Consider the following 55346-nt stretch of genomic DNA (forward strand, 5'->3'; position numbering starts at 1 on the left):
GGACGGCGGCGGACAGCGCGCCGGGCACTCCGGCGAGCCGCTCGCCGACGATGATCAGGGAGTGCTCGGCGCGGAGCGCCTCGGCGGCGGCCGCCCCTTCCGCCTCCAGGCCGACGCCGCCCGCGAGCGCGTCCAGCCACTCGGTCTCGGTGCCGGGGGCGGCGGGCAGCAGGGTGCCGCCCGCCTTCACCAGGCCCCGGGTGGCGTGCGAGGCGAGCGCGAAGGTCCGCTGGCCGCTCTTGCGGTGGGCCTTGCGCAGCCGCAGGAAGACGCCGGGCGCCTCCTCCTCGGACTCGAACCCGACGAGCAGGACCGCGGGGGCCTTCTCCAGCGCGGTGTACGTGACCCCCTCGCCGTCCAGGTCCCGGCCGCGTCCGGCGACCCGGGCGGCCAGGAAGTCGGCCTCCTCGGCGCTGTGGACCCGGGAGCGGAAGTCGATGTCGTTGGTGTCGAGGGCGACCCGGGCGAACTTGCTGTACGCGTAGGCGTCCTCGACGGTCAGCCGGCCGCCGGTCAGGACACCGGTACGGCCGCGGGCTGCGAGGAGACCGGCCGCCGCGGCCGCCAGTGCCTCGGGCCAGCTCGCCGGTTCCAGGACGCCTTCGGCGTTGCGGACCAGCGGGGTGGTGAGCCGGTCGCGCTGCTGGGCGTAACGGAAGCCGAACCGCCCCTTGTCGCAGAGCCACTCCTCGTTGACCTCGGGCTCGTTGGCCGCGAGGCGTCGCATGACCTTGCCGCGCCGGTGGTCGGTCCGGGTCGAGCAGCCGCCCGCGCACTGCTCGCACACCGAGGGGGTGGAGACCAGGTCGAAGGGGCGGGAGCGGAACCGGTACGCCGCCGAGGTCAGCGCGCCGACCGGGCAGATCTGGATGGTGTTGCCGGAGAAGTACGACTCGAAGGGGTCGCCCTCGCCGGTGCCGACCTGCTGGAGCGCGCCGCGCTCGATCAGCTCGATCATCGGGTCGCCCGCCACCTGGTTGGAGAACCGGGTGCAGCGCGCGCAGAGCACGCACCGCTCGCGGTCCAGCAGCACCTGGGTGGAGATCGGGACGGGCTTCTCGAAGGTCCGCTTCTTGCCGTCGAAGCGGGAGTCGGCGCCGCCGTGCGACATCGCCTGGTTCTGGAGGGGGCATTCGCCGCCCTTGTCGCAGACGGGGCAGTCCAGCGGATGGTTGATCAGCAGCAGCTCCATCACTCCCTTCTGCGCCTTCTCGGCGACAGGGGAGGTGATCTGCGACTTGACGACCATGCCGTCGGTGCAGGTGATGGTGCAGGAGGCCATCGGCTTGCGCTGGCCCTCGACCTCGACGATGCACTGGCGGCAGGCGCCCGCGGGGTCGAGGAGCGGGTGGTCGCAGAAGCGCGGGATCTCGATGCCGAGGAGTTCGGCGGCGCGGATGACCAGAGTCCCCTTCGGGACGCTGATCTCGATGCCGTCGATGGTCAGCGTGACCAGGTCCTCGGGCGGGATCGCCGCCTCGCCGCCCCCGGAGGGCGCACTCGTGGTGACTGTCATGCGTTCACCCCCCGGTGAGCGTTCTTGCCGTCGGTGTTCTTGTCGTCGGCCCAGGCCGTGGACCGGGCGGGATCGAAGGGGCAGCCCTTGCCCGTGATGTGTTGCTCGTACTCCTCGCGGAAGTACTTGAGCGAGGAGAAGATCGGCGAGGCGGCGCCGTCGCCGAGCGCGCAGAACGACTTGCCGTTGATGTTGTCGGCGATGTCGTTGAGCTTGTCGAGGTCGGCCATCTCGCCGTTGCCGGCCTCGATGTCACGGAGCAACTGGACCAGCCAGTACGTGCCTTCGCGGCAGGGTGTGCACTTGCCGCAGGACTCGTGGGCGTAGAACTCGGTCCAGCGGGTGACGGCCCGCACGACGCAGGTCGTCTCGTCGAAGCACTGGAGCGCCTTGGTGCCGAGCATGGACCCGGCGGCGCCGACGCCCTCGTAGTCGAGGGGGACGTCGAGGTGCTCCTCGGTGAACATCGGGGTGGAGGAGCCGCCCGGCGTCCAGAACTTCAGGCGGTGTCCGGCCCGGATGCCGCCGCTCATGTCGAGGAGCTGGCGCAGGGTGATGCCGAGCGGGGCCTCGTACTGGCCGGGGCTGGTGACATGGCCGCTGAGCGAGTAGAGCGTGAAGCCCGGGGACTTCTCGCTGCCCATCGACTTGAACCAGTCCTTGCCCCTGTTCAGGATCGCGGGAACCGAGGCGATGGACTCGACGTTGTTCACCACAGTGGGGCAGGCGTACAGACCGGCGACCGCGGGGAAGGGGGGGCGCAGCCGGGGCTGGCCACGCCGTCCTTCGAGAGAGTCGAGCAGCGCGGTTTCCTCACCACAGATGTACGCACCGGCGCCCGCGTGCACCGTGAGTTCCAGATCGAGTCCTGAACCCAGGATGTTCGTCCCCAGATAGCCCGCCTCGTACGCCTCTCGTACGGCCTCGTGCAGTCGTCGCAGCACGGGGACGACCTCACCGCGCAGATAGATGAACGCGTGCGACGAACGGATCGCGTAACAGGCGATCACGATGCCCTCGATGAGGCTGTGCGGGTTCGCGAACAGGAGCGGGATGTCCTTGCAGGTCCCCGGCTCCGACTCGTCGGCGTTGACCACCAGATAGTGCGGTTTGCCATCGCCCTGCGGGATGAACTGCCACTTCATCCCGGTGGGGAAGCCGGCGCCGCCGCGTCCGCGCAGACCGGAGTCCTTGACGTACGCGATGAGGTCGTCGGGGTCCATGGCGAGTGCCTTGCGCAGCCCCTCGTAGCCCTCGTGGCGGCGGTAGGTGTCCAGGGTCCAGGATTCGGGCTGGTCCCAGAAGGCGGAGAGGACGGGTGCGAGCAGCTTCTCGGGGCTCGTCCCGTTGTGGTCGATCTCGGCGGCCAAGGTCATCACTCCCCCTCCTCGGCTGTGGGCCCGGCCGGGTGCTCCGGGTCGGAGGCCGAGGTCTTCTGTGGTGCGTCGTGCGAGCTGAGGTGTTCGGACGGCGAAGGGTCGTGCGGCTGCGTGTCCTGGGGCTGACCGGCGCGCGGGGAGACCACGCGCGCCTTCGGGAGCGCCTCGCCCTTGGCGAGCTTCAGCCCGACGAGGGAGGCGGCGCCCGCGCCGCCGGTCGCCTCGACGGCGCCGGGACGCTCGTCGGGGAAGCCGGCCAGGATCCGGGCGGTGTCCTTGTACGAGCAGATCGGCGCGCCCCGGGTCGGCTCGACGGTGCGGCCGGCGATCAGGTCGTCGACGAGCCGCGTGGCGCTCTGGGGCGTCTGGTTGTCGAAGAACTCCCAGTTGACCATCACGACGGGCGCGAAGTCGCAGGCGGCGTTGCACTCGATGTGTTCGAGGGTGACCTTGCCGTCGTCGGTGGTCTCGTTGTTGCCGACGCCGAGGTGTTCCTTGAGCGTGTCGAAGATGGCGTCGCCGCCCATGACCGCGCACAGGGTGTTGGTGCAGACGCCGACCTGGTAGTCGCCGCCGGCCCTGCGCCGGTACATGGAGTAGAAGGTCGCGACGGCGGTGACCTCGGCGGTGGTGAGGTCGAGCGTCTCGGCGCAGAAGGCCATGCCCGTACGGGAGACGTATCCCTCCTCGGACTGCACGAGGTGCAGCAGCGGCAGGAGGGCGGAGCGGCTGCCGGGGTAGCGGGCGAGCACCTCCTTCGCGTCCGCGTCGAGCCGGGCGCGCACCTCGGCCGGGTAGGGGGTGGCGGGGAGCTGCGGCATCCCCAGACTGACGTCTTGGCGTGATGTGGTCACCGGTCGACGCCTCCCATCACGGGGTCGATGGACGCGACGGCGACGATGACGTCGGCGACCTGGCCGCCTTCGCACATCGCCGCCATGGCCTGCAGGTTGGTGAAGGACGGGTCGCGGAAGTGGACCCGGTAGGGGCGGGTGCCGCCGTCGGAGACGACGTGCACGCCGAGTTCGCCCTTGGGGGACTCGACGGCGGTGTACGTCTGTCCGGCGGGGACCCGGAAGCCCTCGGTCACCAGCTTGAAGTGGTGGATCAGGGCTTCCATGGAGGTGCCCATGATGTTCCTGATGTGGTCGAGGGAGTTGCCGAGTCCGTCGGGGCCCAGGGCGAGCTGGGCGGGCCAGGCGATCTTCTTGTCGGCGACCATGACCGGCCCCGGCTCCAGGCGGTCGATGCACTGCTCGATGATGCGCAGGGACTGGCGCATCTCCTCCAGGCGGATGAGGAAGCGTCCGTAGGAGTCGCAGGTGTCGGTGGTCGGGACGTCGAAGTCGTAGGTCTCGTAGCCGCAGTACGGGTCGCTCTTGCGGAGGTCGTGCGGGAGTCCGGCGGAGCGCAGCACCGGGCCGGTGGCGCCGAGCGCCATGCAGCCGGTGAGGTCGAGGTAGCCGACGTCCTTCATGCGGGCCTTGAAGATGGGGTTGCCGGTGGCGAGCTTGTCGTACTCCGGCAGGTTCTTCTTCATGGTCTTGATGAACTCGCGCAGCTGGTCGACCGCGCCCGGGGGCAGGTCCTGGGCGAGGCCGCCGGGGCGGACGAACGCGTGGTTCATCCGGAGTCCGGTGAAGAGCTCGAAGAGGTCGAGAACCAGTTCACGATCGCGGAAGCCGTAGATCATGATCGTGGTCGCGCCGAGCTCCATGCCGCCGGTGGCGATGCACACCAGGTGCGAGGCGAGCCGGTTGAGCTCCATCAGCAGCACGCGCAGGACGGTGGCCCGGTCGGGGATCTGGTCCTCGATGCCGAGAAGCTTCTCGACGCCCAGGCAGTACGCCGTCTCGTTGAAGAACGGTGTCAGGTAGTCCATCCGCGTGACGAAGGTGGTGCCCTGCGTCCAGTTGCGGAATTCGAGGTTCTTCTCGATGCCGGTGTGGAGGTAGCCGATGCCGCAGCGGGCCTCGGTGACGGTCTCGCCGTCGATCTCCAGGATGAGGCGCAGCACGCCGTGCGTGGACGGGTGCTGGGGGCCCATGTTGACGATGATGCGCTCGTCGTCGGACTTCACCGCGGATTCGACGACCTCGTCCCAGTCGCCGCCGGTGACTGTATATACCGTCCCCTCGGTCGTGGCACGGGGATCCGCAAGGGGTGTCCCGGAGGGACTCGATGAGGGGCGGTGGCCGGGCGACGGGTGGGAGTGGGGAGTGGTCATCAGGAGTACGACCTCCGCTGGTCAGGAGCCGGGATCTGGGCGCCCTTGTACTCGACGGCGATGCCGCCGAGCGGGTAGTCCTTGCGCTGCGGGAAGCCCTGCCAGTCGTCCGGCATCATGATCCGGGTCAGGGCCGGGTGCCCGTCGAAGACGATCCCGAAGAAGTCGTACGCCTCGCGCTCGTGCCAGTCGTTGGTCGGGTAGAGCTCGACGAGCGACGGGATGTGCGGGTCGCTGTCCGGTGCGGACACCTCCAGCCGGATCAGCCGGCCGTGGGTGAGGGAGCGCAGGTGGTAGACGGCGTGCAGCTCGCGGCCCTTGTCGCCCAGGAAGTGGACGCCGCTCACGCCCGTACAGAGCTCGAAGCGCAGGGCGGGGTCGTCGCGCAGGGTGCGGGCGACCTGGACCAGGTGCTCGCGGGCGATGTGGAAGGTCAGCTCGTCGCGGTCGACGACCGTCTTCTCGATGGCGTTCCCGGGAAGCAGGTCCTGTTCCTCCAGGGCCCCTTCGAGCTCGTCGGCCACCTCGTCGAACCAGCCGCCGTACGGCCGGGAGGCGGCTCCCGGCAGGGTGACGGTGCGGACGAGACCGCCGTAGCCGGAGGTGTCGCCGCCGTTGTTCGCGCCGAACATGCCCTTGCGGACGCGGATGACCTCGCCGCCGGTGTCGCGCGGGGCGGGTACGGCTTTGCCGTTGTGCTCGTCGCCGTTCGCGCCGGTGTTCTCGGTCACCGCAGCAGCCCCTTCATCTCGATCAGGGGCAGTGCCTTGAGGGCCGCTTCCTCCGCCTCTCGGGCGGCCTCCTCCGCGTTGACCCCGAGTTTGCCGTCCTGGATCTTCTGGTGGAGCTTGAGGATGGCGTCCAGCAACATCTCGGGGCGGGGCGGACAACCCGGCAAATAGATATCGACCGGGACAATATGATCAACACCCTGCACAATGGCGTAATTATTGAACATTCCGCCTGATGACGCGCAAACCCCCATGGAAATGACCCACTTGGGATTCGGCATCTGGTCGTAGACCTGCCGCAGGACGGGCGCCATCTTCTGGCTCACCCGCCCCGCGACGATCATCAGGTCCGCCTGGCGCGGCGATCCGCGGAAGACCTCCATCCCGAACCGGGCCAGGTCGTAGCGGCCCGCGCCGGTCGTCATCATCTCGATGGCGCAGCAGGCCAGTCCGAACGTGGCCGGGAAGACGGAGGACTTCCGCACCCAGCCCGCGGCCTGCTCGACCGTGGTCAGAACGAAGCCGCTCGGCAGTTTTTCTTCGAGTCCCATGGTGTGCCCCTCAGCCCCTCAGTCCCATTCCAGGCCGCCGCGACGCCACACATACGCGTAGGCGACGAAGACGGTGAGCACGAAGAGCAGCATCTCCACGAGCCCGAAGATCCCCAGGGCGTCGAAGGAGACCGCCCAGGGATAGAGGAAGACGATCTCGATGTCGAAGACGATGAAAAGCATCGCCGTCAGGTAGTACTTGATGGGAAAGCGGCCGCCTCCGACCGGAGTCGGGGTGGGTTCGATACCGCACTCGTACGCTTCGAGCTTTGCCCGGTTGTAGCGCTTGGGGCCGATAAGCGTGGCCATGACCACGGAGAAGATCGCAAACCCTGCCCCGAGGGCGCCGAGCACGAGGATGGGCGCGTAGGCATTCACGCTCCTCGCTCCTTCCAGTCGTCCTTGACCTTTGGACCGCATCGGGCGACCGGCTCGCCACCTCACCAAGATCGTGCACATGTGAGGCAGTTCACAAGCCCGACTGCCCCGCATCCTATGCCCGGTCCCCTGTGATCTGCGACACGGGGTACGACAACGGCTTTGTGATCTCCACCACCTGACGAAGGATCATGAAGTCGTATGAGCGGTGACCTTCACACGCGAAGCGGCCGAGTGATCACGAGACGTGACATTCGACGGTGTTACCGCTGGTCAAAGACGTGCGGCGCTATCAATCGACGGCCTGTACAAGCAAATTGGCGATGGACCGCACGAGCGTGATAAAGGCTCCGGTCGACCTCGACGCTCACCCGGACGAGGGGCGGCGGGGGGCGATGGGGACGTGTGCACGCATTCACGAACTTCCGGATCGAGCACCCGGAGACTCCCCGGACTCCGGCCCGAGCCGCACCCTCCGCCGCACCGGAGGCAACCCGCCCGCGCGACTCGGCGCGCGAGCGGAGTCGAGCGGACGGGATACCTCCGGCGACGGGGCGACCGCGGTTGACCGCGGTTGACCGCGGTTGACCGCGGGCGCCCACGCGGATCGCGGCCGCGAGGGTTGCCCGTCCCAGCGGACTCACACTGTGACCTGCGCCACTCCGCTCCACACCCCGGAAAGCCGGGCTTGGCCATCAGTGTGAACGGATGGTAAGTGACGGGCAATTCGGGCGTATTACCGAAAGGCAGTGATCACGGGCCTGATGGCGGTCGCCCGATTTGCCCGTTACGGCGTCAATAAAGGCGCCCAGAAAGCGGATTCACAGATTCCGAACGTAACTGTGTCGCAACACACGTTTCTTGATGGGACCCCTACCGCCCTGATAGCGCTAGTACCCATGTCCCACACCGCTCACATACCCAGCCACCGGAAGCCCCGCCAGAGCGCCTCGAAGTCGGCACTGCGAGCCGGAGTTGCCGGTGGCGTCCTCAGCACCATCGCGGTCGCGGGTGCCGCCGGTCCGGCCCAGGCCGAGCCGGTGACCCAGACGATCGAGATGCCCACGATCACGTCCGGCTTCTCCACCGCTGTGGCCGCCTCCGCTCAGGCCACCCAGCAGGTCGCCCTCGACCTGGAGACGCAGGCCGCGGAGGACGCCGCGGCCGAGAAGGCCGCGAAGACGGCCAAGAAGGCCCACGCCGAGGCCGTCCGCAAGGCCGAGGCCAAGAAGAAGGCCGAGGCCGCCGCGAAGGCCAAGGCGGAGGCCGAGGCCAAGGCCCAGGCGGAGGAGCGCGCCGAGCGCGCCTCCCGGACCACCGAGCGCACGACGCTCAGCGCCTCCTCCAACTCCTCGGGCAGCTCCGCCTCCGCCCCCTCTTCCTCCTCCTCGAACGTGAGCGGTTCCGCCGCCTCCATCGTGGCGTTCGCCAAGGCCCAGGTCGGCGACGCGTACGTCTCCGGCGGCACCGGCCCCAACGCGTGGGACTGCTCCGGCCTGGTCCAGGCCGCGTACCGCACGGCAGGCATCGACCTGCCGCGCGTCTCGCAGTCCCAGTCGACCGCCGGCACCCAGGTCTCCCTCAACAACCTCCAGCCCGGCGACATCCTCTACTGGGGTAACGCGGGCAGCGCCTACCACGTCGCGATCTACGTCGGCGGCGGCCAGTTCGTCGGTGCGCAGAACTCCAGCACCGGCACGGTGCAGCGCTCCATGGACTACGACCGGCCGACCGGCGCGGTCCGCGTTCTCTGATTCACAAGCGCCCGCGGGCGCTCCGGTGCACGGCTGAGGGCCGCCGCTCCCCCGCTCGGGGGCGGCGGCCCTTCGCCGTCGTCGCGGCGACCAGCGACGCCAGGATCATCAGCAGGGCGCTCACCCAGACCGGCGCCCGGTAGCCGAGCCCACCGTCCAACGCCAGGCCGCCCGCCCACGGGCCCACCGCCGCCCCCAGGTTGAACGCGGTCGTCGAGAAGGCTCCGGCCAGCGTCGGGGCCCCGGGGGCGAGGCCCAGGACCCGGGTGATCAGGGCGGTGCCCGTACCGAAGGCGAGCATGCCGAGGAGCGGGATCAGGGCCAGGGCGAGCACCGGGCTCCCCGCCGTCAGGGCGAGCGCGGCCCAGCCGAGGGCGAGAGCCGTCATGCCCGTGGCGACGAGGGCGGCCGGGCGGGCGTCGGCGAACCGGCCCGCCACCGTGACCCCGGCGAACGAGCCCGCCCCGAAGAGCGCCAGGGACACCGGCACCCACCCCGCGCCCAGGCCCGTCTCCCGGGTGAGGAGCGGCTCCAGGTAGGAGAACGTGCAGAAGGTCGCCCCCTGCACCAGAGCCATCGTGAGCAGGGTCGGCCGCAGCCGGGGGCCGGTCAGCGCCCGCAGTTCGTCCCGTACGGGTACGGGAGCGGTGCCCACGTCCGTGCCCCGGCCGCCCGGAATGGAGCGCAGGACGGCGAGGACGGCGGGCAGCGAGACGATCGCGACCGCCCAGAAGGCCGACCGCCACCCCCAGCGCTCCCCCAGCACCGCGCCGGCCGGCACGCCCACCACACAGGCGATCGTCACTCCGCCGACCACCACGGCGGTGGCCCGGCCCTTCAGCCGGTCGGGGACCATCGCGACGGCCGTCGTCAGAGCCACCGCCCAGAAGCCCGCGTTGGCGAGGGCTCCGACGAAACGGGTCGCGAGGAGCACGCCGTAGCTCGGAGTGAGAGCGCCGACGACGTGGACGGCGACGAACACGGCGAGGAAGAGGAGCAGGGCACGGCGGCGGGGCCAGGTGCGGCTGGAGAGCGCCATGAGGGGTGCGCCGACGACCATCCCGACGGCGAAGGCGGAGGTGAGGAGACCGGCGGCGGAGAGGGAGACGTCGAGGTCGGCGGCGATGCCCGAGAGAAGCCCGGACAGCATGAACTCGGAGGTGCCCTGGGCGAAGACCGCGAGTCCGAGGACGTGGACGGCGAGTGGCATGGGTGAGTAGCCCCTTGGACGGAACCGTCGGATGGACAGACAGGCCGGAATGCGGGGATACGGGCCGCGTGGACGCCCGCCGGAGGTCCGGCGGGGCGGCGCGAAGAAGTGCCCGGCGGTGATCTGCCGGTGGCACGAACCCCGCGTACGGCGGTGCTTCAGCGCGTACGCGAGGGGGAAACGGCCCGTGCCCGCGGTGATCCGGCGGGCGTGGAACCGTACGGGAGGTGGCCGGTGACCCGAGGGGTCAGTCGACGACGCTCAGCACGAACACGGCCACCGGCGCACCGGTGGCCGGAGTCTGTCGGACTCGGGGCAGGCCATGGGAAGGGAGCCTACCGGCCGGGCGGCGGAGCCTCCAGGGGTTTTCCCGGCGGGAGGGCTGGAGGAACCGGTGAGCCGGAGGGCCGTCGTCCGGATCAGCGGCGACGGGGGCGGCGGTTCGTCCGCTCCGGCTCCTTGGCCGAGCTGGTGGGCGCGGGCGGCGCGTCGTACGGGGCGTCGAAGTCCTCGTCGTCGTCCGTCGCGGTCGGGTCCACGGCGAAGCGGGGCTCCAGGAAGAGGCCGTGGTGCTGGGGCAGGGAGGCGGTGGTCATGGCTGTCTGTCCTTGGGGTCGAGCAGCGCTGTATCGGCTTGGTCCGTACCCCGCTGGCCTGCGTGCGATGTGAGCGTGCGTCAAGAAAGTGGTGCGCACCGCGTGCCGCCGCTAGGGGCGGGGCGGGCACCGGCCGGTCCGGACTGCCGACGACCGGGGGGCGCGCAAATCATCGCACACGATCACCCGCGGGGCTGAGGATTAGGGGGTGCCCGGCGGATCGGGGGGCGCCAGGGGACGACGCGGATGTACGTGGTCGGCCGCCGGTCCTCGCCCAGGACGTGGAACGCCGGGCCCGGCGGGCGGCCCCGGTCCGTCGGCCGGCCCCGGTCCGTCGGGCGGCCCCGGTCCGTCGGGCGGGGCTGGGCCCGCCCCGGCAGGAGTGGTGCGAGCCCTCCTGCGGCAACCGGGCCCCGGCGGCCCGCCGCTACGAGCGCACGCGCGGGGCGGGAACGGGCGGGGAGACCGGCGCCGTCTGTCGGCGGGCGGAGGCCAGGCGCCGCCATTGGCCCAGACACACAGCCCTCAAGTGGCCTACAGCCAGGGCCAATCACCCGCCTAGATTCGGAACCGGCGCAGGTGGCTGCCCATGTCACGCGTCCGGGACGGAATGGTCATGCCCGCACGATGGATTCCCGCCGCCGGTCCGGCACGCGGTCTGGCCCTGGCCCAGTTGGTCAACTCGCTCGGCGACGGGGCCTACTACGTCTGTTCCGCGCTGTACTTCTCGCAGGTGGTCGGCCTCTCGGCGGCCGAGATCGGGCTCGGGCTGACGGTCGCGTGGGGCGTGGGAGCGGTCGCGGGGGTGCCGCTCGGGCACCTCGCCGACCGTCACGGACCGCGGCGGACCGCCATTGGGCTGGCCCTCGCCACGGCGGTCTCCGTGACCGCCTTCCTCGCGGTGCGGTCCTTTCTCCCGTTCGTCCTGGCGGCCTGCGCCTACGCGACCGCGCAGTGCGGGCTCGCCGCCGCCCGGCAGTCGCTGCTGGCCGGGCTCGTGGACCGGGACGGGCGGACCGGCGTCCTGGCCCATCTCCAGTCGGCCCTCAACGCGGGCCTGGCGCTGGGGGCGGCCCTCGGCGGAGTGGCCCTGCACATCGGTACGGCCGGCGCCTATCTCGCCGCCCTGGCCCTGGACGCCGTCGCGTTCGTGGGGTGCGCGCTGCTGTTCGCACGCCTTCCGGAGCCGGCCCGCGCCGACAGGAGCGCACCGGAGCGCGGCACCGATCCGACCGTCCTGCGGGACCGGCCGTACGCTCTCGTCGCCCTGCTCAACATGATCATGCTGCTCCGGATGCCGCTGATCAGCCTGGTCATCCCGCTCTGGATCGCCGGACGCACCGCCGCCCCCGGCTGGACCGTTTCGGCGCTCCTGGTGCTCAACACCGGTGCCGTGATGCTCTTCCAGGTCCGCACGGCGTCCGTCGTACGTGATCTGCCGAGCGCCGTACGCACCGTGCGAAGCGGCGGGGCCTTGATGCTGGCCTCCTGCGCGGCCTTCGCGTGCACCGCGCTCGACGCGCCGCTGTGGGTGCTGTTCGCGGTCCTGCTGCTCGCCGCCGGGCTCCAGGTGTGGGGCGAGATGCGGCAGTCGGCGGGAGCCTGGCAGATCAGCTTCGAGCTGGCCCCGGCGGGACGGCAGGGGCAGTACCAGGGCCTCTTCGGGGCGGGGGTTCCCGTGGCCAGGATGCTCGGGCCCCTGGTGCTGACCGCGCTGATCCTCTCCTGGGGAGTCCCCGGCTGGCTGCTGCTCGGAGTGCTGTTCCTCGCGGCGGGCCTGGGCATGGGCCCGGCGGTGCGGTGGGCGGAGCGGAGCCGCCCGACCTCACCGGGGCCCGTCCCGGCCGGCCTCAGGCCTTCGGGGCCACCTTCGACAGGCCGTTGATGATGCGGTCCATCGCGTCGCCGCCCTGCGGGTCGGTCAGGTTGGCCAGCATCTTCAGGGTGAACTTCATCAGCAGCGGGTGGGTCAGGCCGCGCTGGGTGGCGACCTTCATGACCTTCGGGTTGCCGATCAGCTTCACGAAGGCGCGGCCCATGGTGTAGTAGCCGCCGTAGGTCTCCTTGAGCACCTTCGGGTAGTTGTTCAGGGCCAGTTCGCGCTGGGCGGGGGTGGCGCGGGCGTGGGCCTGGACGATCACGTCGGCCGCGATCTGGCCCGACTCCATGGCGTACGCGATGCCTTCGCCGTTGAACGGGTTGACCATGCCGCCCGCGTCACCGACGAGCAGGAGGCCCTTGGTGTAGTGCGGCTGGCGGTTGAAGGCCATCGGGAGGGCCGCGCCCCGGATCGGCGTCGTCATGTTCTCCGGGGTGTAGCCCCAGTCCTCCGGCATCGAGGCGCACCAGGCCTTGAGGACCTCGCGCCAGTCCAGCTCCTTGAAGGCGGAGGAGGAGTTGAGGATGCCGAGGCCCACGTTGGAGGTGCCGTCGCCCATGCCGAAGATCCAGCCGTAGCCGGGCAGCAGCCGGTCCTCGGCGCCGCGCTTGTCCCACAGTTCCAGCCAGGACTCCAGGTAGTCGTCGTCGTGGCGGGGCGAGGTGAAGTAGGTCCGCACGGCGACGCCCATGGGGCGGTCCTCGCGGCGGTGCAGGCCCATCGCCAGGGAGAGCCGGGTGGAATTGCCGTCGGCGGCGACGACGAGCGGGGCATGGAAGGTGACCGGGGTCTTCTCCTCGCCGATCTTCGCCTCGACGCCGGTGATACGGCCGGTGCGCTCGTCCTTGATGGGGGCGCCCACGTTGCAGCGCTCGTACAGCCGGGCGCCGGCCTTCTGCGCCTGCCGGGCCAGCTGCTCGTCGAAGTCGTCGCGCTTGCGGACCAGACCGTAGTCCGGGTAGGAGGCGAGGTCCGGCCAGTCCAGCTGGAGCCGCACGCCGCCGCCGATGATCCGCAGGCCCTTGTTGCGCAGCCAGCCCGCCTCCTCGGAGATGTCGATCCCCATGGAGACGAGCTGTTTCGTGGCGCGGGGCGTAAGTCCGTCGCCGCAGACCTTCTCCCGGGGGAAGGCGGTCTTCTCCAGGAGCAGGACGTCGAGTCCGGCCTTGGCGAGGTAGTACGCGGTCGTGGAGCCGGCTGGGCCCGCCCCGACGACGATCACGTCCGCGCTGTGCTCGGAGAGGGGCTCGGTCACGGTCGGATCTCCCGAAGACTCGAATTCGCGTGCCGCGCGGCACATGTCCCGTGCAGTCTATGGGGGCCTGCGAACCAACCCTCCGAAGGGCTCCCTCATGTCGACAGCACCCGTCACACCCCCTGCTTCGGCCCCCGCCGTCCACCTCCGTGTACCGACCGACGAGGACGCCCTGACCTGGCACCGGCTCTTCGACGACCCGCAGGTGATGGAGTTCTTCGGCGGGCGCAGCGCGGAGCTCTCCGCGTACGAGGAGCTCACCGCGCGCCAGCGGCGGCACGACGCGGAGCTGGGCTACTGCCTGTGGACCGTCACGGACGAGGAGCACGCCGTCCTCGGCTTCACCGGGGCGCAGCCGTGGCCGCACACCCATTACGGGCCGGTCGGCGCGACCGAGATCGGCTGGCGGCTGGGGCGGGAGGCGTGGGGACGCGGGTACGCGACCGCCGCCGCCCGCACCACGCTGGAGCGGCTGCGGGCGGCGGGGGCGGGCGAGGTGGTCGCGATGGTCCACTCACGCAACACTCGGTCGGCGGCGGTCGCGGAACGGCTCGGGATGCGGCGGGCCGAGTCGTACGCCACTCCGCGCGGCCAGGAGGCCGTCTGCTTCCGGCTGGAGCTGTGACCCCGGGGCGGTAGTCCGGGGCCCTTTACCCGGACGTCGGGCTTACCCGGACGTCGGGCTTACCCGGACGTCAGGCTTACCCGGACGTCAGGCGCGGGTGGCCCGGTGCAGGGCCACCACGCCGCCGGTCAGGTTGCGCCAGGCGACCTTCGACCAGCCGGCCTTCTGGAGCAGTGCGGCGAGGGCGGGCTGGTCGGGCCAGTCCCGGATCGACTCGGCGAGATAGACGTACGCGTCCGGGTTGGAGGACACCGCGCGGGCGGCCGGCGGGATCGCCCGCATCAGGTACTCCGTGTAGACCGTGCGGAACGGGGTCCAGGCCGGCTGGGAGAACTCGCAGATCACGACCCGCCCGCCGGGCTTCGTCACCCGGTACAGCTCGCGCAGCACGACCTCGGTGTCCTGGATGTTGCGCAGCCCGAAGGAGATCGTCACGGTGTCGAACGTCTCGTCCTTGAACGGCAGCCTCATGCCGTCGCCCGCGGTGAACGGCATCCACGGGTGGCGCTCCTTGCCGACCTTGAGCATGCCGAGCGAGAAGTCGCACGGCACGACATAGGCACCCGCCTTCACGAAGGGCTGCGAGGAGGTCGCCGTACCGGCCGCCAGGTCCAGGATCTTCTGCGCGGGGCGGGCGTCGACCGCCTGGGCGACGGCCTTGCGCCACAGCCGGGCCTGGCCGAGCGAGATCACGTCGTTGGTCAGGTCGTAGTTGGCCGCCACACCGTCGAACATCGAGGCGACTTCGTGCGGCTGCTTTTCCAGGGAGGCTCGGGTCACCCGTCCATTCAAGCAGCCCCGCGCCGGTGAGCCGCACCGGAGGGCGTAGGCTCCTGCGGCGCTTCGCACCCGGCGGGGCCGGCGCGCAGGGGTTCGAACTGATCTTCACTTCTCTTCAACCTTTTCGGCACACGGGTGCTCTGTAAGGGGTGGGAGGCGCGGAGAGGGGACTACGGATGCCGGCAGGGGCGGAGCCCGCCATGGCGGACGGCGAGTGCGCCGCGTTCGAGGCGTACGCCCGGACCGGGCAACGCCGGCTGTACCGGACGGCCTACCTGCTGTGCGGAGACGTCGAGTGCGCGCAGGACCTGACGCAGACGACCCTCGCCAAGCTGTTCCAGCACTGGCGCAGGGCGAGCCGGGCGGACAACCTCGACGCCTACGCCAGGACCGTGCTCGTCCGCACCTTCGTGGCCGAACGCCGGCGCACCGTCACCGATCTGCTCGCCCACCACCGCAACGCGCCCCGCCCGCACCCCAATCCCGCCCCGGGCGCCGACCTCCGGGTCACGCTGCTCGCCCTGCTCGCCGAACTCCCGCCCCGGGCACGGGCGATGGTCGTCCTGCGCTACTGGGACGACCTGAGCGTGGAGACCGTGGCCGCGCTGCTGCGGTGCAGCGAGTCCACGGTGAAGAGCCAGTGCTCGCGTTCACTCGTCCGACTGCGCGCCCGGATGGGCGACGTCCAGCACTACTCCACCGGAAGCTGAGGGCCGGTCGTGACCCCTGAACCATACGAGCGCCTGTCGCCCCGCTCGCCCGACGAAGAGCTGTTCCGGGACGCCCTGCACCGGGCCGTCGGCCCGCTGTCCCTCCAGCCGGATCTGGTCGCCGACGCCGTACGGGAGGGGCGTCGGCGCCGGGCCAGGACCCGGGCGTTCGCGGTCGCGGGCGCCTTCGTCGCGGTCACCGCCGTGACCCTGGGCCTCGCCGTCCTCGGCCCCTGGCTGCTGGCGGGACCGGAGACGGATCCCGCCGTGCCCGCCGGACCGTCCCTCTCCTCGCCCGCCCCCTCTCCCCGACGTACGGAGCCACACCCCGAGATGCCGAGCCCCACGCCCACCCCCGAGTCGAAGGGGCCCACGGCCGAGCCGACGACGCCCACCACCTCGACGCCGCTCCTGTCGGCCCCGCCCGGTCCAGGCCCCGAGGAGGCCACGCGCCTGGAGGACTTCCGGCAGCGGGTGGCCAGGGCGCTGGACGCCCTGCTGCCCGCGTCGATCGGGACCGTCCTGCCGGTCGGCGACGACGCGCGGAGCTACCAGGGGCGGCGCGGCGGCATCGTGCACTCCGTCCGCCTGTCGGTGCGCCCGGGTCAGGAGGGCGCGGCGCCCGCCTGCCGCGACATCCCGGAGAAGAGGCTGACCTGCGAGGTCCTCACCCTGGACGACGGCATACCCGGCCACCTCTTCCGGCGGCCCGCCGCGGGACGGACGGGCACCGAGGTCTCCCTCCGGTACCGGTCCGGCCGCAGCACGGTGGCACTGTCCGTCTCGCCCGCGCCGTCCGGGGCGGGCGGCGCTCCCGTCACCGCCGGGGACCTGGTCCGGGTCGCCCGGAGCCCGCGGTTCGGGGACCTGATCGCTTACGCCGACGAGCACCCGGTGTCGCGGAGCGGGGCCGCCTCGTGACGCGCCGCCGCACCACGGGCACGCTGCCGCCCGCGTACGGGGAACCCCCGTACGCGGAACCGGACCGTGACGAGGAAACGTTCCGGCTGCGGGTTCCGCCGCCCCGGACCCCGGGACGGCGCGCAGGACGCGCGGAACGCACCCGGACCGGTTCCCGGGGCGGCTCCCGGTCCGCGGTACGGTCCCGGGCGCGGCGTAGGCAGCGGAACCGACGCCGGGCGATCGGCCTCGCCGTGCTGGCCCTCGCGGCCGTGGCGGGCGCGGCGCTCCTCGTCGGCCACCCCTGGCAGGACGGGGGCGGTCCGGCGAACGCGGCGCCGGCCCCGTCCCGTACGGCTCCGGCGGGCGGAGCGGACAGCGCGGAGCCGCTGGAGGACACCCCGCCGCCCACTCCCCCGCCGTCCCCGTCCCCGTCCCCGTCCGCCTCCGCCTCGGAGGAAGAGGAGGAGGACACCCTCCGGGCCGAGGACGTCCCCGCCTCGGGACCCGGCACGTTCACCGTGGCCCGTGCGGGCGTCACCGCGAAGGGCAAGGGCAGCGCCTACCGGGTCGAGGTGGAGGACGGCATCGGCGTCGACCCCGACCGGGCCGCCGCGGACATCGCCGCCGTCCTCGCCCATCCGCGCGGCTGGAGCCACGGTGGCGACCGATCGTTCCGCCAGGTCGCCGACGGCTCGGCGGGGCTCGTGATCAAGATCGCCACTCCGGCGACCACGGACCGGTTGTGCGGTGCCTACGGCCTCAACACGCGCGGCGAGGTCAACTGCCGGGGCGGTGAGAAGGTGATGGTCAACCTGAAGCGCTGGCAGCTCGGTTCGCCGCAGTTCGACGGGCCCGTCTCGGAGTACCGGGCGCTGATCGTCAACCACGAGGTCGGCCACTGGCTGGGGCACGGCCACGAGACCTGCCCGGGGGAGGGCCGTCCCGCGCCCGCGATGATGCAGCAGATCAAAGGGCTGAAGGGCTGCGTCGCCAACGCCTGGCCGTACGACACCAAGGGGATGTATCTGGGCGGCCCGAAGGTGCCGTGACCTCCTCCACGGAGCGTACGGAGTCGGTCTCAGCGGGCGCGGTGCACAAGCCGCCCCGCGAGCACCGTCGCCACGCAGGCGCCCGCCCCGCCCGCGCGCAGCGCCGCCTCGTCGGGCACGTCGAAGACCGCGAGGTCCGCGCGCCCGCCCACGGTCAGCGGGCCGTGGGCCGTGCCGGCCAGCTCCCCGCCGGCCGCGAAGGGGTCCAGGTCCGGCACGCCCCCGCGTACGGGCGGGGGCGGGGCCTGGACCAGCCCCGACCGGGAGACGGCCGTGCGCAGCGCGGGCTCGTCCGCACCGAACGGGCCCACCACATGCGTGGTGCCGTGCCGCAGCATCCGCTGGAGCCCGCGCCGGACGCTGCCGGCCCGCCGGGTCGCGTCCATCGCCGCCGCGAGCCGCTCGAACTCCTCACCCCACAAAGGCAGTTCGCCCAGCTCGTCGGCCTCGCGCGGGTCGGGGTGGTAGCAGCGGACGAGCAGCTCCCGGGCCCGGTCCTGGCGCAGTCCGGGCGTGAGGAGGCCGGGCCAGCGGCGGACCCGGGCGGCCGGGTACGCGGCGACGACCTCCTCGTACGGGCCGAGGGCCGCGATCCGGTCGCCGTCCACCGCGACCGCACCGTCCACGACGGCCGCCGCGCCCACCGGGAGGACCAGGGGCGCGGCATGGATCGTCAGCACAGGGCGAGGGCCTTTCGTCTGGATCAGTTCGGATCAGGGAGCGGAGTCCGGTGCGTGCGGCTGCAAGGCGGAGGACTGAGGCAACACGGACTGAGGCAACACGGACTGAGGCAACGCGGATGGGGCCTCCCCTGCTCGACGAGCGAGGCCGAGAGCTCGGGGGAGCGCGTGCCGGGGCACGCGAGCCCACCCTGATCCAGACGGAAGGCCCTAGTTGGCGTTGAGGAGCTTCAGCTCCGGGTGGGCCGTGCCGCCCTCGATCGCGGTGGAGGAGATGTGCGAGACCACCCGCTCGTCGACCGGGTCCATCGCCGGGTCGTCGTGCACGACGAGGTGCTCGTACGTCGTGGCGCGCTGGGCGGGGACCCGGTCCGCCTTGCGGATCAGGTCGATGATCTCCAGCCGGTTGGAACGGTGCCTGGCCCCGGCCGAGGAGACGACGTTCTCCTCCAGCATGATCGAGCCGAGGTCGTCCGCGCCGTAGTGAAGCGACAGCTGGCCGACCTCCTTGCCGGTGGTGAGCCAGGAGCCCTGGATGTGGGCGACGTTGTCGAGGAAGAGCCGGGCGATGGCGATCATCCGCAGGTACTCGAAGAGGGTGGCCTGCGTCTGGCCCTTCAGCTTGTTGTTCTCCGGCTGGTAGGTGTACGGGATGAAGGCGCGGAAGCCGCCCGTGCGGTCCTGGACGTCCCGGATCATCCTCAGGTGCTCGATGCGCTCGGCGTTGGTCTCGCCGGTGCCCATCAGCATGGTGGAGGTGGACTCGACGCCGAGGCCGTGCGCGATCTCCATGATCTCCAGCCACCGCTCGCCGGACTCCTTGAGCGGTGCGATGGCGGTGCGCGGCCGGGCGGGCAGCAGCTCGGCGCCCGCGCCGGCGAAGGAGTCGAGCCCTGCGGCGTGGATCCGGCTGATGGCCTCCTCGGCGGAGACCTTCGAGATCCGGGCCATGTGCTCGATCTCGGAGGCGCCCAGCGAGTGGATGACCAGCTGCGGGAACGCCTTCTTGATCGCGGAGAAGTGCTCCTCGTAGTACTCCACGCCGAAGTCCGGGTGGTGGCCGCCCTGGAACATGATCTGGGTGCCGCCCAGCTCCACGGTCTCCGCGCAGCGGCGCAGGATGTCGTCGAGGTCGCGGGTCCAGCCCTTGTCAGTGGCCTTGGGCGGTGCGTAGAAGGCGCAGAACTTGCAGGCCGTCACGCACACGTTGGTGTAGTTGATGTTGCGCTCGATGATGTACGTCGCGATGTGCTCCGTACCGGCGTACCGGCGGCGGCGTACGGCGTCGGCGGCGGCGCCCAGCGCGTGCAGCGGCGCGGACCGGTAGAGGTCGAGCGCCTCCTCCGGGGTGATCCGACCGCCTTCGGCGGCTCGGTCGAGGACGGGCTGAAGGTCGGCCTTCTCGGTCACCGGGCTGTCACCTTTCGGCGGTTTTTCTACGGATCCTCGGACCGATCCAGCGTACGCCAGCGATGTGCGCCGTCAGCCGCCGGACCGGGTGAGCTTCCCGTACGGGAGACCTGCGGCGCGTTCCTTCGAGCGGTAGTCCAGGGTGCCGTCGTCCGCGAGTCGGAAGACCAGGTCGGCCTCGGTGGTGGTGCACAGGCCGGGAGTGCTGGGGCGGTCCGGGTCGGTGGCCTCGCGGATGTTCAGCTCCTTCGCGGTGCCGGAGGCGAGGGTGCCGACGCTGTTGCAGGTGACGGTGATGCCGAGCTGGGAGATCGTCGTACTCATCCGGACGACCTGCTCGCCGCGTCTGCCCTCGGTGAACACGGCGGTGAGGGTGCCGTGCGGCTGACCGGTCGTCTTCTCGGTGACCGGCCCCTTCCAGGTGCCCACGTACGCCTTCGGCAGCGCGCCGGCCGGGGCCTCGCTCGCGCCGGCGGAATCGGCGGGCGTGGGCTTCGCGGAGGAGGGCGGCGGGTTGGCCGCGCTGTCGCTGCCCTTGCCCCGGTCGGCGTCGCCGTCCGGGAAGAAGCCGTCGAGCAGGCCCGTGCCGAGGGTGACGACCGCGAGCGCGCCCGCCACGGCCAGGGCGACGGTGCAGCTGACCCGGCGGCCGCGGCGCGCCCCGGAGGTCCGCCGGTTCTCGGCGCTGACGGTCAGGGAGAGACGGGGGTCGCCGCCGTCGCGCTGCTCGGGCAGGCCACTCGCGCCGTATGCGCCGTGCACGCCGTCGCCACCCTGCCGGTAGGTCCCGGCGTGCGTGGGGGGCGGCGGGGGTGCGGTGGGTGCGGGCTTCGCGCGCGGAGGCGTCGGTGGCGGTGGCGGGGGCGGCATCCCGTACGTGTCGTCCTGCGGATGCGGTGTCCCGTACGCGTCGTCCTGCGGATGCGGCGTCCGGTACGGCACGTCCTGCGAGGCTTCCTGCGGGCTCGATGTCCCGTACGGCGCTCCCTGCGAAGCCTCCTGCGGGCTCGGTGTCCGATACGGCGCTCCCTGCGAAGCCTCCTGCGGACGCGGTGTCCCGTACGGCGCTCCCTGCGGGCTCGGGGCGGGCGGGCCGAATTCCCCGCCCCGGCCCGGTGCGGCCTCCCCCGGCCGGGGCCCGGGCCCCGGTCCCGCTCCCAGCGACGCGCTGCTGAACGGTACGGGCCCCGACTGCACCGGCGCGTCCTGCGGTTCCAGGTCCAGCAGCGCCACCGCGGACCGGCTGACCTCGCGCACCAGCCGGCCCGGCAGCCAGCCGCCCGCCACCATCACCGCCGCCCCGCCGGGAGCGAGCGCACGGGCGAGGTCGGCCGGGGCGGGGCGGACCGCCGGGTCCTTGGCGAGGCAGCCCGCGACCACCTCGCGCAGTTCGCCCTCCAGGTCGCCCAGTTCGGGTTCCTCGTGGACCACCTTGTAGAGGAGCACGGCGGAGGAATCGCCCGGGAAGGGGGCCGCGCCCGTCGCCGCGTACGCGAGGACCGCGCCCAGCGAGAAGACGTCGGCCGCGCCGGAGACGTCCCCGCCCCGGATCTGCTCGGGCGCCATGTAGCCGGGCGAGCCGACGGAGACCCCGGTGGAGGTGAGCGAGACGGTCGCGCCGAGGGCCCGGGCGATGCCGAAGTCGATGAGGCGGGGGCCGTCGAGGGCGAGCAGCACGTTGGAGGGCTTCACGTCGCGGTGGACGATGCCCTGGCCGTGGACGACCGCGAGGGCCTCGGCGAGACCCGCGCCCAGGGTGCGTACCGCGTGTTCGGGCAGCGGGCCGTGCTCGGTGATCGCCTGGGAGAGCGGCGGCCCGGCGACGTACCCGGTCGCCACCCACGGCACCGGGGCGTCGGGGTCGGCGTCCAGGACCGGGGCCGTCCACTGGGCGCCGATGCGCCGGGCGGACTCCACCTCGCGCCGGAACCGGGCGCGGAACTGCTCGTCGAGGGCGAATTGGGGGTGGACGACCTTGACCGCGACCGTGCGCCCGCCCGCGCTGCGGCCCAGATAGACCCGGCCCATGCCGCCCGCGCCGAGCCTGCCGAGCAGCCGGTAGGCACCGATGGTGTGCGGTTCGCCCGCTTCCAGCGGCTGCATATGGACTCCCCCTGTGAACCCTGCGGACGGTGAACCCGTGGACGGTATTCCCTGTGGACGGTCCGGACCCGGACCGAAGCCTAGGGGGCGCCACCGGCGCGGTCACCGGGAAACGGCCGGACCATTCCCCCTTCTCCGGTCAGGAGGGGATCATTTCGCCCCGGGGAAAGGCGTGAATGTGTTGTTCCGCCTTGCCCTCGCATTCCCTGCCCCGGGACGGAAAGGGAATTCTCCCCATTCCCCGGATCAGCCGCCGAGCAGCTCCACGCGGACGTCGGCCGGGTAACCGGTGTCCCGGCCCGTCCGGCGGGCGAACTCGCGGACACCGGCCAGCTGGTCCGGGCCGAAGCGGAAGTCGAGCGTCGTGAAGTACTGCTCCAGTACCTCCGCGTCGAAGGCCTCCCAGCGGGCCGCCTGCTCCGCGACCTTGGTGACCTCCTCCAGGGAGAGGTCCCGGGAGGCCAGGAACGCCTCGTGGACCTGGGCGGCCTGCTCGGGGTGCGCGGCGAGGAAGTCCTTGCGGGCCGCCCAGACGGCGAAGACGAACGGCAGCCCCGTCCACTCCTTCCACATCTGGCCCAGGTCGTGGACCTGGAGCCCGAGCCGGGGGGCGTCGTGCAGGTTGGCACGCAGCGCGGCGTCGCCGATCAGCACGGCGGCGTCCGCCTCCTGCATCATCAGGCCCAGGTCGGGCGGGCAGGTGTAGTAGTCGGGCTCGACCCCGTAGCGCTCGGCAAGCAGCAGCTGGGCCAGCCGCACCGAGGTGCGGGAGGTCGAGCCGAGGGCCACTCTGGCCCGGTCGAGCTGCTCCAGCGGGAGCTGGGAGACGATCACGCAGGACATGACGGGCCCGTCGCAGCCGACCGCGATGTCGGGGAAGGCCACCAGGTCGTCGGCGTTGCGCAGGTACTCCACGAGGGTGACCGGGCCGATGTCCAGGTCCCCCCTGATCAGCTGCTCGCTGAGCCGCTCCGGGGTGTCCTTGGAGAGCTCCAGGTCGAGCAGGGTTCCCGTCCGGGCCAGGCCCCAGTACAGCGGGAGGCAGTTCAGGAACTGAATGTGGCCGACGCGGGGCCGGCTGCGACGGTCGTCGTCGCCTTCACGGGGGGAGACGGTTGAATTGTCCACATCGCGAGGCTAGACCCGCATTCGGCCGCGAGCGCCACCGGGGCCCGCGCACCCTGGTCCGCGCCCCGTCCGTACGCCGCTCCGCGCCTCTTCCGGGGGCCTTCCGTCGGACGCCTGACGAGGGCTGTCAAACATTCGGGTGCAGTGATCTTTCCCTCTACCGCTCGCCAGAGACTGCGTGCTAGGCTCGCCCGCAAGTTGCAGTTTGGTTTCCCTTGCAGTACAGAGCCTGCGGAGCATGTAACCCGCAGGCTTTTGTAGTTTTCAGACTTGTTTGCAGGTTCTGGAGCAGGGCAACCCTTTGGCCCAAGGAGGGCTTATGGCTACCGGAACCGTCAAGTGGTTCAACGCTGAAAAGGGCTTCGGCTTCATCGCCCAGGACGGCGGCGGCCCGGATGTCTTCGTTCACTACTCCGCGATCAACGCCTCCGGGTTCCGCTCTCTCGAGGAGAACCAGCAGGTGAACTTCGACGTCACTCAGGGACCCAAGGGTCCGCAGGCTGAGAACGTCACCCCGGTCTAGTTGCCCGGGTCGGTCGATCGCGGCCGTACAAGCAGTACCCAAGGAGCCCCGCTCCCCCGCTTCGGCGGAGGAGCGGGGCTCCTGCCTGTGTACGACCGGATCTGTCGGGCCACGGCGGTGCAGCGAGAAGCCCCGGCGGCCCTTGACCTTGACACCGTGTGAAGGCGTGCAGTGGGAGCCATCATGTTCACCATCGGAGACTTCGCCAGGTACGGACGGGTGTCGCCCCGCATGCTGCGTCACTACGACGCCATCGGTCTGCTGCGCCCGGCCCGCACCGACCCCGCCACCGGCTACCGCCTCTACGGCGCGGCCCAGCTCGCCCGGCTCAACCGGATCATCGCGCTCAAGGACCTCGGTTTCACGCTCCAGCAGGTGGGGGCGGTCCTGGACGAGCAGGTGGGCCCGGAGGAGCTGCGCGGCATGCTGCGGCTGCGCCGGGCCGAGCTGGCGGAGGCGGTGGCGGCCACGTCGGCGCGGCTGGCCCGGGTCGAGGCGAGGCTCCGGTCGATCGAGAGCGAGGGGCACATGCCTGCCGACGACGTTGTGGTCAAGACCGTTCCGGCGGTCCGGGTGGCCGAGCTGACCGGGACGGCCACGAGCTACCAGCCGCAGGACATCGGGCCGGTGATCGGCCCGCTGCACGAGAAGCTCTTCCCGCTCCTGGAGGGCGCCGGCGTCCGGCCCATCGGTCCCGGGATCGCGCGGTACGAGGACGGCCCCGGGAGCGACGGCGCGATCGTCGTGCACGCCGGGGTGACGGTGTCGGCCCCGGTGGGCGCGGTCGGGGACACGGAGGTGCGGGTGGTGGAGCTGCCGCCGTTCGAGGCGGCGACGATCGTGCACCGGGGCGCGATGGACGACGTCCTGCCGGCGACCCACATCCTGGCCCGCTGGCTGGACGCCAACGGCTACCGCTCGACCGGCTACGCCCGTGAGGTCAATCTGGAGTGCCCGGCGGACCGGAGCGCGTGGGTGACGGAACTCCAGGAGCCGGTGGCGAAGGCCTGATCCGGGGTACGGGGAGGAGCAGCCGTACCGGTGCTCCTCCCCGTATCGACGTCTCCGCCTACGCGCCCGCCCAGAGCCCGTCCTCCGTGAGCCCCAGCAGGTCGATCGCGTTGCCCCGGACGATCCGGTCGACGACGTCCGGGTCCAGGTGGCCCATCTGCTCCTCGCCGACCTCGCGGGAGCGGGGCCAGGTGGAGTCGGAGTGCGGGTAGTCCGTCTCGTACAGGACGTTGCCGACACCGATGGCGTCGAGGTTCTTCAATCCGAAGGCGTCGTCGAAGAAGCAGCCGTGGACACGCTCGGCGAACAGCTCGGACGGCGGCCGGTGGACCTTCTCGGCGACGCCGCCCCAGGCCCGGTTCTCCTCCCAGACCACGTCGGCGCGCTCCAGGATGTACGGGATCCAGCCGATCTGCCCCTCCGCGTACATGATCTTCAGGTTGGGGAAGCGTTCCAGCTTGCCGCTCATCAGCCAGTCGACCATCGAGAAGCAGCAGTTGGCGAAGGTGATGGTGGAGCCGACGGCGGGCGGGGCGTCGGCGGAGGTGGACGGCATCCTCGACGAGGAGCCGATGTGCATGGCGATCACGGTGCCCGTCTCGTCACAGGCCGCGAGGAACGGATCCCAGTCGTCCGCATGTATGGACGGAAGCCCGAGATGGGGAGGTATCTCGGAGAACGCGACCGCGCGCACGCCCCGCGCGGCGTTGCGCCGGACCTCGGCGGCGGCGAGCTCCGCGTCCCACAACGGGACGAGCGTGAGCGGGATGAGGCGGCCGTGGGCCTCCGGTCCGCACCACTCCTCCACCATCCAGTCGTTGTACGCGCGCACACCGAGGAGCCCCAGCTCGCGGTCCTTCGCTTCGGTGAACGTCTGTCCGCAGAAGCGCGGGAAGGTCGGGAAGCAGAGGGCGGACTGGACGTGGTTGACGTCCATGTCGGCGAGCCGGTCCGGGACCGAGAAGGAGCCCGGCCGCATCTGCTCGTAGGTGATGATCTCCAGCTTGATCTCGTCCCTGTCGTAGCCGACGGCGGTGTCCAGGCGGGTGAGCGGGCGGCGCAGATCCTCGTACACCCACCAGTCGCCGACTGGCCCGTCGTCGCCCTTCGCGCCCATCACGGGCGCGAACCTGCCGCCCATGAAGGTCATTTCCTTCAGCGGTGCGCGGACGACGCGCGGCCCGGAGTCCGCATACCTGGACGGAAGCCGGTCCCGCCAGACATGAGCGGGCTCCACCGTGTGGTCGTCCACCGAGATGATCTTCGGGAAGGTCTCCATGCGCTCCACGGTAGCGCTGATCTGACGAACCGTCAGCTATCGTGCGCGCATTGGCCCCTGACGCGGCACGGGGCATGGTTCCCGAATCGTTGTCGAGGGCTTGTGCAGAGCGTCACCCACTGCTGACGAGTCCGCCCGGGACAAGGCAGACTGTTGAGCGCGATACCAGCGGTACCGCGCCATCCGGATGCCTGCCGCACATCGACGCACGGGCGGACATTCGGGCGCGGGCACCACCGGCAGGATCCGCAGACGAGCGGGACCGGCAGGCGAGCAGGACAGGGGGCATCAATGGACCGTGACGACGGGCCACGCGTGCGCGTACCGGAGCAGCGTGCTCCGGAGAAACCGGGTACGGCGGACGCCCTCAGGTTCACCGTGCTCGGCCCCGTACGGGCCTGGCGGGGCTCGGAGCTGCTCTCCTCCGGCTCGCCCCAGCAGCGCGCCCTGCTGGCCGCGCTGCTGCTGCGCGATGGCCGGACGGCCACCGCGGGCGAGCTGATCGACGCGTTCTGGGGCGAGGACCCGCCCTCGCAGGCGCTGGCCACGATCCGGACGTACGCCTCCCGGCTGCGCAAGATCCTGGGCCAGGACACCCTGGTGAGCGAGTCCGGCGGGTACGCGATCCGGACCGACCGGGCCACGCTCGACCTGACGCTGGCACAGGACCTGGCGGCCGAGGCCGAGAAGGCCCGCGCGGCCGGGGACCGGTGCCAGGCGCGCACCCTGATCAACAAGGTGCTGGGCCTGTGGGACGGCGAGGCGCTGGCCTCCGTCCCCGGGCCGTACGCGGACAACCAGCGCACCAGGCTGGAGGAGTGGCGGCTCCAGCTCACCGAGACCCGGCTCGACCTGGACCTGGAGGTCGGCTGCCACGCGGAGACGGTCTCCGAGCTGACCGCGCTCACCGCCGCGCACCCGCTGCGCGAACGCCTGCGCGAGCTGCTGATGGTGGCGCTGTACCGCAGCGGCCGGCAGGCCGAGGCCCTCGCCGTGTACGCGGACACCCGCCGGCTCCTCGCGGAGGAACTGGGCGTCGACCCGCGCCCCGAACTGGCCCAGCTCCAGCAGCGGATCCTGCGCGCCGACGAGGAGCTGGCCCGCCCGGCGGACGAGCCCGCCCCCGCGCCCGCACCGCTGCGCCCCGCGCAACTCCCGGCGACCGTGCCCGACTTCACGGGCCGGTCCGCGTTCGTGTCCGAGCTCGGCAGCCGGCTGGCCGCCGCCGAGGGCACGGTGATGGCCGTCTCCGCGGTGGCCGGGATCGGCGGCGTCGGCAAGACGACGCTGGCCGTGCACGTGGCCCACCAGGCCCGTCGGCACTTCCCGGACGGGCAGCTCTACGTCGACCTCCAGGGCGCGGGAGCCCGGGCCGCCGAGCCGGAGACTGTGCTCGGGGCGTTCCTGCGGGCGCTCGGGACCGCGGACTCGGCGATTCCGGAAACCCTGGACGAGCGGGCCGCGCTGTACCGCTCGACACTGGACGGCCGCCGCATCCTGATCCTCCTCGACAACGCCCACGACGCCGCCCAGATCCGCCCGTTGCTGCCCGGTACGCCGGGGTGCGCGGCGCTGGTGACGAGCCGGGTGCGGATGGTGGACCTGGCCGGGGCGCATCTGGTGGACCTGGATGTGATGTCGCCGGAGGAGGCGCTGCAGCTGTTCACCCGGATCGTCGGGGCGGAGCGGGTCGGCGCGGAGCGCGAGGCGGCGCTGGACGTGGTGGCCGCGTGCGGCTTCCTGCCCCTGGCCATCCGCATCGCCGCGTCCCGGCTGGCCGCCCGCCGCACCTGGACGGTCTCGGTCCTCGCCGCCAAGCTCGCGGACGAGCGCCGCCGGCTGGACGAGCTCCAGGCGGGCGACCTCGCGGTGAAGGCCACGTTCGAACTCGGCTACGGCCAGCTGGAACCGGCCCAGGCCCGCGCCTTCCGCCTCCTGGGCCTCGCGGACGGCCCGGACATCTCCCTCGCCGCGGCGGCGGCCCTGCTGGACCTGGACCCGCACGCGGCGGAGGACCTCCTGGAGGCCCTGGTCGACACGAGCCTGGTGGAGTCCGCCGCCCCGGGCCGCTACCGGTACCACGACCTGGTGCGCCTCTACGCGCGTGCGTGCGCGGAGCGGGACGAGCGGTCACCGGTGGAGCGGGAGCTGGCGCTGTCGCGGCTGCTGGACTTCTATCTGGCCACGGCGGCGGGGGTGTACGCGCTGGAGCGGCCGGGGGACCGGCTGGTGGATCACCTGGAGCGGACGGACCACCCGGGCCTCGCGTTCGGCGACCGGCACGCGGCGCTGGACTGGCTGTACACGGAGGCCGGCCCTCTGCTCGCCTGCGTCCAGCAGTCCTCGGGACCCGGAACCCTGCGTCGAGGTGTCGACCTCCTGTGGGCGGCCCTGGACCTGGGGGAATCGGGTGCCAACGCGAAGCAGTACGAGACCGCCGCCATCACTGTTCGCAACGCCGCGCGAACCAGCGGCGATCAGCGGTCGGAAGCCCGCGCCCTCGTCACCCTGGCCGATGTGCACCACACCTCGGGCAGGTTCGACCAGGCCGAGCAGGAGGCTGAGAACGTCATACTCCTGGTTGAACCCGAGCATGACCCGATGCCCAGTTGCTGGGCACCCAACGCCCTGGGCATCATGGCGCTCTACCAGAGCCGCCACGAAGACGGCGAACGGTACTTCAACCAGGCCATAAACAACTTCCGCGGCATTCAGGACAGGCCGGGTGAGGCGAGCGCCCTGTGCAACCTCTCGCGCATACACCTGGCGACCGGACGCATCACCAGCGCGGTGGCGTTGGCCGAGGAGGGCACAGCCGTCTACGACAGCATGGGCCACGCCCTCCGGAGCGCCAACGGCCGCTATGCGCTGGGCATGGCCCTCACCCAGAGCGGACGGTTCTCCGAGGCCTCTGAGCGGCTCCTGGAAGCGCTGGAGGTCTTCCGCGCCAGCCGCCAACGCCTGTGGGAGGGAATGACCCTGTTCCGCCTCTCCGAGGTCGACCTGTCCTCGGGTAACGCCACGGACGCGGCGGTGAAAGCGGAGCAGGCCCTCACCGCACTGCGGGGCGTCGGCGGAGAATGGCGGCGAGGGAACATCCTCACCGTCCTCGGCCGGTCCCTCAGGGAGATCGGGCAGTCCGAGCGAGCGGAGGTCTGCTGGCGTGAGGCGCTCGCCATCTACGACGCACTCGGTTCACGCGAAGCGGACCAAGTCCGCTCACTGCTCTCAGCGGTTGGCTCGGACTCCCCTCAGTAGCCGTCCACGTGGGGTGTTCATCATTCGTTTATCGCGACCGGCCACTCTCATGTCTGTCAATCCGTCGCGTCGGGGGGCAGACGGGCTGGCGATGAGGCCGTGGCACTAAGGTAAGCGGCCCTGAGGCGCCCGCCCGGCCGTCCACGGGGGAACAGCCGGGCGGGCCCCACCACTCGACACGAGCACTGCCAACGGGAGAACGAATCATGGCTGACGCGACGAAGAAGAACCCGGTCATCAAGCCGCAGGACATGCACGCCACCGGCGGCGAGACGATCACCACCCAGGACATGCACGCCACCGGCAGCCCGCTCAAGCCGCAGGACATGCACGCCACCGGCGGCGAGACGACGACCGGTGACATGCACGCCACGAGCGAGCCCGCCAAGTAGACCTTCCCGACGGGGATACGGGGGAGCGGCCGCGGCGACGCCGAGGGGGAGCCGCCGCGGTCGCGGTACGGGGGAATGTGTGAGGGGCCCGAGACGGGGGAAACGCTCGGGCCCCTCACGCATGTCCGGGACCGACGCCTACAGGCCCCGCAGCTGCACCCTCGGCCGGCACAGCTTCCCCAGGTCGTCCAGGTCGGACGTGAACAGCGCCGTCCGGCCGGTCTGCCGGTGCGCGACGGCGGCGAGCGCGGCGTCGATGGCGTACTTGTGGCCGTGCAGTCCGGCCTCGCGCAGAAGGCGGATCGCCTCGTCGGCGATGTCCTTGGTGACGGGTTCGACGACCACCCGTGCCATCGCCCAGTTCCACGCCGGCATGCGGATCTTGCCGTGATACGCCTCGATGAGCGTCATGGAACTGGTCACCACCCGGATGCCCGACTGATGGGCTTTCGTCAGGATGCCTGTGAACGTGCGATCCCGCAGCGCGATCCTGGACAACGCCTCACTGTCCAGGACGAAGCAGATGTCTTTCATCAGGCGGCAGCCGGCTGATCGCCAAGGCCGTCGGCTTCCCGCTCCTCGAACCACCGCTCGATGTCGCGCAGCTCCGCGGCGGCCGCGGCCTGCTCCTCCTCGGTGAGCGGGCCGTCCTTCTCCTGCATCCAGGTGACCAGCTCCCCCAGCCGGTCATGCTCACGCTGCCGCTCTATGGCCCGCGTGACATACGCGCTGAACGCGCCGGGGCCCACCTCGCTGCGGATCTCCTCCGCCAGCTCCTCCGGCAGGGTGACCGTGTACTTCTTGGTTGCCATACTCTCGACCATACCGCCGGGACGCCCCCGACAGCCTCCCCCGCTCACTCCATCCAGTGAAATCGAATGAACGTTCCCCACCTGAGGCCTACCGCCCCCGCAGCTCCCCCTTCACCACCTTGCCGCTCGCGTTGCGCGGGAGCTCCGGGACGAACTCCACCGCCCTCGGTACCTTGAAGTTCGCCATCTCGCGGCGGGACCAGGCGATCAGGTCGTCCGCGGTGAGCGTGGCGCCCCGGCGGCGGACCGCGTAGGCCTTGCCGACCTCGCCGAGTCTCGGGTCCGGGACACCGATGACCGCGACGTCGGCCACGTCCGGGTGCAGACCGAGGAGCTGCTCTATCTCGGCCGGGTAGGCGTTGAAGCCGCCCACGATGAACATGTCCTTGATCCGGTCCGTGATCCGCAGGTTGCCCGCCGCGTCCAGGACGCCCACGTCCCCGGTGCGGAGCCAGCCGTCCCCGGTCATCGTGGCGGCCGTCGTGTCCGGGTCCTCGAAGTAGCCGGTCATCACGTGGAAGCCGCGGACCTGCACCTCGCCCGGAGCGCCCGGTTCCGCCAGGACGCGGATCTCGGTGCCGGGGATCGCCCGGCCGGACGTGGTGGCCACGACCTCCGGCGCGTCGCTCCTACGGCACATGGTGACGATGCCGCTCGCCTCGGAGAGGCCGTACGCCGTGAGGACCGTCGCGATGCGGAGTTCGCTACGCAGGCGCTCCACCAGTTGGAGCGGGACCACCGCCGCGCCGGTGACCACCAGGCGGAGGGCCGAGAGGTCGTGGGCGTCGCGTGCCGGGTGGTCCAGGAGCGACTGGTGGAGGGTGGGCGGTCCCGGCAGGACCGAGATCCGTTCCGCCGCGATGTTCGCCAGCACCGTGTCCACGTTGAACACCGGCTGCGGCACCATCGCGGCCCCCCGCATCAGGCAGGCGATGATCCCCGCCTTGTAGCCGAAGGTGTGGAAGAAGGGGTTGACGATGAGGTAGCGGTCACCTTCACGCAGGCCCGCCAGCTCGCTCCAGATCGCGTACGCGCGCAGCGTCTGTTCATGGGTGATCACCGCACCCTTCGGGCGGCCCGTGGTGCCGGAGGTGTAGATGATGTCCGAGGGGTCCGAGGGGGCGATGGCCGCCGCCCGTTCCCGTACGGCGGAGGACGGGACGCCCTCCCCCGCCGCCAGGAAGTCCGGCCAGCTCGTGTAGTCCTCCGGGGCCGTGTCCGCCAGCACCACCACCCTCTCCAGGTCCGGCAGCTTCACCTCCGCCCGCCGCAGCGACGCCACGTACGAGGTGCCCAGGAACGTACCGGTGACGAACAGCAGCCTGGCCCGGCTGCGCCGCAGGATGTACGCCGCCTCCGTGCCCTTGAAGCGGGTGTTCAGCGGGACCAGCACCGCGCCGGCCGTCACCGCCCCGAGCGCGGAGACGATCCAGTCCAGGGTGTTCGGTGCCCAGATCGCGACCCGGTCCCCCGGTTCCACTCCGGAGGCGATGCAGGCGGCCGCCGCGCGTTCCACCCGGTCGCCGAGCTCGGCGTACGAGAGCCGGGTCCGGCCGTCCACCACCGCCTCGGCGGAGCCGTGGCGCCGCGCCGCCGACCGCACCAGCTCCGGGATGCTGCACCATTCCTCGTCGCCCCGCATCACGCGCCCCCTCCCGTCGCCACACTAGCTGACTATCCGTCAGATTAGCGGTAGCCTCTGCCGCTGTCAGCAGGCGCGACGGTGCGGGAGGTCAGCGGATGGCAACGCTCAAGGACGCGACGGCGATAGCCGGGATCGGGCAGACGGCGTTCGCGAAACGGCTCCCGGAGTCCGAGAGGGCTCTCGCCTGCCGGGCGATCCTGGCCGCCCTCGACGACGCCGGGATCGCACCGTCGGAAGTAGACGGCTTCGCCTCGTACACCATGGAGGAGACCGACGAGGTCGAGGTCGCCAAGGCGATCGGAGCCGGAGACGTCACGTTCTTCAGCAAGGTCGGGTACGGGGGCGGGGGTTCCTGCGCCACCCTGGCCCATCTCGCCGCCGCCGTCGCCACCGGGCAGGCGAGCGTCGGCGTCGCCTGGCGGTCCCGCAAACGCGGCTCCGGGCCCCGGCCGTGGAAGAACACCGCCGTTCAGCTCCCCACCCCCGCCCAGTGGACCCGGCCCTACGGCCTGCTGCGGCCCGCCGACGAGATCGGCATGCTGGCCCGGCGCTACATGCACGAGTACGGGGCCACCCGCGACCATCTCTTCAACGTCGCGCTCGCCTGCCGCAACCGGGCCAACCAGAACCCGGCCGCGATCATGTACGAGCGCCCGCTGACCCGCGAGATGTACATGAACTCCCGCTGGATCAGCGAACCGCTCTGCCTCTTCGACAACTGCCTGGAGACCGACGGGGCGTTGGCCTGCGTCATCGTCTCCGCCGAACGCGCCCGCGACTGCCCGCAGAAGCCCGTCTACCTTCACTCCGTCGCCCAGGGGCTGCCCGCCCAGCACCACGGGATGGTCAACTACTGGAACGACGACCCGCTCACCGGACCCGCCTGGACGGCCGCCCGACACCTGTGGAACCAGGCCGACTTCGGACCGGACGATGTCGATGTGGCCCAGATCTACGACGCGTTCACCCCGCTCGTCCCGCTCTCCCTGGAGGGGTACGGCTTCTGCGGGCGCGGCGAGGGCGGCGCGTTCACGGAGGGCGGGGCGCTGGAGAGCGGGGGGCGGCTGCCGGTCAACACCGGCGGGGGCGGGCTGAGCGAGGCGTACGTCCACGGCTTCAACCTCATCACCGAGGGCGTGAAGCAACTGCGCGGCACCTCCACCGCCCAGGTGCCCAATGCCGCCACCTGCCTGGTCACCGCCGGTGAGGGCGTACCGACGTCCGCTGTGCTGCTGAGGAGCTGAGGAGATGGACGTGAACGATTCCCTGTTGCTTCCCGTCGCCGACGAGGACGGCGCGCCCTTCTGGGAGTACGCCGCGCGCGGCGAACTGCGCGTGCAGGCCTGCGCCGCCCCCGCCTGCGGCGAGCTGCGCTTCCCGCCCCGGCCGTGCTGCCCGCACTGCGGGTCGTTCGGGAGCGAGTGGCGGGAGATGAGCGGGCGCGGCCGGCTCTGGTCGTACGTGGTCCCGCACCCGCCGCTGCTCCCCGCCTACGCCGAACAGGCCCCGTACAACGCGGTGCTGGTCGAGCTGGCGGAGGCCCCGCACATCCGGCTGGCCGGGAACGTCGTCGCCTCCTCCGACGCGCCGCTGAACTCGGTGGACCCGGCGCGGCTGCGGATCGGGGCTCCGGTGCGGGCGGTCTTCTGCCCGGTCGAACCCGGTGGCGCACCCGGCCTCACGCTCGTGCGCTGGCTCCTGGAGCGGTGAGCGATGGCCCTGCGCACCGAACGGGACACCGAGACCGGGGTCGCGCTCGTCACCCTGGACCGGCCGGCGAAACTGAACGCGATCGATCTGGAGACGGCCGGGGAACTCGCCGCACTGTGGCAGGAGTTGCGGTACGACGAGACGGTTCGGGCGGTCGTCCTCACCGGGGCCGGGACGCGTGCCTTCTGTACGGGGATCGACCGGGGCGTCACCCTCCCGCAGCCCCCGTCCCCGTACGCCCTCGACGACCCCCTCCTGCGGATCGGGCCCAAGGCGAACGACCTGTGGAAGCCGGTGGTCGCGGCGGTGGAGGGGATGGCCTGCGGCGGGGCGTTCTATCTGCTGGGCGAGGCGGAGTTCGTCGTCGCGTCCCGGGAGGCGACGTTCTTCGACCCGCACACGACGTACGGGATGGTCTCGGCGTACGAGGCGATCGCGATGGCTCAGCGCATGCCGTTCGGGGAGGTCGCCCGGATGTCCCTGATGGGCACGGCGGAGCGGGTGAGCGCCGGGCGGGCGTACGCGGTCGGGCTGGTCAGCGAGGTGACGGAGCCGGGCGGCGCGGTGGCGGCTGCGCTGCGGTCGGCGGCGGTGATCGCGGGATACCCGACGGAGGCGGTGCAGGGCACGGTCCGGGCGGTGTGGTCCGCGAAGGAGGCCGCCAGGACCCAGGCGATGGCCCAGGCCCCGGCGCTGATCGCCCTGGGCAACCTGGCCCCGGAACGGCAGGCGGAGCTGTTCGCGGCGCGGGGCGGGGGCGGCCGGCCCCGGGTGCGGTGAGCGCCCCGCGGCTCTCCGGGGTGCGGTGGTGCGCCGGTCAGACCGCCTCGGCGGTCACTTCGCAGCGCTTGACCCGGGACACCTTGCCGGGGCTCTCCATCCGCAGGGTGAGGGTGCGGGCCTCGCCGCCGTCGAGGTTCACGGTGGTCTCGGCGGTGTCCACGGTGTTGCCCAGGCCGTCGACGAACCGGACGTCGATCTCGTACGCCTGCGTGCCCGGCTCCTGCGCCCGCAGCTCCACCAGCGACGAGGTGACCGCCTTGCGCTTGCCCTTGCGCGGCACGGCGCAGCGGATCACCCGGACGGCGGGGGCGTCGGACGCGGTGGGCGTCGGGATTCCGTAGGAGCCGGACGAGCCGGAGGACGAGGAGTCGCCGTAGTCGTCGTCGTAGTCGTGGTCGCGGTAGCCGTTGTTGCTCTTCTTCGAGCTGGAGCAGCCGCCGCCCGAGCTGCTGCTCTTGCCGCTCTTGCTCTTGCCGCCGCTGCTGGAGGTGGAGAATCCGGTGAGTGCGAGCACCACCACGACCAGAACCGCCGCGAGCTTCGTCTGTCGCCGCATCATGGATGCAGCCCCCCCTTGAGTTTCGTTGCCGGTACTTCGCGCGATGGCGTGCGGTGCGTTGTCCCCCTCAGCATGCCGTGCGCGACCTCCTGCCCAAGTCATGACCCTGTCACGGTCCCGTCATGGTCTGCGTGGCGGGGGTGATCGTCCCGGCGTAGCGTCGGCTGCGGGAGGGGATGCCCGCGTACGCACTGGACGACGCCCTGGAGGCCGCCGATGATCCGCAACATCCTCGGCTCCCTCGTCGCCCTGGCGGGGGCGGCCTCCGCCGTGCTGAGCCCGTTCCGTGAGTGGTACGACGGGCGGGTCGGGCGCGACTACCGCGTACGGGACCTCTTCGAGGGGATCACCGTCACGGAGTCGGGGGTGCTGGTCTCGATCCTGCTGCCGTTCCTGGCCGCGGCGCTGCTGGTGGTCGTGGGCGTGGTGCTCCGCTCGCGGCTCGTGGTCGCCCTCGCGGGTCTGATGGTGCTGGGCTTCACGGTCCTGTGGATGGTCCGCCAGGGGCAGGCGGCGGGCTCGCTGGTGGTGGGCGGGGACGGAGCGGGGTTGCAGGTGGGGGTGGCGAACGCGCTGGCGGGCGGGCTGCTGATGCTGATCGGGGCGTTGCTGATGAGGGGCCGGCGGAGCCGGCGGGAGCGGAGGCCGGAACGGGTGCGGGAACCGGTGGAGCCGTACGCCGCGCCGGCGGCGGATCAGGTGGACACATGGCCGCCGACGCAGGAGCCGGGGATGTCCGTGCAGACCTCGCCCTGGCCGGAGCCGGAGGCGGACCCGTACACGGGGCCCGATCCCCGGGACTCCCGTGACCCCCGGGACCCCCATGACCCCCATGACCCTCGCACGCGGCCCTGTCCGCAGGCGCCGCATCCGGAGGACGACCCCCGGGATCCGGTACATCCGCCGCACCCGCCTCCGCGTCCGCCTGCGCAGGGTTGACGGTCACCCCGTCGAGAGTTCCGTCCTCAAGAAGCACCGGACGGGCTGGAGAACCAAGCCCGTCCGGCGTTCGAGGACGAGAGGCAGAACCGCTCAGGCCCTCGCCCGGTTCCCCGTGCCCGTGCCCTTGAGCGCGTCCAGTGCGTACACGCAACGGTCCTTGCTGCAGGCGTACACCACGCCCGCCCGGGCCACCGGCGAGCCCGTGATCTCGCCGCCCGTCGCGAGCTTCCAGCGAAGCTGGCCGCCCGCCGCGTCGAGCGTGTACAGCACATGGTCCGCCGAGCCGAAGTGGACCCGGCCGTCCGCCACGACCGGGGAGCCCACCACGTCGCCGCCCGCCGCGAAGCGCCACTTCGGGGTGCCGGTGACCGCGTCCAGGGTGTACAGCGCGCTGCCACTGCCGACGTGCACGTTGCCCACCGCGACCAGCACCGGTTCGATGGAGGAGCGGGCCTCCGTGGCGATCCGCCAGCGGTCCTTGCCGGTCGTCGCGTCCAGCGCGTACACCGTGCCGAGGTAGTCCGCGAGGTACACCCCGCCGCCGGTCACCGCCGGGCCGGGCGCGAACGCGGGCGGGGAGAGGAAGACCGCGGGCGACTCGAAGTGCCAGCGCACCCGGCCGGAGCCGGTCTCCACCGCCAGCACCCGGGTGCCCGCCGCGATGTAGACGTAGCCGTCGGGGGCCGGGGTGACCCGGACCGGGACGCCGCCGCAGGAGGCCGCGTCGCCGATGGGGTACGACCAGCGCTCGATGCCCGTACGGGCGTCCAGCGCGCGCAGCCGGGCGTCCTGCCAGACGTACACCGTGCCGTCGTGGATGACCGGACCGGCCTCCGCCGTCTCGAAGTCGCTCTGCGCACCGGTGATTTCCCACAGCTTCTCGCCGTTGGAGGCCTCCCAGCCCTGGACGCCGCCGCCCCGGGTCGCGGTGAGGACCGTGCCCCGGTCGGCCTTGAGGGCGTACACCCAGGCGTCGGTCGAAAGCCGCCACCGCTCGGCCCCGGTCGTGGCGTCCAGCGCGTACAGCGAGGGGCCGTCCGAGGCGTGGATCCTGCCGCCCTCGACGGCCATCGCCCAGGCCACGTCCCGGGTCTTGAACTGGCGCCGCCCGTTGCCCACGTCCAGTGCGTGGACCTCGAAGGACGTCACGTACAGCAGATCGCCGGAGACGACGGGCGTGCCCCACACGTCGTTGGACATACGGAAGCGCCAGGGCCGCCAGCGGTCGGGGGCGGGTACCGCGCCGTCCGGCGCGGGCCCCGGGGCCGGGACGGGGGCGGTGGGGGCCGTGGCCGCGGGTGAACCGTTCACTCCGGCGGGCGGGCGGACCCAGCCGGTCGCGGCGGCCGGGTGCGCGGCGGCCGCCCCGCGGCCCTCCCCCGCACGCGGACCGGGGCCGATCGGCACCTTGGCGCCGGGCAGCTGGACGGGCCCGCTGTCGGGAGCGGCGGAAGGACCCGCCGAGGTGGCCGGGGCCGGACCGGACGCGCCGGACATCGGCGAGGTCGAGGCCAGCGGCGAGGGCGAACGCAGATCGGCCCCGCTGCGCCAGGCGGTGTCCCGCTCCGGGGACCTGGGGGGCTGCCGCGGGGGCGGCGGGGGCATCGCCGGGACGGGCGGGGCGGTGCGCCCGCCGCCCCTGCGACGCTCGATCATCGCGGTGGCCAGGGGCGGCAGCCAGGCCGAGGCCGTGCCGCTGTCGTCGCTGCCGGAGGCGAAGAGATGCGGGGAGAGCTGCGCCTGGAGGTCGGCGGGGCTCGGCCGCTGGGTGGCGTCCATCTGCATGCAGGACTCGATCAGCGGCCGCAGGTCGTCGGGCAGGCCTCCGGTGTCGGGGCCCTCGCGCAGCAGCATGAACACCGTCTCGACGGGGTTGGCCCCGTGGAAGGGGGCGTGCCCGGTGGCGGCGAAGACGAGCGTGGAGCCGAGCGAGAAGATGTCGCTGGCCCCGGTGACGCTGCGGGAGTCCCGGGCCTGCTCGGGCGACATGTACGCGGGCGTGCCGACGGCGACGTTCGTCATGGTCAGCCGGGTGTTGGAGACGCCGGACGCGATGCCGAAGTCGATCACCCGGGGGCCGTCCTCGACGACGAGGACGTTGGACGGCTTCAGGTCGCGGTGGACGAGGCCCGCGCCGTGGATGGACTGGAGGGCCTCGGCGATACCGGCGGCCAGCCAGCGCACGGCCTGGGTGGGCATGGGACCGCACTCGTTCACTATCTCTTCGAGCGAGGGCGCCGGGACATAGGCGGTGGCGAGCCAGGGCACGGCGGCACGCGGGTCGGCGTCGACCACGGCGGCGGTGTAGAACCCGCTGACCGCGCGGGCGGCCTCGACCTCGCGCGTGAAGCGGACCCGGAAGAGCTGGTCCTCGGCGAGCTCGGTCCGCACCGTCTTGATCGCCACCCGCCGGCCGGATGCCGAGCGTGCGAGATAGACCAGCCCCATGCCGCCGGCCCCGAGCCGTCCCAGCACCTCGAACGGGCCGATCCGTCTCGGGTCGTGCTGCGTCAGCTGCTCCACCACTTGCCTGCCACCTCCCCGTTGACGGACCTCGGCGACGAGGTCCGCGAATTACCGCCCGGTCGAATCCCACCCTGCGCAGCGCGCCCTGTGCAGGGTCTCACCACTGGGCATCACCTGGCGGTACGCACCCCGATTCTTCCTGGCCCGGGCCCCGGTTGCGAACCCGGGGGCGGATGTGGGTGTCTCATGTCACTTCGGGCGGTATCCCCCCACACCGGGTTACGGAAGCGGCTCGCCCGGCTGCAGTACAGCGAAGGCGGCCCCCTGGTCGTCGTGCAGGACGGCCATCCGGCCGGAGGGGATGTCGAAGGGCGGCTGGGCGACCCGGCCGCCGAGCTGTACGGCGAGTTCGGCGGCGGCGTCGCAGTCGGCGACGGCGAAGTAGACGAGGAAGTAGCTCGGCATCTCGGCCGGGAACGCGTCCGTGATGACGCTGCGGCCGCCGACGGCGGTGTGCGGGCCCGGTTCGGCGCCCTCGGGGGACCACGTCCGGAAGTCGACCAGCGCCTCGGTGTCGCCGGAGAGGTCGTGGCCCGCCTCGTCCAGGTCGGTGCCGTGGAAGCCGAAGACCTTCTCGTAGAAGGGGTCCACCCGGTCCGGCTGCCGGGTGTAGACCTCGGTCCAGCAGAAGGAGGCGGGGTCGTTCTGCTTCTCGAAACCGGCGCGCTCCTCCGGCTGCCAGAGCCCGAAGACCGCGCCCCCGGGGTCGGCCGCCTGCGCCACGACCCCGGCGCGGCCCGCCCGTACCGGGTCGGTGATGATCTGGCCGCCGTGCTCGCGGATCGCGGCGACGGTGGCCCGGATGTCGTCGGTGGCGAAGTAGACGCCCCAGGCCGTGGGCATCCGGCCGTCCTTCTTGGCTGCGAGCGCGGCGACCAGCCGGCCGTCGCTGAGCGCGTCCGCGAAGGGCATGCCGTCGCCCGCTCGGAAGGTCCAGCCGAAGAGCCCGCCGTAGAAGCGCTTGCCCGCTTCGAGGTCGGAGAGCTGCACGTCCGCCCAGCACGGCGCGGAGTGCGCGAATGCGGCCATGGGACCGGGTCCTTCCGTAGCAGTGACGCCCGTCACAGTCAACGTAACGTCACCTTCGGCCCCGCGCGCCCCGGACGCACCTGACCGGACGTACCTGAAGAGAACCTTTGACTGATCAATGAAGGGAGCGCCCACCATGTGGACGAAAGTTGTCCACCGAAGTTATCCACAGGCTGTTGATAACATTTACATCCGGCGACGCCCTCAGCTCCGGGCCCCTCGCGCACCGCGGCCGAAAAGCGCCGCTCCTCACCCTCGCGCACCCGGCCGGTCCTGCGGCGTTCCCCATTTGCAGTCGGCCAAATCGCGCTCCCATCACCCCTCGGTAAGCTGACGGCATGACAGGACAAGTACGCACCGTCGACGGCCGTGTGGCCGGTCGACGCGGCCAGGCGACGCGGCAGAAGCTGCTCGACTGCCTCAGCGAGATGCTCAGCTCCTCGCCGTACCGGGACGTCAAAGTCATCGACGTCGCCCGGAAGGCCGGGACTTCACCCGCGACTTTCTACCAGTACTTCCCCGACGTGGAGGGCGCCGTCCTCGAAATCGCCGAGGAAGTCGCCAAGGAGGGTGCCGGACTGACCGAACTGGTCGCCGGACGCTCCTGGGTCGGCAAGGCCGGTTGGGCGGCCTCCGAGCAACTCGTCGAGGGATTCCTCGACTTCTGGCGGCACAACGACGCGATCCTCCGCGTGATCGACCTCGGCGCGGCCGAGGGGGACAAGCGGTTCTACAAGATCCGCATGAAGATCCTGAACTCGGTCACCAACTCCCTCACGGATTCCGTGAAGGAGCTCCAGAGCAAGGGCAAGGTCGACAAGGACGTCAGTCCGGCGGCGATGGCGGGCTCCCTGGTGGCGATGCTGGCCGCGGTCGCCTCGCACCAGAAGGGCTTCACCACCTGGGGTGTGAAGCAGGCCGAACTCCGTCCGAACCTCGCCCTGTTGGTGCACCTCGGCATCACCGGCAAGAAGCCGACGAAGTAGGCCGGGCGCAGGAGGCCCACCGGCCCCGGACGCCCCTCGCCGCCGGGCGGGCACCCGCCCAGCCTGACGCCCCCACGTCCTGTCTCACCGACGGCGGACCACCCACGCGCCCCTGCGGGTGGTCCGCCGTCGGCGTTCCCGGAGGAGAGGCCTGCCGAGAATCGTGGGCCGGACCTGAGGGCCGAGCTGAACTCGTGGACCGGACCTGGGGGCCGGACCTGAGGGCCGGGCCCGGGGGCCCGCTACCGCCGCTCCAGCCGGAACAGCCGGATCTGCCGCTCCACCCGCCGCTGGTACGCCGCGTACGGCGGCCAGAACACGAGCGCGGCCTCCCACACCCGGGCCCGCTCCTCGCCCTCCAGCAGGGCCGCGCGCACCGGGATGTCCCGGCCGCGCCAGTTGACGACGGCCTCGTCCGGGCGGGCCAGCAGGTTCGCGGTCCAGGCCGGATGCCCCGTACGGCCGAAGTTGCTGCCGACCAGGATCCAGCCGCTCTCCGCCTCCCCCTCCGGCATGCAGGCCAGCGGTGTGGTCCTCGGCCGGCCCGTGCGCGCCCCGGGCACCGTGAGGACGAGCCCCGGCAACATGCGGGCGCTGAGCAGCACCTTTCCCCGGGTGAGCCGGTGCACCGCCCGGTCCAGGGCGGGGACCACGTGCGGGGCGATCCGCGCGAAGGCACGGGTCGAGGAGACCTTCTGGGCCAAGCGCGCGCCACGGGCGCCGGTCATCGGACGCCTGCCCCGTGCGCGAGGCCGGCGGGCGGGGAAGCGGCGGCGACGCCGAAGAGTCCGGCCCGCCGCGCCGCGTGGTCGCGCAGCCGGTGGACCGGGCCGAAGAGGAGCTCGTCGCCCGCCGCCCGCTTGAGGTAGCGGTGCGCCTCGTGCTCCCAGGTGAAGCCGATGCCGCCGTGCAGCTGGACGGCCTCCCCGGTGGTGATCCGGGCCGCCTCCATGGCCTGGGCGAGCGCGAGCGGCCCGGCGTCCGGCTCCCGGGCGGCGTGGTACGCGGCGGAGCGGGCCGCCTCGACCCGTACGTACAGGTCGGCGAGGCGGTGCTTGACGGCCTGGAACGAGCCGACGGCCCTGCCGAACTGTTCGCGCTCCTTCACGTATGCCACGGTGCGCTCCAGGGCGCTCGCCGCCGTCCCGACCGCCTCGGCGGCGAGGATCGCGGCGGCCGTGCGCCCGGCTGTGGCGAGCGCGTCGGCCGCGTCGGCGGTGTCGTCCGCGCCGAGGAGCTCGGCCGGGGTGTCGCGCAGTTCGACGCGGGCGAGCGGGCGGGTCTCGTCGAGCGAGGTGAGCCGGGTACGCACCAGCCCCGCCGCTTCGGCGTCCGCGTCGGCGTCCACCAGGAACAGGAGCGTACGGCTGCGCGGATACCCCCCGGCGTGGGCGGCGACCAGGAGCAGCCCCGCACTGTGCCCGTCCAGGACCCGGTCGGCCTCCCCGTAGAGCCGCCGGCCGCCGCCCTCGGACCCGCGGACCTGGATGCCGCCGGCCCGGCCGCCGCCGGCCCAGGTCCCGTCGCGGTTGTCGCCGGTGAGGCCGAGGGCCGTGGCGAGCGAGCCGCCGGGGACGGCGAGGGCGGCGGTCAGGGTGCCCTCGGCGATCCGGGGCAGCAGGGCGGCCCGCTGGTCCGGGGTGCCGAGGGCGGCGATCAGGGGTGCGGCGAGGACGGCGGTGGCGAGCAGCGGCGAGGGCAGCAGCGCGCGCCCGGTCTCCTCGCAGGCGAGGGCCAGCTCGGTGGCCGTACAGCCCGCCCCGCCGTACTCTTCCGCGAGCGCGAGGCCCGGCAGCCCGAGGTCCCCGGCGAGCCTGCACCACAGGACCGGGTCGTAGCCCTCGGCGGTGGACACGGCGGCGGGGATCGCGTCGGGTCCGGCGCCCCGGGCGAGCAGGTCGCGCAGGGTGCGGCGGATCTCGTGCTGTTCCGCGGTGACGGCGGCGTCCATCTGCGGGCTCCTTCCACCCAGGGGCCGGCGACCCCTGATCTGACGAGCCGTCATATTAGGTGCGGGGTGGGGGAATTCCCAGGGTTGCGCACGCTCGCGGGCGAAGGGAGTCGTTGCGTACGCCCGGTTACGGGGGCCGTGACCTGATGTACTGTCAGATTCATGTCCCTGGCCCCGGCTTCCCCCAACCCGACTTCCCCCAGCCCGGCTACCCCCAACCCGGCTACCCCCAACCCGGCTCCCTCCGCCCCGGCTCCCCCTGCCGCCTCCCGCCGTCCGCGCAAGGTCGCCGTCGTCGGCGTATCGCTCGCGGACTGCGGTCGCGTCGACGACGCCACTCCGTACGCCCTGCACGCCCAGGCGGCCCGCCGCGCGCTCGCCGACTCGGGCCTCGACCGCTCGGTCGTCGACGGTTTCGCCTCCGCGGGGCTCGGGACGCTCGCCCCGGTGGAGGTCGCCGAGTACCTGGGGCTGCGGCCCACCTGGGTCGACTCGACGGCGGTGGGCGGCGCCACCTGGGAGGTGATGGCCGCCCACGCGGCGGACGCCATCGCGGCGGGCCGCGCGCGGGCGGTGCTCCTCGTCTACGGATCGACGGCACGGGCCGACATCAAGGCGGGCCGCCGCACCTCGAACCTCTCGTTCGGGGCGCGGGGGCCGTCGCAGTTCGAGGTGCCGTACGGGCACTCGCTGATCGCCAAGTACGCGATGGCCGCCCGCCGCCACATGCACGCGTACGGCACGACGCTGGAGCAGCTCGCCGAGGTGGCGGTGACGGCGCGGGCGAACGCGGCGGCGAACCCGGAGGCGATGTTCCGGGAGCCGATCACGGTGGACGACGTGCTGTCGGGCCCGATGATCGCGGACCCGTTCACCAAGCTGCACTGCTGCATCCGCAGCGACGGGGGGTGCGCGGTGCTGCTGGCCGCCGAGGAGTACGTCCCCGACACGGCGAAGGCGCCCGTCTGGATCCTGGGGGCCGGCGAGCACGTCTCGCACTCCACGATGTCCGAGTGGGAGGACTTCACGGTCTCCCCCGCCGCCGTCTCCGGCCGCCTCGCCTTCGAACGGGCCGGGGTGCGGCCCGCCGACATCGACCTGGCCGAGATCTACGACGCGTTCACGTACATGACGCTGGTGACGCTGGAGGACCTGGGTTTCTGCGCGAAGGGCGAGGGCGGCGCGTTCGTCGAGAAGGGCCGCACCGGGCTGCGCGGCGAGCTCCCGGTGAACACGGACGGCGGCGGTCTGTCCGCCTGTCACCCCGGGATGCGCGGGCTGTTCCTGCTGGTGGAGGCGGTACGGCAGCTGCGCGGCGAGGCCGGCGCGCGTCAGGCGCACAAGGCCGGGGGCCGCCTGCCGGAGCTGGCGGTGGCCTCGGGGACGGGCGGCTGGTTCTGCTCGGCGGGGACGGTGGTGCTGGGGCGGGGGTGACGGGTTCCGGCCCCGTGCGTCCCGGCGGCCTCGCCCGACTCACAGCCCGGCCGCCCCGCCCGACTCACAGCCCGACGACAGTGAGCGCACTCTCCAGCCCTTTGAAGTCATCGGCGTTCCGCGTGTAGAGCGGCAGATCCCGGACCGATGCGATGGACGCGATCATCAGGTCGAGGCGTCGCGGCCGAGGGTCGCGACGGGCCGCGAGAACGAGAGCGACCAGGGTCCCGTAGCGCGCGGCGGCGTCCGCGTCGAAAGGGAGCGGTTCGAAGTCGGCCACCGCCGCCCCCAGCTTCTCCATCCGAGCGGCCCGGACCGACGGATCCTTGGCCATGGCCACTCCCTGCTGGAGTTCGGCCAGCGAGACCGCGGTGAGGACAGGCAGTACGGGCAGCCGCTCCGGCTCCAGCACGTCGAGATCGATGTACGTACAGGTGTCGAGCACTCCTGTGCGGTGCCGCTCAGCCACCGTTGCGCCCCCAAAGGTCCCGGTCATCGTCGCCCACCCGGTCCTCCGCGCCGAAGAACTCGTCCGCCTCGTGACGCAGCAGCGCGCCGTCCACCCGGGGCAGCCGCCGGTGCCGGGCCGTGAGCTCCTCGGCGCTGAGCTGCCTCTTGCGACTCAGGGGGCGCAGTTCGGCGACCTCTATGCCGTTCCGGGTGATGTGAAAGGTCTCACCGCCCTCCACGGCATCCATGACCTCTGCGGACTTGTTACGGAACTCCCGCTGCGTGATGGTCTTCATTTCTCCACGGTAGCGTGGTGTGTCTCAAAGTGCTACATCCTGCGGACGGAGCCCTGTGCGGTCCAATGGCCTCCATGAGCGACCACACACCGCACACCTTCCGCGACCTCCTGCACGCCCAGCGCGTCTGGGACACCGCGCTGCCGTCCTTCGCCCCGGAGTCGGCCCCGCCCGCCCCGGTCCCCCTCTTCCACACCTGGTTCGCCGAGGCCGTCGCGGCGGGGCAGCCGGAGCCGCACACGATGAGCCTCGCCACCGCCGACGCCGAGGGGCTGCCCGACGTACGGACGCTGATGCTGCACGACGCGGACGAGCGGGGCTTCCACTTCGCCTCGCACGCCACCAGCGCCAAGGGCCACCAGCTCGCCGCCCGCCCGCACGCCGCGCTCGGCTTCTACTGGCCCGCGCGGGGGCGCCAGGTGCGGGTCCGGGGCCCGGTCGTCCGCTGCACACCCGCCGAGAGCCACGCCGACCTGCACGCCCGGTCCACGGGGGCGCTGGCCGCAGCCCTGACCGGGACCCAGAGCGAGGTCGTCGGCTCGGTGGCGGAGCTGCACCGGGCGGCGGACGCCGCCTGGGAGCGGGCCCGGGTGGAACCGGACACGGAGGCCCCGACCTGGACCCGGTACGTGGTCGAGCCGGCCGAGGTCGAGTTCTTCCAGGGCGACGCCCGGCGACGCCACATCCGGCTGCGCTACCGGCGCCCGGAGAGCGGCCCGGCGAGCGGCCCGGAGAACGACGGCTGGACGCGCGAGCTGCTCTGGCCCTGACCGGCGCGGACAGCGACCGGCGCAAACAGAACGTTTACCCGGTTCTCACCGTAAAGGGGCACTATGGGAGTCAGGTGAGAGGTGAGCTGTTGGGAGGCACCGATGCCACGAGCCCGTTCCCGCTACGCCCCCGACCGGGGCCTGACCGGTCGCATGGTCACCACCATGTTCCTGATCGGCCTGCTCTATGTCGTCTTCGTGGGCGTGCTCCTCGCGGCCCTGCGGGGCTCCTGGCCGATCATCCTGGTCATCACGGGCGGCCTGTTCATCGCCCAGTTCTGGTTCAGCGACCGCATCGCCGCGTACGGCATGGGCGCCCGCGAGGTCACCCCCGAGCAGGCCCCCGAGCTGCACGGCACCATCGACCGCATCTGCGCGCTGGCCGACATGCCCAAGCCCAAGGTGGCCATCGCCGACAGCGACGTACCGAACGCGTTCGCCACCGGCCGCAGCGAGAAGACGGCCCTGGTCTGCGCGACGACGGGCCTGCTGCGCAGACTGGAGCCACAGGAGCTGGAGGGCGTCCTCGCCCACGAGATGTCGCACGTCGCGCACCGGGACGTCGCCGTCATGACGATCGCCTCGTTCCTCGGGGTGCTGGCGGGCATCATCACCCGTATCGCCCTGTGGGGCGGCTTCGCCCGCAGCAGGCCGGGCAACGACCCGGCGGGCATCCTGCTCCTGCTGATCCCGCTGATCAGCGCCGTCGTGTACGCGATCAGCTTCCTGCTGACCCGGCTGCTCTCCCGCTACCGCGAGCTGTCCGCCGACCGGGCCGCCGCCCTGCTCACCGGCCGGCCCTCCGCGCTCGCCTCGGCCCTGACGAAGATCAGCGGGCAGATGGCCCGCATCCCGACCGAGGACCTGCGGAAGGCGGAGCCGTACAACGCGTTCTACTTCATGCCGGCGTTCTCCTCGAAGGAGAGCCTGGGGCGGCTGTTCTCCTCGCACCCGACGCTGGAGCAGCGTCTGGACCAGCTGTCCCGCATCTCCACCGACCTGTCCCGCTGAGCGTTTCAACGTTCTAAGGAGTTACGCCCGTGGGCCTGCTCGACGTGATCCTCGGCCGGAGCAAACCGGTCCGCCCCGACCTCGACCAGCTCTTCGCCGTCCCCTCGGCCGCCCTCACCCTCCAGGCCGCCACCGGCCTCACCCCGACCGGTCTGGGCTCGGTCTGCTTCGCAGGAGTGGAGGGCGGCGGTTTCGCGCGCCTCCAGGAGGACGTACGGGAGCTGCTCGACGCGGATACGGAGCGCGGCGGCATCCCGGTGGAGTTCAGCCGGGACGCGTACGGCTACACCTGGCTGCTGGCCAGCCACCCGGCCGACGACACGGCGGGCCTGGTCAACGACCTCCATGCGGTGAACACCCTGCTCCAGGACGGCGGCTTCGGCCCGCACCTGCTGTGCTCGCTGATCGGCTTCCGGGACGGGGAGGGCGCCGGGGGCCGGTCGCTGGCGCTCGTGTACCTGTACAAGCGCGGCACGTTCTACCCGTTCGTCCCGCTGCCCGGCGGTGCCGAGAAGCGGGACAACCAGCTGGAGCTCCAGGTGCGGGGCGCCCTCGGGGACGACCTCCGGGTGGAGAAGGACCTGTCCCGGTGGTTCCCGGTGTGGGGTGCGCCGGGGTTGTGACCTACGTTTGCGGCACATTATGCAGCTTGAACTGCTGCACAATGTGCCGCATGCTATACAGCATGGCGAACACGAGGGTCCGCAAGAGTGTCCCCCTCAGCCAAGAGGATCAGGCCCACATCGAACGCCTCCGAACGGCGGGGTCACCGGAACACGAGGCGCTTGAGCAGATGGCGGGTATAAGGCTGCCCGACGACGCCTCGGAAGCCGAGACCCTTCATGCCCTTCTCACCGCTGGACGCATCGCGGTGACCGAGCACGCCATGCTCACCGGCTATGCCGCTCTGGCCGCCGCCCAGGACGACGAGGACGCCTCCGCGCGTCGCGCCATGCGGGCTCGCAGCGCTCGACCGGAGGTCTGACCTCCATGGGCAACGCACTCACCCCCATCCGCGGCCGGGTCTACACGGCCGACATCGGCAATGGGCGCAACCCCTGGCTCGTCGTCTCCAACAATGCTCGTAACCGAGCCCTACAGGACTGCCTGGCGGTCCGGCTCACCACCAGCACGAAACCCGAGTTGCCGACCATCATCGAACTCGGCTCGGCGGACCCTCTCGTGGGACGCGTGCTCTGCGACGACGTAGCCCTGCTGTACCGCACCGACTTGGAGGAGGATCGCGGCGCGCTGTCCCCGCAGACCATGATGAAGGTCTCGGCCGGACTGCGCGCCGCACTCGCACTCTAGGACGCCGAGGCGCCGGGGCTGTGATCAGCCGCTTGTGACCGCGTGGTCCAGGAACGCGGTCCAGGCGGCCGGGGCGACGGCGAAGGCGGGCCCGTCGGTGACCTTGGAGTCGCGGACGTGGACGGTGTGGGGGCAGGTGGCGACCTCCACGCAGGCTTCGCCCTCGTTGTTGCTGTAACTGGACTTGTGCCAGTCGTAGGCGACTTCGATGCAGGCTTCGCCCGTATTACCGCTGTAGCTGGACTTGAACCAGGTCAGTCCGGGTCCGTGGCTCACAGTTGTCTCACCTTCGTCTCGATGATCTCCGCCGACTTCCAGGGGTTGAGCGCCTGGGCCCGCAGGATGCCGAAGAGGTCGAGCTGGTCGCTCACTTGCTCCGGCTTCGAGATCAACCTACCGCCGCCCTGCCCCTCCACGTACAGCAGATTGCGCCCTTCCGCCGTGGACATCAACTGCATGGGCCCCATCAACCCCGCGTGCGCGTGCTGATCCGTCGGCATCACCTGAACCGTCAGGTGGTTGAACCGCTCGATGCAGTCCAGCACGTGCAGCAGCTGCTCCTTCAGCACCTCCGGTCCGCCCAGCGTCCGGTCCAGGACCGACTCCTCGATGACGTACCCGATACGCGGCGGCGACTTGCGGGTCAGCACCGCCTGCCGTTCCAGTCGCGCTTCGACGAGCCGGACGACCTCGGCCTCCAAGTACGCCGGTACGTGCGAACGGAACAGCGCGTTCGCGTACGCCTCCGTCTGGAGCAGGCCCGGAATCAGCATCGTCTCGTACGCGCTGATGACCCGCGCGAGCCGTTCCAGCCGCGCCCAGTCCAGGAACTTCGGCGGATACTTCTCCTCGTCCACCAGCTCGCAGCACGCCTCCAGCGCCCCGCCCGCCGCGAACACCCGCTCGGCGTCCGCCAGCAGGTCGCGCGAGGGGATGCGTTCCGCCCGCTCGACCGCCCCCATCAGGGATTCCGAGATCAGCAGCTGATCCGCCGCCGTCTTCTGCGTGAGCCCGGCCCGTACCCGGTGGATACGGATCAGCTCTCCCACGAGCCGCCGTCCGTGCGTCAGCTCACCACTGGTCCCCACAGCCATCACCACCCTCCCCACATCACATCGATGTGGACCGTGTCGTGCTGGTCACGCTACGCATTCGGCGGAATGCTCGTAGCCACGACGAGCAAGAAACACCCCGAATGGGTACCCACCGCCGGGCATCAACTGCACCTCTCCGGTATCTACTTCGACGCCATCCGGCTCCGGGGCGTCCGGGGCGAGGCCGTGCTCCAGCACCTCGCCACCCTGACGGAGGGCGAACCGGGCCCGGTGGTGCGGGAGATGGCGGGGGCGCGGTGGACGTACTTCCTGATCCCGCCGGGGGCGAGCGACGGGTACGACTGGCCGCCGGGCGCGACGTGCTTCGGGCCGGCCGCGCGTGACCAGTGGGTGGGCATCCCCGCCCCGGACGGCAACACCTACCCGCTGAGCTGGCGGTGCGGGGCGCCGGAGGAGGACGAGTTCGTGGATCCGGAGCTGCTGCACGGGCTGGTGCTGGCCCAGCTGGCCCCGGCGGAGGAGGAGTAGGAGGAGTAACGGGTGAGCGCGGCGGGCGGCGGACGGAGAGGGCTCACGGGCCCAGCGTGATGCCGCGGGACGCGGGCCCCAGGCGCGCCCGGTAGCGGCGGACGCCCCAGCTGCGGTGCTCCAGCTCGGCGGCGACCAGCACCTCCGCCGTGTTCACCAGGCCGGGAACGAGCTCCACCAGGGCGGCCACCGGGTGATCGCCGACCGGCGGCAGGCGACGCAGGCGGCGGAACTCCCACTGCGGGTCCGGCTGGGACGCCCCGTGGCCGCGCACGATCCACTCCTCCCGGCCGGGACCCGTGTCCGGCTGCCGCTCGACGCCCAGGTCCACGATGCCGGTGGTGACCGTGAAGCTGAGTCCGGTGCCGGGACCGGCCGCCGCCGGGCGGGTGCGTACGCCCGGGTCGATGAGGCGGGCGACGGGCCGCCGGGCGGGGTCGAGCCGGAGCAGGAAGAGGAGGAGATCGGGCGGGCCTGTCGTGGGCGCGTCCATCAGGGCGTCGAACGCGGCCCCGCCAGGTCCCGGTCCACGCCCCAGCCCCCGCCCCCGTCTCCGTCTCCACTCCCGTCTCCGCCCTCGCCGCCGTCTCCGCCGCCGTCTCCGTCTCCGTCTCCGTCGAGCGTCTGGGCCAACGACGCGAGAGCCTGCGGGCGCAGCGTGCCGCCGTGCTCCGTATCCGTACCCGCGTGCCCGTCCGGGGCGTGGTCCGACCCGGCCGCCCGGTGCAGCAGCGCTCGCGCCTCGTCCCTCAGCCGGGCGTCGAACTCCAGCGGCCGGTCGTCGCGGGCCCATGGCCGGCGCAGTGAGCGGTACAGGTCCACGGAGCGCTGGGCGGCCCGCACGGTCCGCCCCTCCCCGGCGTAGACGTCGCCGCCCCGGTCCTCCGGCCCGAGACCGCCAGCCGCAGCCGGGCGGCCGCCAGCAGCACCGCGGGCAGCCCTTCGGACCCGGCGGGATCCACGGAGCCCTCAAGCTTCTCGACCAGCCGGGTCGCCACCGCGTCGGCCTCCTCGAACACCGCGCGGTCGCGCCGATCGGCGACCACCGGTGCGGCGGTCTCGACCGTACGCAGGGCCGCGGCCCGCCAGACGGCCTCCGCCCCGCACGCCTCGGCGACCTCGGTGACCAGCCGCCAGTGGAGGTACTCCATCTCGGCCGGCGCACACCGGCTCCCGAGCCCGTCCGCCGTCAGCTGGTCCAGCATCGCCTCGGCGGACAGGCCGTGCTCCGCCTCCAGGCTCCGCCGTACCGCTTCTAGCTCTCGCGCGCGCAGCTTGGCCGCTTCGAGCGGCAGGACGCGGTCGCGCACGTGGAGCGCCAGCTCCGCGAGGACGGAGAGAGCGTCGAGGACGTACGTGACCGTGGGCGGCCCGGCCGCCTCCAGGTCGGGCGGGCCGAACCGCACCCGGCCGGAGCAGACCGTCCCCTGCCGGGTCTCCTCCATCAGCACACCGACCATGTCGTCCGCGGGTGGCAGCACATGGGAGACGAGCAGCAGGAGCGAGCCCGTCGCTGCCGCCGCCTCCTGCCAGCCGGGCGGCAGCTCCAGGTGGAGGTCGTACGCCAGCACCAGGCCGCCGGGCCCGAAGACGGCGATGTCGCCCTCCTCGTCCCGGTGGACGCACCACCGCGCGTCGACGGGCGCCGAGAAAGGGAGTTCGTCCAGGGAGGCGAGCGTGGTCAGCCCGTGCAGGCGCCCGAGGGCGAAGAGGCTCCCTCCCGGCCCCACCCCGGTGAACGGATGGAGGCCGGCGTGCCCGACCGCCAGCCCCGGGTGCCGGACCCCTTCCAACTCCACCAGGAGCGCCAGGCCTTTGACTTCCCCCGACAGTCGCACGCTGCCCCTCCCGCCCCCGTGGATCACACGCCGCCGCCACCCTTCCACAGGTGGTAGCGGCGCGCAGGCCGCTTTCCGGCCGGGGCCGGTTCGGCGGAGCGCTTCTCAGGCCCGGGGCCGGAAGACCGCCACGGCCTCCCCGCCGCTCCCCTCCGCGCCCCGGAACGTGACCGTCAGCCGCATCCCGATGCGGAGGCCTGCGGGCGCGCACTCCACGATCTCCGTCATCATCCGGGGCCCCTCGGCGAGGTCGACGACGGCGGCGACGTACGGCACGCGCCCGCCGAACGGCGGCAGGTCGTTGCGGTGGACGACGGACCACGTGTAGAGGCTCGCGTCCCCGCTCGCACGCTCCCACCCGACGTCTTCGCTCCAGCAGTACGGGCAGAACTCACGCGGGTAGTGATGCGCCCGGCCGCACCCGCCACAGCGGCGCAGGAGCAGGTGTCCTTCCGCCGCCGCGTCCCAGTAGGGGCGGGTGAAGGCGTCCGGCTCCGGGAGGTCGAAGCGCGGGCCCACCGCCCGCTCGCGCGTCACGGGAACAGCCCGAACGCCGCGTCCAGCGACCACGTCTGCCAGGCCATGGCGAACAGGGCCACCAGGGAGATCAGCGCCATCATCGCGTTCTGCCCCTGCTCGGCCCAGTCGTGGATCATCAGGACCAGGTAGAGCAGGTTGAGGAGGAGTCCGGCGATCAGGGCGAGAGGGGTCAGGAATCCGGCCACCAGACCCAGCCCGAGGGCCAGTTCCGCGTAGACGACGATGTACGCCATCGGCTTCGGGTGCGGCGCGACGATCCGCCGGAAGCCCGTGCGCACCACGCCCCAACGGTGCTTGCCCGCGACGTCCGCCGCCCAGGCGATGCCCGTACCGCGTTCGAACCAGCCCTTCTTGTCCTTGTGCCGCCAGCTCTCCAGCCACCACAGGCCGAGGCCTATGCGCAGGACGGCGAGCCATTCCGCACCGCTGAGCCAGATCGTCTGCATCGGGCCTCCAGAAAACCGTTTCTGACGATACGTCAGTTCAGCGGATGCCCGGTCCCGGCGCAAGAGGTGCGCACGCACCTCAGTGCGGGCGGCCCCGCGACGCCCCGCACCCCCGTGATCAATTCGCAATCGTTTTCCCTCTTGACCGAGACCCATCAACAGAATGGGCGATTACGCTCCGAACCATGCCCAACAGCCCGTCCACCGCGGACAGCCACGACGCCGTCGCCCTCACCGACCGTACGGACGACCGCCCCGTCTACGTCATCGGCGGCGGCCCCGGAGGTCTCGCCGCCGCCGCCGCACTGCGCGCCCGGGGCGTACGGGCGGTGGTCCTGGAGAAGTCGGACCGGGTCGGTGCGTCCTGGCGCGGCCACTACGACCGGCTGCGTCTGCACACGACCCGCCGCTGGTCGGCGCTGCCGGGGCTGAAGATGCCGCGCGGGTTCGGGCGTTGGGTGGGCCGGGACGACGTGGTGCGGTACCTGGAGAAGTACACCGAGCACCACGGGCTGGAAGTGGTGACCGGCGTCGAGGCGACCAGGATCGACCCGGCCCCCGACGGCTCCGGCGACTGGCAGCTCACCGCGACGGGCGGGCGGGTCCTGCGGGGCCGCGCGGTCGTCGTCGCCACCGGCTTCAACCACACCCCGCGCATCCCCCGGTGGCCGGGGAGCGAGACGTTCACGGGCGAGCTGCTGCACGCGGCGGGGTACCGCAACCCGGCCCCGTACGCGGACCGGGACGTCCTGGTCGTCGGCATCGGCAACACGGGCGCGGAGATAGCGGCGGACCTGGCGGAGGGCGGGGCCTCACGGGTACGGATCGCGGTGCGCACCGCCCCGCACATCGTGCGCCGCTCGACGGCGGGCGTGCCGGCACAGGCGGCGGGCATCCTGATCCGCCACCTGCCGGTGTGGCTCGTCGACCGGGCGAGCGGCCTGCTGAGCCGTGTCGCCTCCCCCGACCTCGGCGGCCGGGGCCTCCCCCGCCCCACGACGGGCCTGTACTCCCGCATGAAGGAAGGCGCCACCCCGGTCCAGGACGTCGGCCTGATCGCCGCGGTGAAGGCCGGCCGGGTCACCCCGGTGGCGACGGTCGCCTCCTTCGACCAGGACACGGTGGTCCTGGCCGACGGCACCCGCCTCACCCCGGACGCCGTCATCACGGCCACCGGCTACGACCGCGCCCTGGAGCCGCTGCTCGGCCATCTGGACGTCCTGGACGGACAGGGCCGCCCGGTCACCCACGGCGGCCGCTCGCCGAAGGGGGCCCCGGGGCTCTACTTCACCGGCTTCACCAACCCGATAAGCGGGATGCTCCGCGAAATAGCCCTGGACGCCGAGAAGATCGCCAAGAAGGTGGCACGGGCGTCGCGCTGAAAGCTCCCGGAGAAATTCACCGCAACCGCACACGCCGCGCCACCCAGCTGATCCGACAGCAACTCCGGGTAAACACACGACGAAAGCCCCCTCACCTCACATTGATACCCGGTGAAGGATAAGAACCTTTATCGGCACATCGCCTTCACCGGGGTGGGGTCGGGCGGCGGGCACGCTTCCGGTGTCCGAAACAAGATGTGCCGAATTTCTGCCATTCGAGGCGGGGCGCGCTCACTTCCCGCCACACGAGGCGGTTCGGACCGCCGCTCCACCCCTTGGTCCCCACGGTTACTCCCGGCGCCCTACCTGCACAGGAACGCCTCGGCCGCAGGCCTCCCCGCAACCCGGGCCCCCGTCTTGTGACAGGTGTAAATCAGTCCTTCGCCGAGATGCTGTTGAACCCGCATACCTCACCGGTCACACTGAAGGCTGTGGCCGTCGTGGGCACAGGCAATTTCCGGCTCACCGACTCCAGGGCCGTCCTGTCACGTGCCTGCATTCGTCATTCTCTCTACGCCCATGCGGGGGGGGGTGACAAGTGAGATGCTCTACAGAAAAGCACTGAGTTGACCCAGAAATCATGGCCGGTTTTTCGCGGGAACCGACCCTGTGAATATCTCCCCGACCCGTAGCGGTATTTTCCCCGCATACGGGGCTGACCTGCAAGGGCAGGAATGAAGGCCGCCGCGCCGAGGGGGCCGGGCGGCGCTGCGACGACTTCTGGCGGTTCCCTGGAAGGTCCGTGCCGATGAGCGATGGAGAGGCCGACGCATTAGGCCCACCGGCGATCGGGGGGTGGGTGAAGGAGCGGGGCTGGGTGCGTGCAGCCTTCCGGTGCCCGATGAAGCAGGCACGGTTCTGACCGAGTGGGCCCCGGGCTGCCCTGAATCCTTCTGTCCGCCTGGCGGACAGCTCTCCACCATGGCGGGTCGGCGCTCACTGCCCGGCGGGCTTCTCGCTCTCACCACATGCGCACCAGGGCGGTTTCCGTGCACTCCCCCGCATTCCCCGTATTCCTCGCATTCCTCGCATTCCTCTGCGAAAGGAAAGCAGCGTCATGGCTGTGGGAATCCACCACTTGAGGACGTTCCTCATGGCGGTCGACGAAGGCAGCATCTCGAAGGCCGCGACCCGTCTGCACATGGCCCAGTCCGCGGTGTCCCGCAGACTCGCGGAATTGGAACGCCACGTGAAACAACCTCTGTTGGAACGCTCCGCGGAGGGGGTGCAGCCGACGGTTTCGGGAAAGGTGTTCTGCGCCAAGGCCGATGCCGCCGTCACCGCGTTCGACGATGCCATGCGCTCGGACCTGCACCGGGTGCGCGCCCTGCGCGTGGGGCACGCCTGGTCGGCGATCGGTGTGCACACCAGCGAGATACTGCGCCGGTGGCAGGAGACCAACCCGGAGGTGCTGGTACGCCTGAAACGGGTCGACGATCCCGCGGGCGGGCTCACCAGCGGCCTGTCGGACGTGGCCATCATGCGCACGCAGACCGGGCGGCCCAGTCTGTACAGGGAACTCCTCGCCATGGAACCCCGGGTCGTCGCGGTCCCCTCGGGCTGCCCGCTCATCTCGATGGACGAGGTCCTGCTGCGGGACCTGGTCGGCTATCCGCTGGTGATCAACTCGTTCTCCGGAACCACCAACCTCGACCTGTGGGAGGAGGGCGGGCAACCCGGGGTGGCGGTGGAGGTGGACACCATCGACGACTGGCAGAGCTACATCGCCGCCGGTGTCGGTATCGGCGTGACCCCGGCCTCCACCGCATGGATGCACCCACATGCCGAGATCAGCTACCTTCCTCTTCGCGACGCGCCCGCGGTGCCGGTGTACCTGGTCTGGGCATCCAACAATCGGCATCCGGCGCTGCGCTCCTTCATCCAGTTGGCACGGAACGTGGTGGCGGAGGGCGTCGAGTAGCCCGGGCTCGCGGTTCGCCCCCGCACCCGCCCCCGCACCCGTCGCCCGGCCCGCGGGGGCGACGGGTGCGGGCCCGGCCGCGTCAGACCTTCGA

Annotated in this window: 58 protein-coding genes (1 of these 58 running past the window's edge); 24 read left to right on the forward strand and 34 right to left on the reverse strand. The window is 71.8% G+C overall.

The features are described 5' to 3' along the window. From B9S58_RS16035 to B9S58_RS16065, 7 genes are all read right to left on the reverse strand, one after another. A partial coding sequence (locus tag B9S58_RS16035) for an NADH-quinone oxidoreductase subunit G (protein ID WP_146063516.1) occupies positions 1–1516 on the reverse strand: 1516 nt, incomplete at its 3' end. Beyond that, the gene (nuoF, locus tag B9S58_RS16040; RefSeq protein ID WP_181009328.1) at positions 1513–2895 is read right to left on the reverse strand and encodes an NADH-quinone oxidoreductase subunit NuoF; all 1383 of its coding nucleotides are present in this window, start codon (positions 2893–2895) and stop codon (positions 1513–1515) included. The genes nuoF and B9S58_RS16035, both read right to left, overlap by 4 nt. Beyond that, positions 2892–3716: an NADH-quinone oxidoreductase subunit NuoE gene (nuoE, locus tag B9S58_RS16045; protein WP_103532789.1), complete on the reverse strand. Its 825-nt coding sequence runs from the start codon at positions 3714–3716 to the stop codon at positions 2892–2894. Before nuoE ends, nuoF begins: the two co-directional genes overlap by 4 nt. Positions 3717–3745: 29 nt before the next feature. Then, positions 3746–5122, reverse strand: a complete 1377-nt coding sequence (locus tag B9S58_RS16050; RefSeq protein WP_103532790.1) for an NADH-quinone oxidoreductase subunit D — start codon at positions 5120–5122, stop codon at positions 3746–3748. Further along, positions 5122–5853, reverse strand: coding sequence for an NADH-quinone oxidoreductase subunit C (locus B9S58_RS16055; RefSeq protein ID WP_103532791.1), 732 nt, complete (start codon positions 5851–5853; stop codon positions 5122–5124). Before B9S58_RS16055 ends, B9S58_RS16050 begins: the two co-directional genes overlap by 1 nt. Next, positions 5850–6404 (reverse strand): NADH-quinone oxidoreductase subunit B family protein, encoded by a 555-nt coding sequence (locus B9S58_RS16060; RefSeq protein ID WP_018490715.1) that lies wholly within the window; start codon positions 6402–6404, stop codon positions 5850–5852. Before B9S58_RS16060 ends, B9S58_RS16055 begins: the two co-directional genes overlap by 4 nt. A gap of 18 nt (positions 6405–6422) precedes the next feature. Beyond that, positions 6423–6782: an NADH-quinone oxidoreductase subunit A gene (locus tag B9S58_RS16065; protein WP_030579150.1), complete on the reverse strand. Its 360-nt coding sequence runs from the start codon at positions 6780–6782 to the stop codon at positions 6423–6425. A gap of 899 nt (positions 6783–7681) precedes the next feature. On the opposite strand from B9S58_RS16065, the gene B9S58_RS16070 reads away from it, so the two are divergent. Further along, entirely contained in the window at positions 7682–8536 is an 855-nt protein-coding gene (locus B9S58_RS16070; protein ID WP_103532792.1) for a C40 family peptidase, read from the forward strand. A 1-nt stretch (position 8537) separates the two neighbouring features. Here B9S58_RS16070 and B9S58_RS16075 read toward each other — a convergent pair whose 3' ends face one another. Then, the gene (locus tag B9S58_RS16075; protein WP_103532793.1) at positions 8538–9746 is read right to left on the reverse strand and encodes a Cmx/CmrA family chloramphenicol efflux MFS transporter; all 1209 of its coding nucleotides are present in this window, start codon (positions 9744–9746) and stop codon (positions 8538–8540) included. A 419-nt stretch (positions 9747–10165) separates the two neighbouring features. After that, a complete protein-coding gene (locus B9S58_RS38000) occupies positions 10166–10342 on the reverse strand; it encodes a hypothetical protein (RefSeq protein ID WP_181009329.1) in 177 nt (58 codons plus the stop codon). Between the two features lie 616 nt (positions 10343–10958). Between B9S58_RS38000 and B9S58_RS16085 the strand changes: the two genes are divergently transcribed. Next, positions 10959–12227, forward strand: a complete 1269-nt coding sequence (locus B9S58_RS16085) for an MFS transporter (protein ID WP_103532795.1) — start codon at positions 10959–10961, stop codon at positions 12225–12227. Here the strand turns inward: B9S58_RS16085 and B9S58_RS16090 are convergent. Continuing rightward, a complete protein-coding gene (locus B9S58_RS16090) occupies positions 12193–13476 on the reverse strand; it encodes a geranylgeranyl reductase family protein (RefSeq protein ID WP_103532796.1) in 1284 nt (427 codons plus the stop codon). The two genes, B9S58_RS16085 and B9S58_RS16090, sit on opposite strands and share 35 nt — an antisense overlap. A 97-nt stretch (positions 13477–13573) precedes the next feature. Here B9S58_RS16090 and B9S58_RS16095 point away from each other — a divergent pair, with 97 nt between their 5' ends. After that, positions 13574–14101 (forward strand): GNAT family N-acetyltransferase, encoded by a 528-nt coding sequence (locus tag B9S58_RS16095; RefSeq protein WP_103532797.1) that lies wholly within the window; start codon positions 13574–13576, stop codon positions 14099–14101. Between the two features lie 87 nt (positions 14102–14188). On the opposite strand, the gene B9S58_RS16100 is transcribed toward B9S58_RS16095, so the two are convergent. Next, positions 14189–14881 carry a demethylmenaquinone methyltransferase gene (locus B9S58_RS16100; protein WP_103532798.1) on the reverse strand — a complete coding sequence of 231 codons (693 nt, stop codon included), beginning with the start codon at positions 14879–14881 and terminating at the stop codon, positions 14189–14191. 200 nt (positions 14882–15081) lie between these two features. Here B9S58_RS16100 and B9S58_RS16105 point away from each other — a divergent pair, with 200 nt between their 5' ends. The 3 genes from B9S58_RS16105 to B9S58_RS16115 are packed head-to-tail and all read left to right on the forward strand — an operon-like array spanning position 15082 to position 17543. Then, the gene (locus tag B9S58_RS16105) at positions 15082–15591 is read left to right on the forward strand and encodes a SigE family RNA polymerase sigma factor (RefSeq protein WP_103532799.1); all 510 of its coding nucleotides are present in this window, start codon (positions 15082–15084) and stop codon (positions 15589–15591) included. A gap of 9 nt (positions 15592–15600) precedes the next feature. Then, positions 15601–16512, forward strand: coding sequence for a hypothetical protein (locus B9S58_RS16110; RefSeq protein WP_103532800.1), 912 nt, complete (start codon positions 15601–15603; stop codon positions 16510–16512). Then, positions 16509–17543: a DUF3152 domain-containing protein gene (locus B9S58_RS16115; protein ID WP_103532801.1), complete on the forward strand. Its 1035-nt coding sequence runs from the start codon at positions 16509–16511 to the stop codon at positions 17541–17543. Before B9S58_RS16110 ends, B9S58_RS16115 begins: the two co-directional genes overlap by 4 nt. 29 nt (positions 17544–17572) lie before the next feature. Here B9S58_RS16115 and B9S58_RS16120 read toward each other — a convergent pair whose 3' ends face one another. The 4 genes from B9S58_RS16120 to B9S58_RS16135 form a co-directional block, all read right to left on the reverse strand. Then, complete coding sequence (locus tag B9S58_RS16120; protein WP_103532802.1) at positions 17573–18223, reverse strand: hypothetical protein; 651 nt, start codon at positions 18221–18223, stop codon at positions 17573–17575. Positions 18224–18433: 210 nt separating this feature from the next. After that, positions 18434–19633 (reverse strand): cyclic dehypoxanthinyl futalosine synthase, encoded by a 1200-nt coding sequence (gene mqnC / locus B9S58_RS16125; RefSeq protein ID WP_103532803.1) that lies wholly within the window; start codon positions 19631–19633, stop codon positions 18434–18436. A gap of 72 nt (positions 19634–19705) precedes the next feature. Then, a complete protein-coding gene (locus B9S58_RS16130; protein WP_103532804.1) occupies positions 19706–21736 on the reverse strand; it encodes a serine/threonine-protein kinase in 2031 nt (676 codons plus the stop codon). Positions 21737–21982: 246 nt separating this feature from the next. Continuing rightward, positions 21983–22864 (reverse strand): menaquinone biosynthetic enzyme MqnA/MqnD family protein, encoded by an 882-nt coding sequence (locus B9S58_RS16135; RefSeq protein WP_103532805.1) that lies wholly within the window; start codon positions 22862–22864, stop codon positions 21983–21985. Positions 22865–23183: 319 nt separating this feature from the next. On the opposite strand from B9S58_RS16135, the gene B9S58_RS16140 reads away from it, so the two are divergent. After that, on the forward strand, positions 23184–23387 hold the full coding sequence (locus B9S58_RS16140) for a cold-shock protein (protein ID WP_003984261.1): 204 nt from the start codon (positions 23184–23186) through the stop codon (positions 23385–23387). A gap of 183 nt (positions 23388–23570) precedes the next feature. After that, positions 23571–24398, forward strand: a complete 828-nt coding sequence (locus B9S58_RS16145) for a MerR family transcriptional regulator (RefSeq protein ID WP_103532837.1) — start codon at positions 23571–23573, stop codon at positions 24396–24398. Between the two features lie 58 nt (positions 24399–24456). Here B9S58_RS16145 and B9S58_RS16150 read toward each other — a convergent pair whose 3' ends face one another. Further along, positions 24457–25677 (reverse strand): amidohydrolase family protein, encoded by a 1221-nt coding sequence (locus tag B9S58_RS16150; protein WP_103532806.1) that lies wholly within the window; start codon positions 25675–25677, stop codon positions 24457–24459. A 291-nt stretch (positions 25678–25968) separates the two neighbouring features. Here B9S58_RS16150 and B9S58_RS16155 point away from each other — a divergent pair, with 291 nt between their 5' ends. Beyond that, on the forward strand, positions 25969–28935 hold the full coding sequence (locus B9S58_RS16155; protein WP_103532807.1) for a BTAD domain-containing putative transcriptional regulator: 2967 nt from the start codon (positions 25969–25971) through the stop codon (positions 28933–28935). Positions 28936–29141: 206 nt separating this feature from the next. Then, the gene (locus B9S58_RS16160) at positions 29142–29327 is read left to right on the forward strand and encodes a hypothetical protein (protein WP_103532808.1); all 186 of its coding nucleotides are present in this window, start codon (positions 29142–29144) and stop codon (positions 29325–29327) included. A gap of 138 nt (positions 29328–29465) precedes the next feature. Here the strand turns inward: B9S58_RS16160 and B9S58_RS16165 are convergent, their stop codons facing one another. From B9S58_RS16165 to B9S58_RS16175, 3 genes are all read right to left on the reverse strand, one after another. Further along, on the reverse strand, positions 29466–29861 hold the full coding sequence (locus B9S58_RS16165) for a PIN domain-containing protein (RefSeq protein WP_103532809.1): 396 nt from the start codon (positions 29859–29861) through the stop codon (positions 29466–29468). Beyond that, positions 29861–30139, reverse strand: a complete 279-nt coding sequence (locus tag B9S58_RS16170; RefSeq protein WP_258044619.1) for a hypothetical protein — start codon at positions 30137–30139, stop codon at positions 29861–29863. Before B9S58_RS16170 ends, B9S58_RS16165 begins: the two co-directional genes overlap by 1 nt. An 88-nt stretch (positions 30140–30227) precedes the next feature. Continuing rightward, positions 30228–31781: a FadD3 family acyl-CoA ligase gene (locus B9S58_RS16175; protein ID WP_103532811.1), complete on the reverse strand. Its 1554-nt coding sequence runs from the start codon at positions 31779–31781 to the stop codon at positions 30228–30230. Positions 31782–31879: 98 nt separating this feature from the next. Here B9S58_RS16175 and B9S58_RS16180 point away from each other — a divergent pair, with 98 nt between their 5' ends. From B9S58_RS16180 to B9S58_RS16190, 3 genes are read left to right on the forward strand one after another with little or no spacing between them, the layout of a single operon-like run. Then, positions 31880–33028, forward strand: coding sequence for a lipid-transfer protein (locus B9S58_RS16180; RefSeq protein WP_103532812.1), 1149 nt, complete (start codon positions 31880–31882; stop codon positions 33026–33028). A 4-nt stretch (positions 33029–33032) separates the two neighbouring features. Beyond that, the gene (locus B9S58_RS16185) at positions 33033–33494 is read left to right on the forward strand and encodes a Zn-ribbon domain-containing OB-fold protein (RefSeq protein ID WP_103532813.1); all 462 of its coding nucleotides are present in this window, start codon (positions 33033–33035) and stop codon (positions 33492–33494) included. 3 nt (positions 33495–33497) lie between these two features. Then, positions 33498–34274, forward strand: a complete 777-nt coding sequence (locus B9S58_RS16190) for an enoyl-CoA hydratase/isomerase family protein (RefSeq protein ID WP_103532814.1) — start codon at positions 33498–33500, stop codon at positions 34272–34274. A 37-nt stretch (positions 34275–34311) separates the two neighbouring features. Here the strand turns inward: B9S58_RS16190 and B9S58_RS16195 are convergent, their stop codons facing one another. After that, entirely contained in the window at positions 34312–34836 is a 525-nt protein-coding gene (locus tag B9S58_RS16195; protein ID WP_103532815.1) for a hypothetical protein, read from the reverse strand. 216 nt (positions 34837–35052) lie between these two features. Between B9S58_RS16195 and B9S58_RS16200 the strand changes: the two genes are divergently transcribed. Beyond that, on the forward strand, positions 35053–35775 hold the full coding sequence (locus B9S58_RS16200; RefSeq protein ID WP_103532816.1) for a hypothetical protein: 723 nt from the start codon (positions 35053–35055) through the stop codon (positions 35773–35775). 93 nt (positions 35776–35868) lie between these two features. Here the strand turns inward: B9S58_RS16200 and B9S58_RS16205 are convergent, their stop codons facing one another. Then, positions 35869–38304, reverse strand: coding sequence for a PQQ-binding-like beta-propeller repeat protein (locus B9S58_RS16205; protein ID WP_181009330.1), 2436 nt, complete (start codon positions 38302–38304; stop codon positions 35869–35871). A gap of 219 nt (positions 38305–38523) precedes the next feature. Next, a complete protein-coding gene (locus tag B9S58_RS16210) occupies positions 38524–39333 on the reverse strand; it encodes a VOC family protein (protein ID WP_103532817.1) in 810 nt (269 codons plus the stop codon). A 338-nt stretch (positions 39334–39671) separates the two neighbouring features. On the opposite strand from B9S58_RS16210, the gene B9S58_RS16215 reads away from it, so the two are divergent. Beyond that, positions 39672–40319 (forward strand): TetR family transcriptional regulator, encoded by a 648-nt coding sequence (locus tag B9S58_RS16215; protein ID WP_103532818.1) that lies wholly within the window; start codon positions 39672–39674, stop codon positions 40317–40319. A 242-nt stretch (positions 40320–40561) separates the two neighbouring features. On the opposite strand, the gene B9S58_RS16220 is transcribed toward B9S58_RS16215, so the two are convergent. Next, entirely contained in the window at positions 40562–41047 is a 486-nt protein-coding gene (locus B9S58_RS16220) for a nitroreductase/quinone reductase family protein (protein ID WP_103532819.1), read from the reverse strand. Beyond that, the gene (locus B9S58_RS16225; protein ID WP_103532820.1) at positions 41044–42270 is read right to left on the reverse strand and encodes an acyl-CoA dehydrogenase family protein; all 1227 of its coding nucleotides are present in this window, start codon (positions 42268–42270) and stop codon (positions 41044–41046) included. Before B9S58_RS16225 ends, B9S58_RS16220 begins: the two co-directional genes overlap by 4 nt. Positions 42271–42432: 162 nt before the next feature. Here B9S58_RS16225 and B9S58_RS16230 point away from each other — a divergent pair, with 162 nt between their 5' ends. After that, a complete protein-coding gene (locus B9S58_RS16230; RefSeq protein ID WP_181009331.1) occupies positions 42433–43704 on the forward strand; it encodes an acetyl-CoA acetyltransferase in 1272 nt (423 codons plus the stop codon). A gap of 64 nt (positions 43705–43768) precedes the next feature. Here B9S58_RS16230 and B9S58_RS16235 read toward each other — a convergent pair whose 3' ends face one another. After that, on the reverse strand, positions 43769–44173 hold the full coding sequence (locus tag B9S58_RS16235) for a twitching motility protein PilT (RefSeq protein WP_103532821.1): 405 nt from the start codon (positions 44171–44173) through the stop codon (positions 43769–43771). Further along, a complete protein-coding gene (locus B9S58_RS16240) occupies positions 44166–44450 on the reverse strand; it encodes a type II toxin-antitoxin system Phd/YefM family antitoxin (RefSeq protein WP_103532822.1) in 285 nt (94 codons plus the stop codon). Before B9S58_RS16240 ends, B9S58_RS16235 begins: the two co-directional genes overlap by 8 nt. Positions 44451–44524: 74 nt before the next feature. On the opposite strand from B9S58_RS16240, the gene B9S58_RS16245 reads away from it, so the two are divergent. The 5 genes from B9S58_RS16245 (at position 44525) to B9S58_RS16265 (ending at position 47542) form a co-directional block, all read left to right on the forward strand. Beyond that, positions 44525–45220, forward strand: coding sequence for a pyridoxal 5'-phosphate synthase (locus tag B9S58_RS16245; protein WP_374935684.1), 696 nt, complete (start codon positions 44525–44527; stop codon positions 45218–45220). Between the two features lie 102 nt (positions 45221–45322). Then, a complete protein-coding gene (gene htpX, locus B9S58_RS16250) occupies positions 45323–46231 on the forward strand; it encodes a zinc metalloprotease HtpX (protein ID WP_103532824.1) in 909 nt (302 codons plus the stop codon). Positions 46232–46260: 29 nt separating this feature from the next. Beyond that, positions 46261–46854, forward strand: coding sequence for a hypothetical protein (locus tag B9S58_RS16255; protein ID WP_103532825.1), 594 nt, complete (start codon positions 46261–46263; stop codon positions 46852–46854). A gap of 62 nt (positions 46855–46916) precedes the next feature. Continuing rightward, on the forward strand, positions 46917–47216 hold the full coding sequence (locus tag B9S58_RS16260) for a hypothetical protein (RefSeq protein WP_146063517.1): 300 nt from the start codon (positions 46917–46919) through the stop codon (positions 47214–47216). Between the two features lie 5 nt (positions 47217–47221). Beyond that, positions 47222–47542, forward strand: coding sequence for a type II toxin-antitoxin system PemK/MazF family toxin (locus B9S58_RS16265; RefSeq protein WP_103532827.1), 321 nt, complete (start codon positions 47222–47224; stop codon positions 47540–47542). Positions 47543–47566: 24 nt separating this feature from the next. On the opposite strand, the gene B9S58_RS16270 is transcribed toward B9S58_RS16265, so the two are convergent. Together B9S58_RS16270 and B9S58_RS16275 are read right to left on the reverse strand one after the other, a co-directional pair. Continuing rightward, positions 47567–47818 (reverse strand): DUF397 domain-containing protein, encoded by a 252-nt coding sequence (locus B9S58_RS16270; protein WP_103532828.1) that lies wholly within the window; start codon positions 47816–47818, stop codon positions 47567–47569. After that, a complete protein-coding gene (locus tag B9S58_RS16275) occupies positions 47815–48636 on the reverse strand; it encodes a helix-turn-helix transcriptional regulator (RefSeq protein ID WP_181009332.1) in 822 nt (273 codons plus the stop codon). Before B9S58_RS16275 ends, B9S58_RS16270 begins: the two co-directional genes overlap by 4 nt. A 66-nt stretch (positions 48637–48702) precedes the next feature. Here B9S58_RS16275 and B9S58_RS16280 point away from each other — a divergent pair, with 66 nt between their 5' ends. Beyond that, complete coding sequence (locus B9S58_RS16280; protein WP_103532829.1) at positions 48703–49125, forward strand: hypothetical protein; 423 nt, start codon at positions 48703–48705, stop codon at positions 49123–49125. A gap of 43 nt (positions 49126–49168) precedes the next feature. On the opposite strand, the gene B9S58_RS16285 is transcribed toward B9S58_RS16280, so the two are convergent. From B9S58_RS16285 to B9S58_RS16305, 5 genes are all read right to left on the reverse strand, one after another. Continuing rightward, positions 49169–49618: a hypothetical protein gene (locus tag B9S58_RS16285; protein WP_258044631.1), complete on the reverse strand. Its 450-nt coding sequence runs from the start codon at positions 49616–49618 to the stop codon at positions 49169–49171. Then, positions 49618–49968, reverse strand: coding sequence for a hypothetical protein (locus B9S58_RS38005; protein ID WP_181009333.1), 351 nt, complete (start codon positions 49966–49968; stop codon positions 49618–49620). Before B9S58_RS38005 ends, B9S58_RS16285 begins: the two co-directional genes overlap by 1 nt. Further along, complete coding sequence (locus B9S58_RS16295) at positions 49875–50963, reverse strand: hypothetical protein (RefSeq protein WP_103532830.1); 1089 nt, start codon at positions 50961–50963, stop codon at positions 49875–49877. The genes B9S58_RS38005 and B9S58_RS16295 overlap by 94 nt, the downstream gene beginning before the upstream one ends. A 105-nt stretch (positions 50964–51068) precedes the next feature. Beyond that, entirely contained in the window at positions 51069–51500 is a 432-nt protein-coding gene (locus tag B9S58_RS16300) for a Zn-ribbon domain-containing OB-fold protein (RefSeq protein WP_103532831.1), read from the reverse strand. Further along, positions 51497–51949, reverse strand: coding sequence for a DoxX family protein (locus B9S58_RS16305; RefSeq protein WP_103532832.1), 453 nt, complete (start codon positions 51947–51949; stop codon positions 51497–51499). The genes B9S58_RS16300 and B9S58_RS16305 overlap by 4 nt, the downstream gene beginning before the upstream one ends. Before the next feature lie 185 nt (positions 51950–52134). On the opposite strand from B9S58_RS16305, the gene B9S58_RS16310 reads away from it, so the two are divergent. Together B9S58_RS16310 and B9S58_RS16315 are read left to right on the forward strand one after the other, a co-directional pair. Continuing rightward, entirely contained in the window at positions 52135–53331 is a 1197-nt protein-coding gene (locus tag B9S58_RS16310) for an NAD(P)/FAD-dependent oxidoreductase (RefSeq protein ID WP_103532833.1), read from the forward strand. Between the two features lie 1057 nt (positions 53332–54388). After that, on the forward strand, positions 54389–55252 hold the full coding sequence (locus B9S58_RS16315) for a LysR family transcriptional regulator (RefSeq protein ID WP_103532834.1): 864 nt from the start codon (positions 54389–54391) through the stop codon (positions 55250–55252). An 82-nt stretch (positions 55253–55334) separates the two neighbouring features. On the opposite strand, the gene B9S58_RS16320 is transcribed toward B9S58_RS16315, so the two are convergent. Then, on the reverse strand, positions 55335–55346 hold the 3' end of the coding sequence (locus B9S58_RS16320; RefSeq protein WP_103532835.1) for an MFS transporter. The gene runs 1554 nt beyond the window's last position; 12 of the gene's 1566 nt are visible here — the last part of the coding sequence; its start codon lies off the right edge, out of view; it ends in the stop codon at positions 55335–55337.

Origin of the sequence: Streptomyces sp. SM11, from assembly GCF_002910905.1 — a bacterium.
Lineage (GTDB): Bacteria > Actinomycetota > Actinomycetes > Streptomycetales > Streptomycetaceae > Streptomyces.

Coding starts and splice junctions, on each gene's coding strand:
- B9S58_RS16315 (WP_103532834.1), top strand. CDS start 54,389: ATGGCTGTGGGAATCCACCACTTGAGGACGTTCCTCATGGCGGTCGAC.
- B9S58_RS16220 (WP_103532819.1), bottom strand. CDS start 41,047: ATGACCGGCGCCCGTGGCGCGCGCTTGGCCCAGAAGGTCTCCTCGACC.
- B9S58_RS16085 (WP_103532795.1), top strand. CDS start 10,959: ATGCCCGCACGATGGATTCCCGCCGCCGGTCCGGCACGCGGTCTGGCC.
- B9S58_RS16170 (WP_258044619.1), bottom strand. CDS start 30,139: ATGGCAACCAAGAAGTACACGGTCACCCTGCCGGAGGAGCTGGCGGAG.
- B9S58_RS16260 (WP_146063517.1), top strand. CDS start 46,917: ATGGCGAACACGAGGGTCCGCAAGAGTGTCCCCCTCAGCCAAGAGGAT.
- B9S58_RS16140 (WP_003984261.1), top strand. CDS start 23,184: ATGGCTACCGGAACCGTCAAGTGGTTCAACGCTGAAAAGGGCTTCGGC.
- B9S58_RS16095 (WP_103532797.1), top strand. CDS start 13,574: ATGTCGACAGCACCCGTCACACCCCCTGCTTCGGCCCCCGCCGTCCAC.
- B9S58_RS16285 (WP_258044631.1), bottom strand. CDS start 49,618: ATGGACGCGCCCACGACAGGCCCGCCCGATCTCCTCCTCTTCCTGCTC.
- B9S58_RS16200 (WP_103532816.1), top strand. CDS start 35,053: ATGATCCGCAACATCCTCGGCTCCCTCGTCGCCCTGGCGGGGGCGGCC.
- B9S58_RS16275 (WP_181009332.1), bottom strand. CDS start 48,636: ATGGCTGTGGGGACCAGTGGTGAGCTGACGCACGGACGGCGGCTCGTG.
- B9S58_RS16130 (WP_103532804.1), bottom strand. CDS start 21,736: ATGCAGCCGCTGGAAGCGGGCGAACCGCACACCATCGGTGCCTACCGG.
- B9S58_RS16155 (WP_103532807.1), top strand. CDS start 25,969: ATGGACCGTGACGACGGGCCACGCGTGCGCGTACCGGAGCAGCGTGCT.
- B9S58_RS16305 (WP_103532832.1), bottom strand. CDS start 51,949: ATGCAGACGATCTGGCTCAGCGGTGCGGAATGGCTCGCCGTCCTGCGC.
- B9S58_RS16280 (WP_103532829.1), top strand. CDS start 48,703: ATGCTCGTAGCCACGACGAGCAAGAAACACCCCGAATGGGTACCCACC.
- B9S58_RS16210 (WP_103532817.1), bottom strand. CDS start 39,333: ATGGCCGCATTCGCGCACTCCGCGCCGTGCTGGGCGGACGTGCAGCTC.
- B9S58_RS16240 (WP_103532822.1), bottom strand. CDS start 44,450: ATGAAGACCATCACGCAGCGGGAGTTCCGTAACAAGTCCGCAGAGGTC.
- B9S58_RS16225 (WP_103532820.1), bottom strand. CDS start 42,270: ATGGACGCCGCCGTCACCGCGGAACAGCACGAGATCCGCCGCACCCTG.
- B9S58_RS16175 (WP_103532811.1), bottom strand. CDS start 31,781: ATGCGGGGCGACGAGGAATGGTGCAGCATCCCGGAGCTGGTGCGGTCG.
- B9S58_RS16165 (WP_103532809.1), bottom strand. CDS start 29,861: ATGAAAGACATCTGCTTCGTCCTGGACAGTGAGGCGTTGTCCAGGATC.
- B9S58_RS16070 (WP_103532792.1), top strand. CDS start 7,682: ATGTCCCACACCGCTCACATACCCAGCCACCGGAAGCCCCGCCAGAGC.
- B9S58_RS16310 (WP_103532833.1), top strand. CDS start 52,135: ATGCCCAACAGCCCGTCCACCGCGGACAGCCACGACGCCGTCGCCCTC.
- B9S58_RS16265 (WP_103532827.1), top strand. CDS start 47,222: ATGGGCAACGCACTCACCCCCATCCGCGGCCGGGTCTACACGGCCGAC.
- B9S58_RS16215 (WP_103532818.1), top strand. CDS start 39,672: ATGACAGGACAAGTACGCACCGTCGACGGCCGTGTGGCCGGTCGACGC.
- nuoE (WP_103532789.1), bottom strand. CDS start 3,716: ATGCCGCAGCTCCCCGCCACCCCCTACCCGGCCGAGGTGCGCGCCCGG.
- B9S58_RS38000 (WP_181009329.1), bottom strand. CDS start 10,342: ATGACCACCGCCTCCCTGCCCCAGCACCACGGCCTCTTCCTGGAGCCC.
- B9S58_RS16190 (WP_103532814.1), top strand. CDS start 33,498: ATGGCCCTGCGCACCGAACGGGACACCGAGACCGGGGTCGCGCTCGTC.
- B9S58_RS16060 (WP_018490715.1), bottom strand. CDS start 6,404: ATGGGACTCGAAGAAAAACTGCCGAGCGGCTTCGTTCTGACCACGGTC.
- B9S58_RS16105 (WP_103532799.1), top strand. CDS start 15,082: ATGGCGGACGGCGAGTGCGCCGCGTTCGAGGCGTACGCCCGGACCGGG.
- B9S58_RS16075 (WP_103532793.1), bottom strand. CDS start 9,746: ATGCCACTCGCCGTCCACGTCCTCGGACTCGCGGTCTTCGCCCAGGGC.
- B9S58_RS16230 (WP_181009331.1), top strand. CDS start 42,433: ATGTCCCTGGCCCCGGCTTCCCCCAACCCGACTTCCCCCAGCCCGGCT.
- B9S58_RS16160 (WP_103532808.1), top strand. CDS start 29,142: ATGGCTGACGCGACGAAGAAGAACCCGGTCATCAAGCCGCAGGACATG.
- htpX (WP_103532824.1), top strand. CDS start 45,323: ATGCCACGAGCCCGTTCCCGCTACGCCCCCGACCGGGGCCTGACCGGT.
- B9S58_RS16185 (WP_103532813.1), top strand. CDS start 33,033: ATGGACGTGAACGATTCCCTGTTGCTTCCCGTCGCCGACGAGGACGGC.
- B9S58_RS16150 (WP_103532806.1), bottom strand. CDS start 25,677: ATGGAGACCTTCCCGAAGATCATCTCGGTGGACGACCACACGGTGGAG.
- B9S58_RS16245 (WP_374935684.1), top strand. CDS start 44,525: ATGAGCGACCACACACCGCACACCTTCCGCGACCTCCTGCACGCCCAG.
- B9S58_RS16145 (WP_103532837.1), top strand. CDS start 23,571: ATGTTCACCATCGGAGACTTCGCCAGGTACGGACGGGTGTCGCCCCGC.
- B9S58_RS16195 (WP_103532815.1), bottom strand. CDS start 34,836: ATGATGCGGCGACAGACGAAGCTCGCGGCGGTTCTGGTCGTGGTGGTG.
- B9S58_RS16180 (WP_103532812.1), top strand. CDS start 31,880: ATGGCAACGCTCAAGGACGCGACGGCGATAGCCGGGATCGGGCAGACG.
- B9S58_RS16050 (WP_103532790.1), bottom strand. CDS start 5,122: ATGACCACTCCCCACTCCCACCCGTCGCCCGGCCACCGCCCCTCATCG.